Here is a 56,712-nt window from a genome sequence, read left to right as displayed (position 1 = left end):
AACGACCCCGCCCACATGTGGCTCCGCGAGATCCTCACCGCCGCCGCCACCGGGCTATCAGCGTGAATTATGGCCGCCATCAGCGGTTCCGTCTTCCGCTGATGGGTGGTCACTGCACATAGTCATGGCCATCGCGTGTGACCTGGACCACGCGATTCCTCTGACGACACCTCATGAAGGGCCTTCCATGCCCGCTGTCCTCCAGCGACGAGCCGGAATCCCGCAACTCGTCCTGCTGCTCGCCGGAAGCTGCCTGTCCGTGCTCGGCGCCGTGCTCATCGCGCCCGTCCTGCCGCAGATGACCGACCACTTCGCCGGCGTGACCGGCGCCGACGTGCTGGTGCCGATCGTCCTCACCGTCCCCGCCCTGATCATCGGCCTGACCGCGCCGTTCGCCGGGTTCATCGCCGACCGGATCGACCGCAAGCGGGTCCTGATCCTCGCCATGATCGGGTACACGATCTTCGGCACCGCGCCCCTTCACCTCGACTCGCTCGGCGCGATCATCGGCAGCCGGGTCCTGGTCGGGCTCTGCGAAGCGGCGATCATGACCTGCTGCACCACGCTGATCGCCGACTACTGGTCCGGGCCGCGGCGCAGCCGGTACCTGGGCCTGCAGACCCTGCTCTCCTCGGTCTCGGCGACGGTGTTCCTCGGCCTCGGCGGCGCGCTCGGCTCCTCCGGCTGGCGCACCCCGTTCTGGCTGTACTTCGTGGCGGTGCTCCTGGCCGTACCCATGATGCTGTTGATCTGGCAACCCGAGACCGTCCGCACCGGCGAGAAGCTCCCGCCCGTCCCGTGGCGCCGCCTGCGGGTGCCGTGCCTGGTCACGCTGGCCGGCGGCGTGGTCTTCTACGCGCTGATCGTGGAACTCTCGTTCGTTCTCGACGAAGCCGGCGTCACCGCCACCGCCACGATCGGCGCCCTCAGCGCCCTGATGTCCCTGGCCACCGCGATCGCCGCCGGATCCTTCGCCAAGCTCTCCAGCCGCACCCCGCGCGAACTGCTGCCGTTCGCTTTCGGACTCGCCGCCGCCGGTTTCCTGATCATCTGGTCCAACGGCTCGATCCCGGTGATCACGGTCGGCGCGGTCCTCACCGGCGCCGGCACCGGCCTGCTCCTACCGGTCCTGCTGACCTGGGCCACCAACGGCCTGACCTTCGCCGAACGCGGCCGCGGCACCGGCCTGTGGACCGGCACCCTGTTCATCGGCCAGTTCCTGTCCCCGGTACTGATCATGGGCCTGTCCGGGCCGGCCGGCGGCCTGCGCCCCGCCCTGGGCGTCCTCGGCATCCTGTCGGCGATCCTGGCCGCCGCCACCCTCGTGATCGTCCCCCGCGACGCGAAACCCCTCAACATCACGAGCAACTGATCATTTTGTACGGGCCACGCGGGGTCCCGTGACTCGCGGCGGCTCCGGCAGGCGTCGGCTCACCACCGTCCCCCACCGCGGGTCATGCATGCCCGGACGACGGGTGGTCCCGGCTGCGCCGGGACCACCCGTCCGGTTCGCACTGCCGTCAGACCGAGAACCCGCCGTCGACGTTGATCACCGCGCCGGTGACGTACCGGGCGCCGTCACCGGCCAGATAGGCGACGGCTGTCGCGATCTCGGCCGGCGTCCCGTACCTGCCCAGCGCGGTGAATCCCGTGATCGTGGCCGCGACCGGGCCGGCGGCCGGGTTCATGTCGGTGTCGATCGGGCCGGGGTTGACCAGGTTGACGGTGATACCGCGCGGGCCGAGGTCCCGGCTGAGCCCTTTGGTCAGTCCGACCAGGGCGGTCTTGCTCATCGAGTACAGCGAGAACCCGGGGAACACCGTGCGTTCCACCATGTTGCTGCCGATGGTGACGATCCGGCCGCCGTCACCCATGTGCCGGGCCGCGGCCTTGGAGGCGAGGAACGGCGCCCGCACATTGACCGCGACCATGCGGTCGAACTCCTCCCGCCCGAGATCCTCCACCGGCCCGACGAAGAACACCGCCGCGTTGTTGACCAGGATGTCCAGCCGCCCGAACTGGTCGACCACACGGTCGACAGCTGTCGTCACCGCCTCCGGATCGGCGCTGTCCACCTGCAGCGCCATGGCGCGACGGCCGTAACCCTCGATCCGCTTCATCACGACCGCGGCCTGATCGTCGCGATGCTGGAATGTCAGCACCACATCGGCGCCGTCCTCGGCCAGCCGCGCCGCCACGCCCGCGCCGATGCCCCTGCTCCCGCCGATCACCAATGCCACTCTGCCGTCAAGATCGTTCGCCATGTCTTCACTGTCGTCGCCTCGGGCCGGCGCGTCTGGCGGCATTCGGACGCGGCGTTCTTCCCGCGCCGGTGACGAATACCTTTCCTCTTGACGGCATCGCGAGCGACCGGCAGCTACGCGGGGCTCAGCGCCGGGCCGGTGGGGAGAAGACGGGCCGAGCCGTAGGAAGTGCCGGCCCGGTCGCGTTCCAGCCAGCCGGTCTCGACCAGCATCCGGCGGACCGCGGCCACGTCCTCGGCGGCCACCGCGATCCGGGCGTTCACCTCGGGCTCGCTGAGCACCCCCTCGACCGCGAGGAACCGGGCGAACAACTCGGCCATCTGCCGGCTGCGCTCGCTCAGCGTCGGCGGCAGACTCGTCAGCCTGCCGTGCGAGAAGAACGACTTCAGCTGCGGATAGTCCCTGAGCAGCGGCGCGATCGGCTGGGCCCGGTCGAGCGCCTGGGCCGCCTCACGCAGGACCCCGTCGCGTACCCGGTAGGTGCCGTTGCCCGTCCCGGTGGCCACCCCCGCGCCGACCAGCCGCCCGAGCAGCTCGGCCACCTCGGGCCGGGGCAGATCCAGGTGCAGCGACATCTCGAAGATGGTGACGCCGTCCGTCCCGTGCCGGGCCAGTTCGGCGAAGGCCCGTACCCGGAGCGGGTGCGACAGCAGCATCAGCAGACCAGCGGCGTGCGCGGCTTCAGCAGACATCCCGTCACCGTAGGCCCGGCCGCTCCCCTGAGGCACCCGATTTACCCGCGTGTGGATTTGCGGCGAACCGTCCCACCGCAAATCCACACACGGTCGGGGTTGCATTGACTTTTCTCGATCAACCGACGAGGCTGTGGCCACAGTGCTGCCGTAGGGGTCATGCGGTGCGCGGGAGCTTGGGCGGCTTCCGTGCCGTCCACCGCAGGCTGCCGTCACGCCGACGCGTGACGGTCCCGAGCTCAGGAGTGCTGAGTTCAGATGCTTTCACCCGTACGCCTCAAGCTTTTGATCTCGATCGTGGTCGCGGCGCTGGCCTCGACCTTCGCCGTCCTCGTCGTGCAGACCGGCCCGGCGGCCGCGCACGGGAACGTGGTCGGTCCCGCCTCACGCAACTACGGATGTTTCGAACGCTGGGGGTCGGACTTCCAGAACCCCGCGATGGCCACCCAGGACCCGATGTGCTGGCAGGCCTGGCAGGCCAACCCGAACGCGATGTGGAACTGGAACGGCCTGTTCCGTGAGGGGGTCGCCGGCCGGCACGAGGCCGTCATCCCGGACGGGCAGCTGTGCAGCGGCGGGCGCACCGAGAGCGGCCGGTACAACGCCATGGACACGCCCGGCGACTGGAAGGCCACGCCGATCGGCAACTCGTTCACGGTATCGCTGTTCGACGGGGCCCGGCACGGCGCCGACTACCTCCGGGTGTACGTGACCAAGCCGGGATACAACCCGGTCACCACGCCGCTGAAGTGGTCCGACCTGGAACTGATCAAGTCGGTGCCGAACACCCCGGCGGCGCAGTGGACCCGGCAGCTCGCGAACGGCGTGCAGATCGACGTCCCGGCGAGCGTGTCCGGACGGTCCGGACGGGCCATGATCTACACGATCTGGCAGGCCAGCCACGCGGACCAGTCGTACTACTTCTGCAGTGACGTGACCTTCGGCGGCACCACCGAGCCGACCGACCCGACCACGCCACCCACCACGCCGCCGACGAGTGAGCCGACCACCCCGCCGGTGACCGGTTCGTGCGCGGCCACCCACACGGTGACGTCGCAGTGGAACGGCGGGTACCAGGGTGAGATCAAGGTGACCGCGGGCAGCGCGGCGATCAAGAGCTGGACGGTGTCGCTGACGTACCCGGGCACGCCGCCGATCGCGCAGGCCTGGAACGCGTCGCTGACCACGAACGGCAACACGGTTCAGGCGTCCAACGTGTCCTACAACGGTGGTCTCGCCAGTGGGGCCAGCGCCACCTTCGGCTTCCTCGGATCCGGCGGTCCGGTGGCGCCGACATTGACGTGTGCCGCTACGTGACCCCTCCCCTCGCCCGTTCATCTTTGTTACGATCGAGTTAATGGGAGCGCTCCCAGAGATCGCCGTCCCCCGAAGTGCAGAAACGGAGGCCAGCCGTACGACCGCGTGACACCCCCACGCAGCGCTGAACCTCGGGAACGAGGCGCCCCACCTCGCTCCCGCCGCGGCCACCCCGACCGCGGCTGAACGACAGCAGCGGCACCGGTCCGACCGGTGCCGCTGCTCTGCACTGCCCGTCGTCGAGCCGTGTTATTCGATGACCAGGCCGCCCGCGATCCGGGTGGCCGAGGACCAGCCGCCGTCGCCGTCGCCGCCGGCGTTCGTCCAGGCGTCGACCGTCCCGGTGGGGTTCACCCGCAGGTAGTCGGCCTTCGCGTCGCTGGTGAACCGGGCGAACCGCACCTGGTCCGCGGCGGTGGTCGCACCGCCGGCGATCTGGCCGCGGACGGCCCAGCCGCCCCGGCCGTCACCGCCCCGGTTCAGCCAGGCGTTCACCACCCCGTTCGGGGAGATCACCAGGTAGTCGGCCCGCGCGTCGCCGTCGAAGTCGGCGAGCCGCACCCGGCCGGGGACGTCGGTGGCGCCGGAGGCCACCTGGCCGAGGCCGGTCCAGCCGCCCCGCCCGTCGCCACCGGCGTTCAGGTGGACGCTCACCGCGCCGGACCCCGAGACCACCAGGTAGTCGGCTTTCCGGTCACCGTTGAAATCGGCGAACCGCACCCGGTCACGGTCGGCGGTGACACCGGTGGCCACCTGACCGATGTTGGTCCAGCCGCCCCCACCCGGCACGTCGCCACCGGCGTTCAGGTAGACGGTGACCGCGCCGGATGCCGAGAACAGCAGGTAGTCGGTCTTCCGGTCACCGTCGAAGTCGGCGAACCGCACCCGGTCACGGTCGGCGGTGAGACCGGACGCGACCTTCCCTAGGTACGACCATCCGCCGTTGCCGTCGCCACCCCGGTTCAGCCAGACCAGCACCGCGCCACCGTCGGCGAGCAGAACGTAGTCGTCGCGCCCGTCGCCGTCGAAATCCGCCCACCGGACCTTGCTCGCAATCTCCGGGGCACTGCCGGCGGGGGCCGGCGAGGTGGTCACCCGGCCGCCGTCGACCGCCTGGGTGAGGCCGGTCATGAAGGATCCGGCCATCACGGCGTAACCGGCGTCGGCGGGGTGCAGGCGGTCGGCCATCTGGGCGGCGGTGACCGGCATGTCGACGTACCGGATCTGCTGCCCGTTCGCCGCACGGTCCGCGACGGTCCTCTTGACCCCGGTGTTGTACGCCGTGGTCACCGCCGCCAGGTCCGGGGTGGCCGTGACGAGTCCGCCGAACACGACGGTGACGTCCGGCTGAGCCGCGAAGATCTTGTCGAGCAGCGTCTCCAGCCGGTCCAGGGCGGTGGCCGCGGTGGCGCCCCGGTTCACGTCGTTGGTGCCGATGTGCAGCAGGATCACATCCGGGCGGTACGGGGTCAGCCAGCCCTTGTCGACCCCGTCGCTGATCTGGCTGATCGTGTTGCCGCTGTGCCCCTCGTTGTCGGGGTCGGGGGCCGCGCCGTTACGCGACGAGCCGACGAAGTCGATGGTGAACCGGGACTGCTGCCGGACCCGGCTCCACAGCGGAAGCCGGTACCCGGCGCCGGTGGTGCCGCCGACGCCGTAGGTGATCGAGTCGCCGAGCGGCATGACCCGCAGGTGCTCGACATCCGCGGCGGCCGCGGGCCGGGGCACGCCGGCCACGAGGAGGAGGAAGGAGAGCGCCGCGGTCACCGCGGCTCCGGTACGAGGGGTTGTCTTCACACGCGTCCGTTCGAGCGGGGACCATCGATGCCGCCGAACCCTAGCGTGACGGGTGTCCGCTGCGGAACGGGGTCACGGAACCCGGCGGCGTTCATCAGAATATGTCTATGAGCACCCACGGGGAGATCAGGAACGCGGTCGTACTCATCCGGGACAGACACGTCCCACCGCCGCCACGACATGCGGTGCGGGCCGGTTGGGTGGCGGCGCTGTCGGCGACCGCCGGATTCATGCCGCTGCATGCGATCTGGGGCGCCGGGATTCCGCTGTTCGCCGAGCCGGACCGGTTCGCGAGCTGGCACGCCGACGGCGGCGGCGCCTATCTGTGGACCCTGAACGCCCTGGCCGTGCTGCCGGCCGTGCTGGCGCTGGCGCTGATCCGCCCGTGGGGCGTGGCGTTCCCCCGCTGGGTGCCGTGGTTCGCCGGGCAGCGGGTGCCCCGGCTGCTGCTGATCGTGCCGGGTTACCTGCTGGTGCTGGCCCTGGGCGGGTACACGATCCTGGCGCTGGCCCTGATGGTCGTCCAGTGGAACCACCCGGAGGCCGTCTTCAGCTCGGGGACCGGCGTCTACGGGGTCGCCCAGTTCCTCGTGTGGATCACCGCGCTGGCCGTGGCCACCCGCTCCTACGACCTGCGCACCCGCGGCTGAGGTGCGGGGACGGCAGGCGGGACGCGTCGTCGAGGCCCGCCTGCCGTGGTCTCAGCCCTGGATCAGCGGGACGTCCAGGCGGGTGGTCAGCTCGTCGAAGGTGACGCCGTCGGTGGCGGTGACCCGTACCCCGGAATCGCCGAGGTGGAAGGTCGCGACATCGGTGTAGACCCGGGTCACGCACGCCTTGCCGGTCAGCGGGCAGGTGCAGGACGGCACGAGTTTCGGCTCGCCCTTCTTGGTGAAGAGGGTCATCATCACCCACACCTCCTTCGCGCCGGCTGCCAGGTCCATCGCGCCGCCGACCGCCGGGATCGCGTCGGGGGCGCCGGTGTGCCAGTTCGCCAGGTCGCCGCCGGCGGAGACCTGGAAGGCGCCCATCACGCACACGTCGAGGTGACCGCCGCGCATCATCGCGAAGCTGTCGGCGTGATGGAAGTAGGCGGCGCCGGGCAACTCGGTCACCGGCTGTTTGCCGGCGTTGGTCAGGTCCCAGTCGGCTTCCTCGGCGGGCACCACCTCGCCCATCCCCAGCATGCCGTTCTCGGTGTGCAGAATGACGCCGCTGTCCGGTTTCAGATAGCGGGCGATGGTGGTGGGCTGGCCGATGCCGAGGTTGACGTAGGCGCCGGCAGGGATGTCGGCGGCGATGATCCGGGCCAGGTCCTCGGTGTTCACGCGGCGACCTCCACGAGCCGGTTCACGTAGATCGACGGGGTCACGACGGCCTCCGGGTCCAGTTCGCCGACCTCGACGATCCGGGACACCTGGGCGATGGTGAGGGTGGCGGCGGTGGCCATCACCGGGCCGAAGTTGCGGGCGGTCTTACGGTAGACCAGGTTGCCGAGCCGGTCGGCGACGTGCGCGCGGATCAGCGCGACGTCACCGCGGATCGGGTACTCCAGGACGTACTCCCGGCCGTCGATCACCCGCGTCTCCCGGCCCTCGGCGATCGGGGTGCCGACGCCGGTCGGGCAGTAGAACGCGCCGATCCCCGCGCCGGCGGCCCGCATCCGTTCGGCGAGATTGCCCTGCGGGACGAGTTCCAGCTCGATCTTCCCGGCGCGATAGGCGGCGTCGAAGTGCCAGGAGTCCGCCTGCCGGGGAAAGGAGCAGACCATCTTGCGTACGCGGCCCGCGGCGATCAGCGCCGCCAGGCCGGTGTCGCCGTTCCCGGCGTTGTTGCTGACGATGGTGAGATCGCCGGCCCCGTGCTCGATCAGCGCGTCGATCAGCGCGACCGGCATGCCGGCCATGCCGAACCCGCCGACCAGGACGGTGTCGCCGTCCTTGATCCCGGTGACCGCGGTGACCGCGTCGGTGATGTCGGTCTTCACTGGGTGCAGTTCTCCAGGACGACGGCGAGGGCCTGGCCCACGCCGATGCAGATGGCGGCGACACCCCAGCGCTGGTTGCGCTCGCGCAGCACGTGGGCGAGGGTGCCGAGGATCCGGGCGCCGGACGCGCCGAGCGGGTGGCCGAGGGCGATCGCGCCGCCCCGGGTGTTGACGATCGCCGGGTCCACGTCCCAGGCGTCGACGCAGGCCAGCGACTGGACGGCGAAGGCCTCGTTGAGTTCGACCGCGCCGACGTCGGACCAGCCGATGCCGGCCTGGCGCAGCGCCTTCTCGGCGGCCTCGACCGGGGCGAACCCGAAGTCCTGCGGGTCGACGGCGTGGGCCGCCCGGCCGGCGATCCGGGCGAGCGGGTCGAACCCGATCTGGAACGCGGCGGCGGCCGATCCGAGCAGCACCGCGGCGGCGCCGTCGTTGAGCGGGGACGCGTTGCCGGCGGTGATGGTCCCGTCGGCGCGGAACGACGGCTTGAGCCGGGCGAGTTTCTCGACGCTGCTGTCGGCCCGGATGCCCTCGTCCCTGGTCAGCTCACCGGCCGGCACCACCAGGTCCTGATAGAAACCGTCGTTCCAGGCTTTTTCCGACAACAGGTGCGATCGTACGGCGAACTCGTCCTGCCGTTCCCGGGAGATCTTGTACCTCTCCCCCAACTGCTCGTTGCAATCACCGAGTGAGGCCGTCCACTCCTTCGGCATCCTCGGGTTGACCAGGCGCCAGCCCAGCGTGGTCGACACCGCCTCGAGGTTGCCGGCCGGGAACGCCCGGGACGGCTTCGGCAGCACCCACGGCGCCCGGGTCATCGACTCGACCCCGCCGATCACCACGATCTCGGCGTCCCCGGCGACGATCGCCCGGGACCCGATGATCGCCGCGTCGAGGCTGGAGCCGCAGAGCCGGTTCACGGTGGCGGCGGGCACACTGGTCGGCAGGCCGGCGAGCAGGACCGCCATCCGGCCGACGTTGCGGTTGTCCTCCCCGGCGCCGTTGGCGTTGCCCCACCAGACGTCGTCGATCTTGGCGGGATCGAGGTCCGGGGCCTTGGCGAGCAGGCCGGTCAGGGCGGTCGCGGCCAGATCGTCCGGGCGGACGTCGGCGAGCGCGCCGGAGTAACGCCCGAACGGGGTGCGGACGGCGGCGTAGACGAACGAATCGGTCACTGGGACTCCCCATCGGACAGGACGCGCTGCGCTATACGGAAGGCGGTGTTGGCGGCCGGCACACCGCAGTAGATCGCGGTCTGCAGGATCAGCTCCTTGATCTCATCCTCGGACAGGCCGTTGGTGCGGGCGGCCCGTACGTGCATTGCCAGCTCCTCATCATGTCCGAGAGCGATCAGGGCGGTCAGGGTGATCAGAGAACGGTCCCGGCGCTCCAGGCCGGGGCGGGTCCAGATCTCGTTCCAGGCGTACCGGGTGATCAGGTCCTGGAAGTCACGGGTGAACGCGGTGGTCCCGGCGGTGGCCCGGTCCACGTGGGCCGGGCCGAGCACCTCCCGGCGGACCGTGATCCCGGCCGCCCGTACGTCGTCGAAGTGCTGATCCAGCAGGAACGCGACGACCTCCGGGTTCTCGGCGGGGGCCAGGTGCGCGACACCGTCCAGGACGACCAGGCGGCCGTTGAGCACGGTGCCGGCGATCGTCCGGAGGCTCTCCGGCGGGGTCGGCCTGTCGTGGGCGCCGGCGACGGCCAGCACCGGGGCGGCGATCTCGGTGAGCCGGTCCCGGACGTCGAACTCGGCCAGCGCCTCACAGGACCGGGCGTAACTCTCCGGGTGGGTGCCGCGCAGCGCGTCCAGCAGCGCCCCGGCGACCTCCGGCTGCCGGTCGGCGAACCCGGGGGCGAACCACCGGTCCCGGGAGCCGTCCACCACCGCGCCGATGCCCTCGGCCCGGACCAGTGCGGCCCGGTCGTGCCACATCGCCGCGTCGCCGATCTTCGCGCCGGTGCAGAGCAGCACCGCGCCGGTCACCCGTTCCGGCGCGTCCAGCAGCAGCTGCAGGCCGACCGCGCCGCCGAGCGAGTCCCCGGCGTAGCCGAACGCCGCCCCCGGCCGGATCCGGTCCGCCAGCGCGAGCACCTCGGCCGCCAGGTCGGCGACGGTGAACGGGCCGGTCGCGGGGGCGCTGCGGCCCTGGCCGGGCAGGTCCCAGCCGACCACGTGGTAGCGGCCGTAGAGCCGGTCGGCGCAGCGCGCCCACAGCGCTGCCACGCTGGTCCCGACCGATGGGCCGAGCAGCAGCAGCGGCCGGTCGGCCGCCTCGATGAATGTGGTTGCGGTCAGCAATGCGGTCCCTCTCCGACCCGGGTCATGGCTACTACCGGCTGGCTCTCATGGCTGTCTCCGGGCGCGGGAGACAGCCCTGACGGCCAGCCGGTCATCTCGGGGGCTCCTTGGCGCGGGTGAGGACGGCGTCGATGATGGCGTCGGTGGCGCCCGGGTAGGGCTCGCCGGGCGCCGCGTCCGGGGCGATCGAACGCTGCTCGGCGTCGATGCCGGGGCGGGCGGCGGCCAGATTGGCGAGCATCCAGGACGTCTCGACCTGGAGATGGGCGAGGAGTTCGGCGGTCTGGGCGCCGGCGGTGGCGGTACGGCGGGCCAGCGTCCGCAGCGTCGCCCACTCGACGTGCCAGCCGCCGTCGGGGCGTTCATCGACGGCGGCGGCGGCGCCCGCGTGCACGGTCGCGGCCAGGAACGGGGCGGCCAGGGCGGCACGGCGGACCAGGATCGACAGGACCGGGTTCTGCTTGTTCGGCATGGCGGACGAGCCGCCCCGGCCGGCGACCGTGCCCTCGGACAGCTCGTGGATCTCCGGGCGGGCGCCGACGAGCACGTCGTTGGCGATCCGGCCCCACGCGTCGGTACAGGTCACCAGGGCGTCGGCGAACCCGGTGAGCGGGGCGCGGGCGGTGTGCCAGGGACCGCGGACCGGCAGGCCCAGGGTGGCGGCGGTGGTCTCGACCAGGTCGCGGACCACGGCCGGGGAACCGGCCAGGGCGACCGGCGCGGCCAGGCTTCCGGCGGCCCCGCCGATCTGCAGGGGAAGATCCGACACGGCGGCGAGACGGTCCCGGGCGTCCAGCACGCCGGTCAGCCAGCCGGCGGCCTTGAGACCGAAAGTGATCGGGATGGCGTGCTGGGTGAGGGTACGGCCGGTCATCGGCGTCGCCCGGTGCTCGTCGGCCAGGCGGACCAGGCACGCCGCCTGGGCCGCGAGGTCGTCCCGGATCCGGGCCGCCGTGTCGCGCAGGCACAGGACCAGGCCGGTGTCGATCACGTCCTGGCTGGTCAAGCCCTTGTGCAGCCAGTGCGCGGCGGCGGGGTTACGGGTTTCGAGACGCGTCCGGAGCAGCTTCAGCAGCGGGATCAGCGGGTTGCCGCCGGCCTCGGCGCCGGCGGCCACGTGCGGGACGTCGGCCGGCCCGATCAGGCCGGTCAGGTCGTCGCGGGCGGCCGGGTCGGCGATGCCGCGCAGGACCAGGGCGTCCAGCCAGGCGGCCTCGACCCGGACCATGGCGGACAGCACCGACGCGCCGGTGAACAGGTCACCGGCCCGGTCGTCGCCCGGCCACAACAGGTCACTCACCAGATACTCCCCATGCCTCGATTCACGGCCGCCTGCTCACCTCGTACCCCCGCGAGATCGCCGCAAGCTGCTGCCACCCGCACCCGCCGACGGATCTTGCGCGGGGTCAGGCCCAGGCGTCGCGGAGGCGGGGGTAGGTGAGGAAGACGGTCTCGCCGTCGCCCTGCAGGCGGATGTCGAAGACCAGGCCGCCGGGCTCGCGGGTGACCAGAAGGGTGGGGCGGCGGGCCGGGTCGACGGCGGTGAGCAGGGTGTCGGCGGCGAGGGCGGTCTCGTCGTCGGGCAGGTACGCGCGGGTGAACAGCCGGTCGAGCAGGCCGCGCGCGAAGACCGTGACCGCGAAGAACGGCGCCTTGCCGGCCTCGGTCGCGCCCGGCTCCAGGGTGGCGAACTGGTAGTGGCCGTCCGGGTCGGTGGCGGCGCGGCCCCAGCCGGTGAAGGTCCAGCCGTCGCGGCGCAGCGAACCCTGCTGCCGGAGGATGTGGCCCCGCGGGTCGGCCTGCCAGATCTCCAGCACCGCGTCCGGGACCGGGTTGCCGTGGCCGTCGTAGACGTGGCCGTGCAGCCGGACCGCCTTCGGGTGGCCCGGCGGGACCAGCTCGTTCATGCCGGCGTATTCCAGGCCGAGGTGGAAGAAGGGGCCGACGGTCTGGCCGGGTACGGCGCTCATGCTGCTTCGTCCTCAACATCCGATTCGAGTGGGGTGCGGTGGGTGCCGGTGAGCACGATGTCCCAGCGGTAGCCGGTGCTCCACTCGGGCGTGGTGACGTCGTGGTCGTACTGGGCGATCAGCAGCTCCCGGGCCTTCGGGTCGGTGATCGACTGGTAGATCGGGTCGAGCGGGAACAGCGGGTCGCCCGGGAAGTACATCTGGGTGATCACACGCTGGGTGAAGTCGGTGCCGAAGACGGAGAAGTGGATGTGCGCCGGCCGCCACGCGTTGATGTGGTTGCGCCACGGGTAGGGGCCGGGCTTGATGGTCTGGAACCGGTACGTGCCGTCGGGCCCGGTGAGCATCCGGCCGACCCCGGTGAAGTTCGGGTCGTGCGGGGCCGGGTGCTGGTCGCGCTGATGCCGGTACCGGCCGGCGGCGTTGGCCTGCCACACCTCCACGAGCTGGTTCGCGACCGGGCGGCCGTCGCCGTCCAGGACCCGGCCGGTGACCACGATCCGTTCGCCGAGCGGGCTGCCGGCGTGCTGGATGGTCAGGTCGGCCTCGTCGTCGGCGACGTCGCGGTGCCCGAAGACCGGCGCCCACAGCTCCACCGACTCCGGGTCGATCTGCTGCGCGGGCTGCTGAGGGTGCCGCAGAATGCTACTGCGGTACGGCGCGTAGTCGATCTTCGGCTGCGGCCCGCCCGGCGTCTGTGCCGCGGCCTCGATCTCCCGGTTGATGTCAGCTTGTGACGACTCCATGTTCACGCTCCGGACGCTAGGCGGAAACGGTGGCCCCGGCGATAATCCTCTTCCACTGAGTGGAAGGAGTCCCCGATGGGCGAGAGCGTCACGTCCCGTGCGCTGGCTCTGCTGGGCGCCTTCGACGGCGAGCACCGCAGCCTGTCGCTGACCGATCTCGCCCGCCGCGCCGGCATCCCGCTCGCCACCGCCCATCGCCTCGTCGGTGAGCTGCACCGGTGGGGCGCCCTGGCCCGGGAGCCGAACGGTGGGTACGTGATCGGCCGCCGGATCTGGCAACTCGGGCTGCTCGCGCCGGTGCAGAGCGGACTCCGCCAGGCCGCTTCCCCATTTTTGCACGATTTGTACGGAACGACCCTGGCGACGGTGCATCTGGCGGTCCGGGACGGCGTCGAGGTGCTGTACGTGGAACGGCTCGCCGGGCACGTCTCGGTCCCGGTGGTGAGCCGGGTCGGGTCGCGACTGCCGATGCACGCCACGGGGGTCGGGAAGGTGCTTCTCGCGTACGCGCCCGAAGAAGTCCGCCTTGAGGTCCTGAAGAACCTCACCCGGATCACCGCCTACACCGTCACGCAGCCCGCCCGCCTGATAGACCAGCTGCGCCGGGTCCGGGCCGAGGGGTACGCGACCACCGGCGAGGAGATGAGCCTGGGCGCCTGCTCGGTGGCGGTGCCGGTGCGCAACGGCGACACCGTGGTCGCGGCGCTCGGAATGGTGGTGCCGGATCTGCGCCGCCAGTTGCCCCGGCTCGTCTCGGCGCTGCAGGTGGCGGCACATGGGATCAGCCGTACGCTCGCCGCGTCGCCTTCCGTCCAGTGGAAATGAGGTCTTGCCGCGAGGCCGCGACCTGCCGAACGCTGAGGGGCATGCGTACCCAGGTCGCCATCATCGGCGCCGGCCCCGCCGGCCTGCTGCTCTCCCACCTCCTCGCCCAGGGCGGGGTGTCGTCGGTGGTCCTCGAGACCCGTTCCGAGGAGTACGTCGCGGCCCGGATCCGCGCCGGCATCCTGGAGCATTCGAGCGTCGAGCTGCTGGAATCGGTCGGGCTCGGGAGTCGGTTGCGAGCCGAGGGGGACGAGCACCGGGGGATCTATCTGCAGTGGCCGGGTGAGCGGCACCATCTCGATTTCGTGGACCTGACCGGACGGAGTGTGTGGGTCTACGGTCAGACCGAGGTGCAGAAGGATCTGATCGCGGCCCGTCGCGCTGATTCTCAGGAGATCCACTACGAGGTCAGCGATGTCTCCTTGCACGACCTCGAGGGCGGCTCATACGTGACATATACTGATAAAAGCGGACAAAATTTGAAGATAGCGGCGGATTACATCGCCGGCTGTGACGGCTCCTTCGGGCCCAGCCGGTCAGCCATCCCCTCCCCCCAGGTTCACGAGAAGGTGTACCCGTACTCCTGGTTCGGGATCCTCGCCGACGTCGCACCCTCCACCGACGAGCTGATCTACGCCTGGCACCCCGACGGATTCGCCCTGCACTCGATGCGCTCGGCCACTGTGAGCCGCCTCTACCTGCAGGTTCCCAACGGCACCGACCCGCAGTCGTGGTCCGACGACCAGATCTGGGACGAGCTGGCCAAGCGGCTCGGCCACGGCCAGAACGGCTGGAAGCTCAACCCCGGCCCGATCACCGACAAGAGCGTGCTGCCGATGCGCAGTTACGTGCAGACCCCGATGCGGCACGGCAACCTGTTCCTGGCCGGCGACGCCGCGCACATCGTGCCGCCGACCGGCGCGAAGGGCCTCAACCTGGCGATCGCCGACGTCGCGCTGCTCAGCAAGGCCCTGATCGCCGCCGTGGCGGAGAAAGATCAGCGCCTCGCCGAGGCGTACTCCGGCGACGCGCAGCGGCGGGTCTGGCGGTGCACCCATTTCTCCTGGTGGATGACCACCATGCTGCACACCTCGGGCGACCCGTTCGACGCCGAGCTGCAGCTGTCGCAGCTACGCTGGGTCGCCGGGAGCCGGGCGGGCGCCACCGGTCTCGCCGAGAACTACGCCGGCCTGCCCATCGGATACTGAGGGCGCTGGAGGTACGGAAGCGGGCGGGTCGGTGGCCGCGATCGTCGGCGGCGGTGGGCCGTGGTCGACCGCCTCGCGGTAGGTGCCGGTCGGCAGCGTGGACGGGCTGGCGCTGGGCGGGACCTGCCCGTTCGGCGCCGCCGACTCGCGCGCCAGCAGCCCCTTGCCCAGCGAGGCGACGGTGGCGATGAACGCGACGTTCAGGGCGCTCTCCCAGTCGAACGTGGTGACGTCGAACGCGCCCGCCACGATCGACCCGGACAGCGACGCCAGGAACGTCTTCGCCAGCCGGGCCAGCAGGTCCGGCCAGAACGCCAGGTGGGTGAGCTTCGACAGGTACTGCACGGCGGTCAGCAGCAGCGACGCGACGAACGCGCTCGCCGCCAGGGTCAGCGAGTACGTCCAGGGCAGATCGATGACCGAGCCGACCCCACCGGCCAGCAACGTCGCCACGAAAACCTGGCCGGCCGACCAGCCGGCCCGTTCCACGAAGTCCAGCAGGACCGCACGCCACTTCGGAACGACCTGAGTCACCCGATCGACGTTCCTCGCTGTGGAGATCGTCAAACATCAGCCGAACGGATCAGTTCCCGCAGGGGGTCGCCGATGCCCGCGGGCACCGGATAGCGTTCGGCGAGCCAGTCGAGCGTGAACCGGGCCGCCGCCACGTTGTGCTCGTAACCGGGCACCATCGCGGCCAGCGGCAGCACGCCCGGCGGGTAGGCCCGCTCCACCCGCCGCGCCGGGTCGAAGACGTCCCGGTACGGGATCTCCCCACCGTCGATGCGCAGCAGGGCGATCACCGCGTCCACCACGTGCCCCTGGATCATCCGGGCCGCCGCCAGCCGTTCCCCGCGCAGCTCCCGGTGCAGGCCGAGGTAAAGGTTCGCCAGGGCGTCGTTGAGATGGAACTCCCCGGTGTCGAACTGCGGGCGCGGCACCGGGCGCCCCGACTCGGTCAGGTTCCGCGGCGCGTCCGGCCGCCGCCACACCACCCGCGCGCCGGCGAACGCCACGGTCGCCAGCTCGGCCACGGTCAGCACCAGGTACTCCACGAACACGCCGTCGGCGTACAGCGCCCTGCGCCCGGCCCGCTCGTGCGCGAACAGATGCGCGACCGGCCCCGGCTCCTCCAGCCAGTCCGTCCGGTCCAGGTAGCGGCCCTTCGCCCCGTCCTCGACGATCACGAAGAAGTCCAGGTCGGAGTGCTCGTCCAGCCGGGCCAGCTGGGCGCCGGCCGAACCCAGCCCGAGCAGCGCGATCACCTCCGCCCGCCCGGCCAGAACAGCGGCGATCTCATCGAGTCTGCGCAGCACCGGTCTCATCACTTCATCGAAACACTTTTTCGGTACGGGTTCCCGGCTGCCCTCCCACCGATCGGGACCGTCCCGTGCGCTCGCGGTTCCTGGGCCGTCCCGGCACAATCGCCGGATGAGCCGGGTCCACGTCGTCTACGCCCACCCCGATCGAACCGGATTCACCCGGGACGTGCTCGATGCTTTCGTCGGCGGCTTGGATTCGTACACCCTCTCGGACCTGTATGCGACCGGCTTCCGGCCCACCCTGTCGCCCGCCGAATACGCCCGGGAGTCGGCGGGCCTCGCCGGTGCTCCCGTGGCCGCCGACGTCGCCGCGGAGCAGGCGCTCCTCGACGCGGCAGACGTGTGGGCGTTCGTGTATCCGGTGTGGTGGGCGGACTGCCCGGCGATCCTGAAAGGCTGGTTCGACCGGGTGTGGACGGTGGGGTGGGCGTACAAACCGGAGCCGGCCCGCCCGGCGCGTAGAGCGATCGTTCTCTGTACCGCCGGCTACGAGGTGGCCGCTCTGCAGGAGTCCGGCATCTATCAGTCGATGCGCACCGTGATGCTCACCGACCGGATCGGGTCCCGGGCGCTGTCATCGGAGTTCGTCCTGCTCGGCGGCTCGGTGCTGCGCGCCGACGCCCCTGACCGCTGGGCCACTCTCCGCGCGGCCCATCTGGAGCGGGTGGCGGCGCTCGGCCGTTCCCTTTAGTGGCCGCCACGCTCGGCCGAACCTGTCAGTGGCCGGCGCATCCGTCGTTCGTCGGGGACGGGACGGTCGGCAGGATCGTGCGGCTGCGTCCCGGCCGCGGGTAGGCCTCGGCTGCCGCCGCGAGCCGGACGGCGTGGTCGCGCTGCTTCTGCCAGTGGCCGTACAGGGCGCCGCGCTGAGACAGCCGGCTCACCTCGCGGATCGTCTCGGGGTCCACGTCGCCGGGCGGCGCGTCCCGCCACGGCGTCCCCGGCAGCGGCATGAACGTGTGCGCGTGGATCCGCGCCCCGAGATCGGCGAGCTCCCGGGCGAGGCTCAGCGAGTCGTCGACGTCCTGCCGGTTCTCCCCCGGCATCCCGAAGATCATGTCGACGTTGATCCGGAACCCCTCCTCGATACCGAGCCGGGCCGCCCGCTTGACCTCCTCGACGTTGTGCCCCCGCTTCGCCGCGCCGAGCACCCGATCCGAACCGGACTGCGCGCCCACGATGATGTTGTTGTTGTCGCAGTACTTCTTGACCAGCCGCAACGCCTCCCGGCTCACATGCTCCGGCCTGATCTCACTGGGGAACGACCCGAAGTACACCCGCCCGTTCGGCCCGATCCCCTCCCTGCAGGAGGCCAGGAGCTCCTCGATGGCGGCGAGATCCGGTTCCTCGGTCTGCGTACCCCAGGAAAGCGCCGTAGGCGTGATGAACCGGACGTCCCGCAACCCGCGCGTCCGCATCTGATCCACATGCCACCGCACGTTCTCCAGACTCCGGTGCCGGAATTTCGCCGAGAACATGAACGGCGTCTGACAAAACCTGCATGCGTAGATGCACCCACGGGTGATCTCAAGGGCGTTGAACTTGTCCCACCTGAGGGCGAACCCGGGGAAGTCGTTGAGGTCCCGCTGTTTCGCCTTACCGGTTCTGATCAGCTTGCCGGTGGCGTCACGATAGGCCAGTCCGGTGATCCCGGCCGGCTCACCCTTGGCGTCGACCAGGCTCAGCAGCGTCGACTCACCCTCCCCGATCGCCGCCATGTCCCAGCCGGCGTCCAGCGTCTGCACCGGCTCGGCGGTGGCGTGCACTCCTCCGGCGAGGTGCGTGACGTTCGGCCCGTCAGCCAGCTCCCGGACCTGCTTCAGCTCGCCGGCCAGGGCAGCGGCGTCGGGCGAATAGAACGACCAGAGCACGAGGGTACGAGAGTCGCCGGCCTCCCGGATGTGCCGGGCGGTCTCCTCGACACTCTCACCGAACCGCACCTCGTACCGGGTGGCGGTGTCGTGGTCGCCGAGCGCCCCCAGCAGCGCATGGAAGCCGTACGTCACCGCCTTGCGGTAACGCAACACCAAGACCAGTTCAGGACCACTCATGCGGCGATTTTGCCAGTTTCCGGAGTGATACCCCCGCTACGGGCCGGACGCCGTGGGCGTCGGGGCGGGAGAGATTGGTGAGCATCATCAGGTCGGGGTTTCATCGTGCTTCCGGGGAGGGGGACGCTCCGACCATCTGCTCGTAGGGTCGAGGTGTGAAGCCCGGTGGTGAAATGAGCCCGATCGCCGCCAGCCGAATGCTCCGCGCTGATCTGCGTCGCGCCCGTGAGGCGGCAGGCATGACCCAGGCCCAGGTCGCCGAAGCCGGAGAGCACCTTCGTACGTCAATGGCGTCGCTCTGACCACCATCGAACTGTAGATGATGACGCACGCCCAGCCCGGCGCCTCGCACCGTGACCGACGTCGATGACCCGGCGTTCACGGCGCTCAGGGCGGGATGCTTTCGCTGCCGACTGCGGGATGTCGCGATGTTGCCAGCGGACTGCCCGGCCGGCCGGGCAGTCCGGGCAGTCCACGCGGTGGTGGCTCGTCAGGGCCGGGGACGGAGGGTGAGCGGGAAGGTGCCCTCGCCGACGTCGGTGAGGGTGCGGGTGTACTGCCGCAGGTAGGTGTCGAGGAACGGCGACCGGTCGCCCTGGGTGGGCACGTCGAACCGCGGGTTCTGCAGGGCGAGGTTCAGCCGCGCGCGAGTGATCGAGATCGTGTTGCCGCTCGGGACGTCGCGCCAGCTGCCGCTGTTGATCGTCCCGATCTGGACGCCCAGCTGGTGGCCCACCTCGAGGGTCCAGTCGGTGGATTTCAGGTCGAACGCGACGCGGCCCGCTCGTTCGATCAGTGCCACGTTCTCGTCGAACATCACGGCGGTACCGTCCGGGGCGACGTCCCACAGCCGCGCCATGACGTTGCCGGGCGCGCTCGCGGACAATGTGATCTTCGGGGTGGCGGTGATCCGCAGCCGGGAGGCGACCGGTGTGGACCAGGTGAAGTAGCTGTGCGTGTCGGCGGGCGCGAGACCCTTGGCGGCGGGCGGAGCGGGGTCCGTGTAGTGCTCCATGTCCCACTCCTGGGCGGTGGGCGCAGCGAATGTCGCGGCGATGCCGTCGTCGACGTACTGCCCATCGGTCAGGGCCGCGCTGGTGAAGGACGTCGGGGTCGGCCACGTCGGCTGTGCGCGCCACGCGCCGGTGTTGTCCTCGATGGCGTAGGCCGGGTCGTGCACCGCCGGCCGGGCACCCAGCAGGTAGCGGTCGTAGAAGCGCATGACCTCGCCGAAGAACCCGGCGCGGCCCATCAGCAGCTGACCCTGCTGGTTGGTCTCGTTGCCGCGGACGTGCTCCCACTGCCCCAGCCAGCCCCGCTCGACGCCGTGGTGGTTGTCGAGGAACTCCTGCATGTCCTCGGGCTTGGTGTTGTTCTCGATGAAGCCCTGCGTGACGAAGAGCGGCGTGTTCGTGCCCCGGGCCTGGGCCGCCAGGTCGCGGGCGCGCCAGTAGGGCGAGTCGAGATCGGGGTTGTTGTTGTTGGTGAGGTTGTCGGCAAGGCACTCGGGGTGGCTCTGCTCGTACTGAGCGTTGGCCTGGTAGCGGCCGGTGTCGTCGGGAAGCGGCGCCATCGTGGCGATGCCGTTGTAGGCGTTCGGGGTGCCGGTCACGTTGGGCCGCGGAACCCCGTTGCTGAACAGGTAGTTGTACATGTTCCACACCGGTTCCTGCGCCACGACGGCCTTCAGGGCGGGCAGGCGCAGATTGTTGCCGATGAGCCCGGTGACGGCGTCGTACGACTTGCCGTACATGCCCACCTTGCCGGTCGACCACGGCTGTCTCGCCACCCACTGGATCGCGGCCTTGACGTCGGCCTGCTCACCCGGGCCCGCCCAGTCGAGGCAGCCGGTGCTTCCGCCGAAGCCTCGCAGGTCGACCATGACGTAGGTGTAGCCCCGGGCGAAGAGATCGGTGCCGCTGGTGAAGTCCGCGAACCGGTTGGACGGGCCGGTACGGGTCCACCCCTCCGGTCCGGTCTGGCCCGCGTGGCTGAAGTAGGAGCTGACGGCGAGGATCACCGGCGTCCGAGCCCGTGCCGGCAGGTGCGCCGGCCGCAGGACGTCGGCGTGGAGCTCGACGCCGCTGCCGTCGGCGGACGGGAAGTAGGCCTCCGTCCACACCGCGCCCTCCGGTACGCGGGGGTTCTCCTCGTGGGTGACGCCCGGTGGGGAGACACCGGCGGCGGTCGCCGGGCCACCCACCGCGAGAGCGGCAACCGTGATCAGCGCACCGGCGGCGGCCGCTGCCCGTCTGCGTAAACTCATCCGACCTCCAAACATCGAACATCATCTGTGCCGATCCTGAGGCTAGCCCGATCTCCCATTGAGCGACGTCGATAAATTTGCCAGGATGGCGCCATGACGACGGCGCGACGGTTGTTCTCGGCACTGTCCGTAGCGGCGCTGGTGGTGGCCGGAGCCTTTCAACCCGCACCGGCGACGGCCGCGCCGCCGGCCGGGGACCCGGACACGCCGTGGCGCATGCGGCACTGGCCGCAGACCCAGCCGTGGCAGCTCGACGAGGCGGTCACCCTGGGCGGCCCGGCCGGCACGCCGCAGCCGATCGACCCCCAGCGGTACGAGCTGCCGGACACGATGACCTGGGACGACTACCGGGCGGTGCCGGGCACCGACTGGAACGACCCGGCGGTCCGCGGCTCGGAACGCACCTTCAACGGGGCGCTGGTGCTGGTCGACTATGCGAACCAGCCGTTCGTGGTCACCCAGCCGGCGAACTCGACGATCTACGGGAACCCGTCCGGCGTACAGAATCTGGACCGCTCCGCGGTGCCGGCGTTCTACCGGGACTTCCTGAACAAGCCGGGAACCCTCAACCGGGGCCACACCATCCACGAATACTGGATGGAGGACTCGAACGGGCGCTTCGGCATCGACCTGAGCGCGTTCGGTGTGTACCGGATGCCGCACGCCAGCCACGAATACGGCATCGAGAACTCCATGCAGCGCGGACAGGGCTGCCCGGCCGACGACGTCTGCGGGCGTGACCTGCGTGCCGACGCGCGCGCCGCCTGGATCGCGGCGGTCGGCGAGCAGGAGGCGGCCGCGTACGACTTCGTCTTCTTCCTCTCGGCCGGCCAGGACGAATCGGCCACCTGGCAGGAATTCGGCCCGATGAAGTTCAGCACCAAGGAGGACGTGAGCGAGGAGTTCGGCCCGCCGGACGACGCGCTGCCGAACTGGAACGCCACCCGTTACGTCGAGTGGACCTCCTGGCAGGCCTCGGCGAACATCTGGCCGAACGCCACCCAGGGCAGCTCACTGCAGGCGGAGAGTTCGGGCATGTCGACGTACGCCCACGAGTTCAGCCACATCCTCGGCATCGGCGACAACTACAACAACCCGTACTCGGTACCGGCGCGCCGCGACTACAGCGGGCCGTGGGAGATGCTGAGCCGCGGCACGTTCAACGGCCCCGGCGGACCGCACAGCCGGTGGCTGATCCCGGGAACCGCGGGCTCGTCGATGGGCGCCCAGCACATGCTGCGCAACAAGATGAAACTCGGCATCGTCGACGACACCGCGGTGCTGCGACTCTCCCGCGCGGCGCTGGCCGAGTCCGGCGTCGTGATGACCCGGGTGACGGCACGCGCGGTCGATCCCGGCCCGCGCCGGCTGGCCGGCATCAACGTCACCCTGGACGGCGGCGACCGCAGCCCCGCGTGCAACACCGCGACGGACCCGTACTGCGACGGCGGCGGCTACGACAACTACACCGTCGAAGTCGTCGACCGGATGGGCTTCGACTCGTTCACCCCGGACTCCGGCGTGCTGCTGGCCAAGACCAAGAACGCGGACGCCGCGCCGTACATCTGGACCATCGACGCCAACCCGCAGGACATCGACAAGGTCGACTTCGTGCTGCCGGACGGCACGCCGCAGAAGATGACGATCGGGGACTACCGGCAGCTCTCCGACGCGCTGTTCCACGCCGGCACCGGGTCGGGCAGCCTCTTCGAGTACGCGGACACGGCCAACCGGCTGCACTTCTACGTCCTGGACCGGAAACGGGACCGGCAGGGCGTGCTCTCGTACGAGGTCGCGGTCCGCTCCCTCGACGGCGCCGGGCCGTCAGCCCGTGGCGTGAAGGCGTCCCCGGCAACCGCCCGCCGTGGGCCGTCCGGCTGGGCCCGGTGCACGATCCCGATCCGCAACACCGGCCGGGACGCCGACGTGTTCCGGATCTCCGCGCCGGGTGCGGTGCTGACCCGGGCGGTCGTCGGGGTGGCGGGCCGCCAGACGGCCTCGGCAGAGGTCTACGTCAAGGGGGTGCGCGCGGTGACGGTCCAGGTCAGGTCGGAGAGCGACCCGGACGCGACCGCCGTGACCTCCTGCACGGTGCGGCGCTGACGCCCCGCGGCGGGCTCAGCGCACACCGAGGTCGGCGGCCAGGGCCTGGGCTTCCTCCCGGGTGAGGCGGGTGGCGATCATCGCGGTGCCGCCGGTGAGTGGCTCCAGGATCGCCGGGTTGCTGACCAGGCGCGGGCCGACCACGATGGCCACCTGGTTGCGGGGCTGGGGCTGGGCGCTCGCGCGGGTCGTCAGATCGGTGAAGCGGGCGGCGTCCTCGCTTGCCAGGGTCACCTGGACCACCCAGCCGTTGCCCTGATCGCTGAGGTCCTGCAGTTGCACTCGCGCCAGCTGCGTGACCGAGAATCCACCCTCGGCCGACACTTTCACACAGCCGCTGCCGTCGGCTGTGGGGTACTCCGCGGCGGGACCGGAAGTCGTGGGCGTCGTGCCGCACGCGCCGGGCACGACGTCCTGCACCAGGTGGAAGCCCAGCGGCACGCGGGCCGCCTCCGGTTCGGCCGCACGCTCGGTCTCATCCCCCGGGTTCATGAGCAGCGCCGCCACACCGGCCGCGACCGCGACGACGGCCACACCCACCCACACCCACGGCGGCGTGGGCCGCCGGGCCGGTGGCGCGTCGAACCGGCCGGAACCGGGAGCGGGCGCTCCCGGCGTACCGGTGGTGGCGCGTGCCGCGGACCGCTGGGTGATCAGCAGGCCGATCACGCCCACGATGCTCAGAGGGCCGGCGATCAGGCCGAGCCACGGGATCCGCCCGATCAGGCCGACCGCGGTTCCCAGCGCTCCGACGAGCACGACGGCCCGCCACACCACAACGCCACCACCATCCGAACGCGCCATACCGTTCCCTCCCCACACCTCGACCCGTCGATGGATCGAAGCACACCGCGTCTACAACGGACCCCGCGGGCGGGGGTCCCGGAAGTCTCGTCGATCATGGGGTGCCCGTACGTCCGGCGATGGGGAGACAGTGGAACAGCACACGTTCGCCGCGGCCCGCGCGCATCGGTGGGCTGGGGAACGGCCGATGCTGATGGACGCCCTCACGGCGGGGGCCGTGTGGCTGGTCTTCGGCGTGCCGAGCGTCCTGGTCGCGGGTTTCCCGGGCCTGGCGGTGGGCACTGCCACGATCGCCCCGCTGGCCGTCCGGCGCCGGTTCCCGGCCGCGGTGCTGGGCTGTGCGGTGGCCGCGTTCGTGGTGCAGCTCGCCGTCGTGCCGATCCCGTTGCCGGCCAACGCCGCCCAGGCGATCGTGGTGTACACGGTGACCGCGCACGTCCCGTCGCGGGGCGTTCGCCTGCTGGCGCTGGGGTCCGCGGTGGCCGGCTGCCTGGCCGGCGGGTTCCGGTGGAGCACTCCCCCGCAGTACGCCCGGAACGCGCTGGTGATCGGCCTGACGTTGGCGGTCTGCGCGGTTCTGATCGGGGTGATCGGGGAGCTGGTGCGCGGCGGGCGCACCAGCACGCGGGAGTTGCAGGAGGCACGGCGGCGGGAGGAGCGGCTCACCGAGCAGCAGCGGCGGATGGCCGCGGCGGCGGAGATCCACGACATCGTGGCGCACTCGCTGACCGTGGTGATCGTGCAGGCCGATGCGGGCGGATACGCCGCCGTCCACCAGCCCACCTGGCGAGCGCCGGACGCGGCCGCGGTTCTGGCCACCATCGCCGGCACGGCGCGGGCGGCTCTCACCGAGGTACGCGGGGTGATCGCGATGCTGAATCGGCCGGAACCGGCGGAGGAACCGGACGGGACCGACGTGCGCCGGGAGGACGTGCTGCGGTTGGTCGAATCGGTACGGGCCGCCGGTCTGCCCGTCACCGCCGGCCTGCCCGGCTGGTTCGACAGCACACCGGCCGCGGTACGCCTGGCGGTGTTCCGCTGCGTCCGGGAGGCGCTGACGAACGTCCTCAAGCACGCCGGCGCCGCGTCCACGGCCCGGCTGCTGGTCGAGCGGCACGGAGACGCGGTCCGGGTGCGCGTGGAGGACGACGGCCCCGTCCGGCCCGGCCCGGACGGTCTTCCCTCGTCCGGGCACGGGCTGAACGGATTGCGGGAGCGGTTGCGTGCGGTGGACGGGGTGCTGACCGCCGGCCCGCGGCCGGAGCACGGGTTCCTGGTGGAGGTCGTCATCCCGGCCGGACCCGGTGGTGGCCGGTGAACGCGGCCGAGCGGATCCGGGTGTTCCTGGTCGACGACCAGGCGCTGGTACGCGCCGGGTTCGAGCTGATCCTGGCCCAGGCGCCCGATCTCCTGGTCACCGGGTCGGCCGGCGACGCCCGGACGGCGATCGAGCACCTGCGGAAGCCCGCCACGCGCGCCGACGTCGTCCTGATGGACATCCGGATGCCCGGTATGGACGGTGTCGAGGCCACCCGCCGCCTCCTGACCCTGCCGGCGCCGCCGCGCGTGGTCATGCTGACCACCTTCGACGCCGACGAGCTGCTGGTCGCGGCGCTCCGTGCGGGCGCGGCGGGTTATCTGCTCAAGGACGCCGGCCCCGCCGAGCTGATCGCGGCGGTCCGTGCCGCCGCGGCCGGGGACGCTCCGGTCGCGCCGCGGCTGGTACGCCGCCTGATCGACTCGTTCGTGCGGGCGGCGCCGCCACCGGAGCCGGTGCACCGGGCCGCGCCCCCGGCCGGAACGGACCGGCTCACCGCCCGGGAACGGGAGATCCTGGCGGCGGTGGGCCTGGGCCTGACCAACGCGGAGATCGCGGCGCGGCTGTGCGTGGCCGAGTCGACGGTCAAGACGCATCTGGGGTCGGTGCTGCGCAAGCTCGGGCTGCGCGACCGGGTGCAGGCGGTCATCGCCGCGCAGTCGATGTCCTGGCCCGGCGGCTGACGGCGATCAGGGCGGCGCATCCGGCCGTGCCGAGCAGCACGAGCAGCCCGGAGTCCCCGGCCAGGTACTCGTCGGCCAGCACCGGATCGTCCGTGGTGAGCAGGTGCGCGCTCACCATCGCGAACGTGACGTTGTGCGCGAAGTGCGCCACCACCGGCGGCCAGACGCTGCCGGACATCGTCCGCAACTGCCCGATCAGGAGCGAGAAGGCGACCACCGAGGCGATGAACAGCGGCAGGACCAGCCACCGGGCGCCGGCGGCGTGGTAGTACGGCGTCCACAGCATGTACGGAAGGTGCCAGGCCGCCCAGACCAGGCCGGTGACGGTCATCGCGGCCCACTCGCCGAGGAATTCCAGCCGGGGCTGCAGATAGCCGCGCCACCCGATCTCCTCGGCGAAGGCCAGCACCGGCCCGGTGACGCACAGCGCCAGCAGGTCGCCCGCCCAGTCGCCGTGCGGGGTGAGCCGGGCGGCGCCGAGGGCGGCGACCACGGCCGCGGCGAGGAGGGAGACGCCCGCGGTCGTGGCGACGGCGAGGGGCCAGACGCGCAGCCCGGCCCGGCCCGTTCCGAGCCGGCGCCAGCCGGCACGGGTGTGCCCTTCGCGGGTGACGACGAGCATCATCGCGAGCACCACCAGCAGGGGTGAGAGGGCCAGCACGAGGCCGCCGGCGACGGTCGCCGTGCCCGCGGACACGGCGAGGACGGCGACGATGAAGGTGACCGCGGCGGCGCGATCGGAGAGCTGCGGGAACAACGGGACCTGCTTTCCTTCGGAGGTCCGCCCAGTTTTCGCGGTGCCCGGGGCGCTGTCCTCCGCCCGCGAACGGAGATCCCGGCGGCACGTCGTCCGCCGGTACTAGCACCACCGGCGGAGAACGTTGAACCTTGCGGTTCAGTGTCTTAAGGTGAACCGCATGGTTCAGCAAGAGGTTCTGGATCGGGTGTTCGCCTGTCTGGCGGATCCGGTGCGCCGGGGGGTGCTGGTGCGGCTCGGGGAGGGCACGGCCACGGTCGGGCAGCTCGCCGAACCCGCCGGGATGACGCTGACCGGCATGAAGAAGCACCTGCAGGTGCTCGAAGAGGCCGGCCTGATCGTGACCGAGAAGGTCGGGCGGGCCCGGCAGTGCCGGCTCGCGCCCGCGCCGCTGGACGAGGCGATGGCCTGGATCAGCTTCTACCAGCGCCTCTGGGCACGACGCCTGGACGGGCTGGACGCCTATTTCACGCTGCGGAACGAGGAGAGGTCATGACGATCGACATGCGGATGACGCGGCACCTGCCGGCGACACCGGAGGAGGTGTTCGACGCGTACACCGACGCCGAGAAGCAGAAGGTCTGGTTCAGCATCCTGGACGAGCAGCCCGGCATCGTGGAGATCACGGTGGATCTGCGGGTCGGCGGGACGCAGACCGCGGTGTGGGGGCCCAGCCCCGACGCGCTGTTCCGGGAGACTCAGACGTTCGTCGAGATCGACCGGCCGCACCGGCTGGTCACCGACTCGACCGGGTCGAGCCCGGACGGGATGACGATGACGACCCGGATCGAGATCACGTTCGAGGAGCAGGACGGCGGGACGCTGATGACCGTGGTGCAGAGCGGCTTCCCGGTGCCCGAGGTGCGCGACTTCTTCGCCGGTGAGGTGTGGGCGGGGGCGTTCGACCGGATCGCGGCGTTCCTGGCCCGGCAGCGTGGGTCGGCGACGGCCGATGCGTGAGCGGTCCCGGCCGGTGATCGTGGTTCTCAGCGGCTGCGCCGCCATCGCGATCAACCTTCTGCTGTACGGGGCCGGCCGCGCCGCAGACGGAACGTTCCGTTTCACCGCGCGGGGCGGGCCCGCCGAGGTGGACGCGGTCACCGTCGCCGGTTTCAGCGCGGTCCCGCTACTGGTAGGGCTGACGGTCGTCGCGATGCTCGCCCCGCGGTTCCCCTGGGCGACCCCGGCCGCCCTGATCCTCGGCCCGCTGCTGGCGGTCGTCACGATCCCGCTGATGACGATCCCCGCCGACTTCGACACGACCAGCACGATCGTTCTGTCCCTCTGCCACCTGACCCTGGTCCCGATCGTCGTGCTCGCGGTCCGCGCGCTGCGCGCCCGGCCGCGAGCCGAGGTCCGGGTCTAGAGCGGGCTGGTTGTCAGGGCTGTCTCAGCGGCGCTGAGACAGCCCTGACAACCAGCCGGAGAAACCACGGCATGACCCGCGGTGGGGGACGGTCCGTCAGAGCCGCCTGCCGTGGCCGCCGCGAGGCACGGGACGCTGCGTGGCCCGTACAAGAAAAGTGGTTTCTGCCACAAGAGCTGCAGGATCCCGGGTGACGTGCCGACACGCTGGCCATGACGAAGGGCAGAGGACGGCTGTTTCTCGGTGGCGCGGCGGTTGCGGTCGCGCTCCTGGTGGCGACATATGACACGACACTGGGCAACGCCCTTTATGTCCTGGTGTATCTCGCGCTGGCCGTGGTGGTGTGGACGGCGGCGCTGCGGCAGCCTGCCGGTCCGGGGCGGCGGCCGTGGCTTCTCGTCGCGCTGTCGCAGACGCTGTGGTTCACCGGGGACGCGATCGAGATCGGCTACTACTACCTGACCGGCGCGGTGCCGTCGGTCGGAGTGTCGGACGCCTGCTGGCTGAGCGGATACGCGCTGCTGGCGACAGCACTGACGATGATGGCGCGGCGGCGGGCGGCGGGCCGGATGCGCGGCGCGGTGCTGGACTCGCTGACGCTGACCGTGGCGGCGGCGCTGGCCAGCTGGCAGTTCCTGATCCTGCCGGTGCTGGGCGAGGGATACACCTTCGCCGAGACGGTGGTGCCGCCGCTGTACCCGATCGCGGACGTGCTGCTGCTGAGCGCGGTGTTGTTCATCGCGCTGTCGCCGGGCGGCCGGACGGCGCCGACCTACCTGCTGCTCGGCGCGGTGACGCTGTACCTGGCCGTCGACCTGTCGTACAACGTTCTGCCGTACGTCCTGGACTACTCGATCGTCGCCAAGGTCCAGCCGCTGATCATGTTCGGTAACGCCATGATCACCGCCGCGCTGCTGCACCCCCGGCACGCCGAGCTGAGCCGGCCCGGGCACCAGGTGCACCTGCTGCACCCGTCGCGGGTGCTGTTCCTCGGGCTGGCGTTCATGACCGCGCCGACGCTCACGCTGCTCAAGACCGGTCTGGAGCGCAACGCGCTGATCGCGCTGGCGGCGACGGCGCTGAGCGCGTCGTTCGTGCTGGCCCGGTTCGCCACGGCGGTGCGCGAGCAGGAGAAGGCGCAGGCGCAGCTGGCGTTCCAGGCCCGGCACGACGCGCTGACCGGGCTCGCCAACCGGACCGTCCTCGCCGACCGGTTGGCCAGCCCGGGGCCGGTGGCGCTGCTCTACCTGGACCTGGACGGCTTCAAGGAGATCAACGACACGCGCGGGCACGACGCCGGGGATGCGGTGCTCACCGCGGTCGCGGCACGCCTGTCAGCTGCGGTCCGGGCGACGGACCTGGTGGTACGCCTGGGCGGTGACGAGTTCGTGCTGCTCTGCCCGGACCTGCCGGCCGAGGAGGCGGTGAACCTGGCGCAGCGGGTGCTGGCCGAGGTGGCACAGCCGATCCCGTTCGACGGCACGCTGCTGGAGGTGGGGGTGAGCGTCGGCATCGCCGCGCCGGACGGCGAGCGGGACGTGCTGCGCGCGGCCGACATGGCGATGTACGAGGCGAAGCGGCTGGGCAAGGGCCGCTACGTGGTCGCCTGACGGGTGACCCCGGTAGTCGGCAGGTGGCCCGGAACTACCTGCCGACGAACTTGCGCAGCAACGACTCGAAGGCCTTGTCGGTGATCTCCATGTAGATCTTCTTGCCGTCCGGGATCTCACTGCCGACGTTCGGGCAGCTGGTGTCCTTCGCGTCGAGCCTGGTGTCGAGGAGTTTCGTGGCGGTCGCGGTCTCGTACAGGCGGATGCGGTAGGACGCGCGGTACAGCGTCAACTGGGTGGGGTTCTCGGCGTACGGGTTGGAGGGGCAGAAGCGCACCTTCGACCCGGCCGCGACCCGGTCCACACAGGCCATCAGGCGGATCTTCGACGGGTCGTCCCCCGCCCAGACGGCCTTCAGGGATTTCGGGCCGTCGATCCAGGTGTAGAACATGCCGTACGGCAGGCGGGCGCTGTCGGCCTTGTCGCCGTAGATCAGGATCGGGTGCGGGCCCTTGTTGCCGGTCCGCTTCGGCAGCAGGGGCCAGTAGGTGACGCCCTTGCAGAGCTCGTCCATCGCGTAGATGGAGTCCGGCATCACTCCCTGAGGGATGGGACCGGACGGCATCGGCGCGGTGTCGTCCCCGACCGCCACCGGCGAGGGGGACGTCTGCGACAGCGCGGGCGCCGGCGCCGAACCCGGACCGGCCGGGGCGGACTGCGCGGCGCTCGACGTCGGCTCCGGCCACATCGCCGCGGTGACACCGCCGGCCACGGCCAGGATCGCCACCGCACCGGCGGCCACGGCGGCCGTCAGGCCACGCCGGCGCCTCTTCGGCACGGGCAGGAGGACGGGCCGGCCGTTCGCGTCGTAGTGCAGCGTCGTCAGCTCGTCGATCGGCGCCGCGTCGGGCGGCGGGATCAGCCCGTGGATCGGCAGCGGCCAGGGGTCGACCGGCGCCTGGATCTCCTCCGGTTGTGGCTGCGGCCGTCCGGCGGCCCGGCTGGCCCACTGGGCGAGCGGCGCGTGTTCCGTCCTGTCGACGGCCTCGCCGGGGATCTCGGTGTCGTCCGGCACCGCGCCGACGGTGAGGGAGGACTCGTCGGAGTCCGGTACGTCGCCCGTGTCGACCATGACGTTCTCAGCCCTTCCGCGTTCCCGGAAGCGGACTGTATCGAAGATCTTCTCCCCATGGCACGCCACCCCCGGCACACATCCAGCCTTGCCGATGGAGGAGAGCACCGCTATGTTAATGACAAATCACATGTCTGCTAACTATGAAATCCGCAGGTAACAGGCTCAGGTGCCGTCCCGGAAGTAGGTAAGCGAATGCAAAATCTCAGTAGAAGAGGCGTTCTGACCCTGGGCGCCGCGCTGGGTCTGGCGAGCGTGTCCGACCCGTCGAAGGCGTGGGCATGGTCGTCGGCCGGCTCGATCGCCGGCACGGACACGGTCAGCGACCCGTGGAAGGTGTGGGACGACGCGACCGATCCGCTGCTCGTCGACCTGCTGCAGAACGGGCAGATCCCGGCGGTCAACACGGCGTTCGAGAAGTGGGTCGACAACGGGGACGCGCTGCCGGCCGGGATCCCGGCCGCGCTCACCACCTATCTGCGGCAGCACAACACCCTGCCGTCCTGGGCCGATCAGACCAAGCTGAACCGGGCCGCGCAGTTCAACAAGCGGATGAGCATGTACCTGTTCCTGCTGTACGGGCTGGGCAGCGGCATCATGAGCACGGTCATCCCGCGCGAGGCCCGCAACGTGTACTGGTCCGAGGGCGGCGCGGTGATGAAGTCGCGGGCGGCGAAGACCTTCACGTACGGGTACGACCTGAGCGCCGTCGACGCCTTCAAGCCCACCGGCCACTTCGTCGTCACGTCGAACAAGACCCGCCTCACCCACGCCGCGGTCCGGCACCTGCTGCCGCAGTCGTCGCACTGGCGGGCCGTCACCGACGACCAGGACTTCATCCCGATCAGCAACGGCGACATCCTGATCACCTTCCACAGCCTGGGCACGTTCGTGCACGGCAAGCTGAAGTCGTGGGGCATCCGGATGTCGGCCGCGGAGGAGGAGGCGTTCCTGCACATGTGGCAGGTGGCGCTGCACCTGCTCGGCGTGCGCGACGACTTCATCCCGGCCACCTGGGCGGCGGCGAAGGAGCAGTCGCAGTACGCGCTGACCCCGCTGATGGCGCCCACCCCGGAGGGCATCGACCTGGCCGACGTCCTGCTCAACCTGACGTCGGCGGTCGACCTGGGAGTCACCCGGGGGTTCCAGCGGGAGTTCGCCCGGTACCTGCTCGGCGACAAGGTCGGCGACTGGCTGAAACTGCCGCGCGACTACGCCTCACGGACGGTGATCGAGGCCGGCTGGCCGGCGTACGTCAGGTTCCGGGAGGGCCTGTCGCCGATCATCCCGACCACGTTCTCGATCTTCGACCAGTTCATCCGAGGGCTGGCGATGCTGTTCCTGAACAACGGGACGTCGGCGACGTACACCCCGATCACCATCCCGACCGGCAACCGCGCCGGAACCTGAACCCCCGACAGCGTGTGGATTTCGGCCGCGCATAGCGCCCGAAATCCACACGCGGGTTACACCGTGAGGGCGCCGAGGACCAGGGCCGTGACGGCGTCCCGGTGGGCGGGCGTGTTCTGCCAGCGCAGGGCACGCCCGGCCTCCACCACCACCCCGAACCCGGCGTGCACCAGCAGCCGAGCCTGCCGTGGGTCCAGCTCCGGGCGGACCAGCCGCAGTTGCTGCTCCCAGATCGCGATGTGCTCGCGCTGGGCCAGGATCAGCGGCCGTTTCAGGGCGTCCGGCAGGCCGGCGATCTCGGCCTCGGCGACACTGTTCAGCTCGTTGTGCTCGAATTTGTAGGCGACGTACGCGGCGGTCAGCGCGGTCACCGCCTGCCGCGGCCCGGCCGCCTGCTCCAGGCTCCGCTCGGCGGCCTGGGCCAGCAGCCCGGCCGCCTGCAGGCACGCGGCGACCAGGATGTCGACCTTGCCGGGGTAGTGCCGGTAGATCGCCGACGGGGCGAGCCCGACCGCGCTCGCGATCTGCCCGTTGGTGACGCTGGCGAAGCCGTCCCGGGCGAACAGCGGGATGGCCGCGGCCAGGATCTCCGCCCGCCTGGTCCGCGGCACCGGCTGGGCGGGCGGTTCGGCCAGGTGGGCGCTGCCGGACCCGGTCGTGGGATCGGTGGCGGCGACCCGCAGCGCCGACTCCAGGAGCAGGTCCTCGATCCGGCGCTGGGCCATCGAGGTGTGGTGCATGGTGATCGAGCCGATCACGCCGAGCGCGGCGACCGCCCGCAGCCGCTCGTCCGGCATCGGGTGCTCGTCGCGCACCATCGCGGTCACCCGGTCCACCACGTGCTCGAACTTCGCCCGCAGCAGCAGGCGGTCCGCACGTTCCAGGTAACGGGCCTCCCACCGGTACAGCCCGCCGGAGGCGCGGTGCGCGACGGTGACCCGGACCAGGGCGGTCAGCACGTCCTTCAGCGCCGCGCCGGACGGCGCCTCGGCCAGCGCGGCGACCAGGCGCTCGGCCATCACGTTGGTGCACTCGGCGAACAGGGCGTACTTGTTCGGAAAGTGCCGGTACAGCGCGGCGGCGCTGATGCCCACGGCCGCGGCGATCTCCTCCATCGAGGCGGCGTGGTAGCCGCGCTCGCTGAACGCCTGGCCGGCCGCCTCCACGATGAGCTGCCTGCGGTTGTGCGGCCGGGTGGCGGAGGTGGACGGGCGGGCGACCATGAGCGCAAGTCAATCACAGTACGGTCGATGTCCTCGCGCTCACGGTGGCCGGCGGTGGGCGTACCCCGTCAGGCTCGTGATCTCGTGAAGTGGTGGGCCGTGACGTAGGCGCTGACCGCTTCGCCCAGGCCTCTGCCCTGCACGTCGGCGGTGCGGAAGTGGATGCCGCCCCAGACGCGGGCGCCGACCAGCTCGTCGACGGCCTGCGAGAACCCGCGGAAGTGCCGGGTGGTGCCGGAGTCGGCGCTGTAGGCGCTGAACGGGATGCGGTCGCGGCCGAAGAAGGTGCGGAACGCCGCCATCCGGGCCGCGGTGGCGCAGGCATGCCCGGACGGGTGGTCCGGGAACGGCGGCGTGACCAGCAGCGGCATCCAGTCCGGGTCGCCGGTGGTCCGCGGGTTGCCGTCGGTGCCGGCCAGCTGCACGGCGGTGACCGGGCGCCAGAAACCCCACGCCCGCTTGTCGTCGAAGCAGGCGATCCCGGTGTCGGCGACCGTGACGTCGACCATCGCGAACATCCGCGCGGTCCGCAGCGTGCTCAGGTGCTGCGTCGCGGCGAGCTGGCGTTTGATCTGCCATTCGGTGAGGTTGCGGTCGTGCCACCAGAGCGCCGCCTCGGTCTGGTCGGCGGTCCGGGTGGTGCTGTCCACGGCGCCGACGGACTTGATCTCGTTGAGGTCGCGGGCGTACGCGGCGCTGGTCAGGGGGTTCGGCCCGGCGGTGCGGAAGCGGGACGGGTCGGGGATCACGAACGGGCGCACGTCCGCGGCCACGGCGCCGGCGGACTGGAACAGCGGCGGGGTGGGCCGCCACTGGCCGGCCTGCGTGCCCGGCGTCCATTGGGCGTCGCCGCCGGAGCCGTCACCGGCCCGCGACGTGATCATGGCGGTGGCGGCGCGCTGCCCGGCGGCGATGCCGCCGGTCTCGGCCGGGCCGTCCGGGATCTCGGCGAGCGCCTGGTCGTACTGCTCGCGCAGCCGCTGCGCCTGGGCCGGGAAGATCGAGGCGAGGACCTGGTACGCGGCGGTGGCGACGGCGGCGTCCACCGACTCCCTGCCGGTGGCGGGCGGGGCGCCGAGCAGTGGCTGGTACGGCGTGCCGGCGATCGCGTTGACCGCGTCGTAGACCGCGCCGTTCACCATCGCGAAGCTGCGGCCCTGCTCCCACGGCAGTTGCCGGCCGACGTCCCAGATCGCGGCTTGCGCGTTCGCGTCCCAGGCGATGACCGCGTTCGGCCGGCCTGACGTGCCGCCGGCGTTCGCGGCCGGCGCCGGCACGCCCGCGGCCACCAGCGTGACCAGCGCGGCCACGATGCCACCTGCTCGTCGTCGCATCAGGACCCTCCCCCATAGAATCGATTCAAGTCGATGGGAGTCTGCTACGCCGCCGCGATGAACACATCGTCCGCCGTCTGGCAGATCAGCGACAGAGCCCGCGGATCAGGCGCCGTCGCCGTAGTGGCGGCCGCGCTTCTGCAGACGCCGCAGCGAGCTGGCGGACAGGTACTTCCCGGCCCGCGCCGCCGAGCCGTGTTCGGTCTCCCGCTCCAGCTCATGCAGGGTCGCCGCCTCCTCGTCCAGATCGGCGGCCAGCGACTCCGGCGCCCCTGAGCGGGCCCGGGCGATGTCCTCACGGGCCTGCCGGATCTCCTTCAGCGCGCCCGCGGTGTCACCGCCGCCGAGCAGCTCGGAGGCGCGCCGTTTGGCCCGCTGGGCGCGCAGGTAGACCAGCTCGGTGCGAACCGCCGGGTCGGGCGCCCGGCCGGCCGCCACGTCCTGCGGCACCACGTCGACCCGCACCGGGACGGTCACCGTGTGCTGTGCGAGGGCCGGCAGCTCCACATAGGTGAAGGTCAGCGTCGCGATCTCGGCCGGCCCGAGTGCGGCGACCGCCGGGACGTCGAAGGTGAGCACGAGTTTCCGGGTCTCGTCGGCGTACAGGCCGCCGAGCTCGATCAGCAGCCCGTCGCCGGCCGCGCCGGCAGGCAGGTCGTTGACCACCAGCACCTGCTCGACCACCGGCGCCGGCCGCACGTGCAGCGAGGCGGCCTGCGTGGTCTGGGCGAGCAGGCCGGTCACCTCGCCGGCGATCATGGCGGAGGCGGCGTCCGGCTCCTCGGCGAAGTGCTCGTTACCGGAGCCACCCCGGGCGATGGCCGACATCAGGCGTTCGTCGTAGCCCAGGCCGAAGCCGAGCGCCGAGGTGGTCACCCCGTGCCGGCGGGCGTCGGCCGCCACCCCGGACAGGATCTCCGGGTCGGTCACCCCGACGTTGGCGTGCCCGTCGCTGATCAACAGCACCGTCGGGCCGGCCGGGCCCGCGGCCCGGCGCGCCTCCTGCAGGCCGCGCAGGTAGCCGCCGGCCAGGTCGGTGCCGCCGAACGCCTGCACACCGCCGATGGCCCGGTTGACCGCGGCCTTGCCGGTCAGCGGGCCGGCCGGGACGACCACGTCGACCCGGGTGTCGAAGACCACCAGGCCGAAGTTGTCCCGGGGGTCGAGGCGGTCGACGGCGGCGACGAGGGCCGCCTTCGCCCCGTCGAGGCGGCCGCGGCGCATCGAGCCGCTGCGGTCGAGCACGACCTGCAGGGTGCCGGGCGGGCGCTCCCCGCCGCCGGCGGGCGCCGGCGGCGAGGTCAGCTCGATCATCACGGAGACCTGGTCATCGGTCTCCAGAGCGATCATCTCGACGTCGAGATGGGCGGCGATGTGCATGGTGACCCCTTTCGATGGGGCCGAGTCTGTCAGGCGCGGTCGGACTCGAGGGTCCCGCCGTTGGCGACGTCCTCCCGCTCGATCTCGTCGAAGCGGATGCGCACCGCGGCCCGCCGCGCCTTGAGGATGTCGACCGCGGCGGCGGTGACGGCCTCGGCGAACTCGCGCCGCTGGTCGAGCGTACGGCCGGACAGCAGTTCGACGGTGATGTTGGGCATGGACCCTCCCTTTCCGTAGGCAGGAACATTGTTCCATGTCACGGAACAAGGTCAAGCCCCGTTTCATGGATCTGCATGATTGTGTTCCATGTATTGACAAGACGTTTCATGTAGCAAAACATCCTCCACAGTCTTGGAGGGAGAGCACGTGACCACACTCGACTGGTTCATCCTCGGCGGATATTTCCTGGTCATGGTCGGGATCGGTGTGTGGGCCAAGAACCGGGTCCACAACGTCGCCGACTTCTTCACCGCCAGGGGCCGGATCCCCTGGTGGCTGTCCGGCATCTCGCATCACATGTCCGGCTACAGCGCCGTCATGTTCGTCGCCTTCGCGGCCGTCGCCTACAACTACGGCCTCGCCATGTACATCTGGTGGGCGCTGACGATCGGCCTCGGCGTCGGCATCGGCGCCTTCGTCTTCGCGGCCCGCTGGAACCGGCTGCGCTCCAAACACGGGGTCGCGTCCCCGCTGGAGTACCTGGCCCGCCGCTACAACCTGCCCACCCAGCAGGCGCTCGCCTACAGCGGGGCGCTGCTCAAGGTGGTCGACATCGCGGCCAAGTGGGTGGCCATCGCGGTGCTGCTGCGCGGCTTCGCCGGAGTGCCGATCCTGTGGGGCATCGTGATCACCGGCGCCGTCACGCTGGTCTACATCACCCTGGGCGGGCTCTGGGCCGACGTGCTCACCGACTTCGGCCAGTTCGTCATCCAGGGCGTGGCCGGCATCGCGATGTTCTTCGCGTTCCTGGCCCACCTCGGCGGCGTCTCCACCCTGTGGACCATGTGGGACGACCTGCCGGAGGGCCACGGTGACCCGTTCAGTGGCCCGTACACCCTCACGTTCTTCCTGGCCCTGCTCTTCATCAAGACGTTCGAGTACAACGGTGGCATGTGGAACCTGGCGCAGCGGTACATGGCCGCGCCGTCCGGGTCGGCGGCCAAGCGGTCGGCGCTGCTGTCCAGCGGGTTGTGGCTGGTCTGGCCACTGATCCTGTTCCTGCCGATGTTCGCGGCGCCGCTGATCGTTCCCGGTCTTTCCAACCCCGAGCAGGCGTACGTGGAACTCGCCAAGACCCTGCTGCCCCCGGGCGTGATCGGGCTGGTGCTGGCCGGCTTCTTCTCGCACACGATGGCGATGGTCTCCTCGGACGCCAACGTGATCTCCTCGGTCGTCACCCGGGACATCGCGCCGGTGCTGGTCCGCAAGGTGCGCGACCTCAGCGACCGGTCGGCGCTCACCTTCGCCCGGGTCACCACGTTCACGTTCGTCCTGATCAGCATGGTCATCGCGATCAGCACCGAGGGCCAGGGCGTGGTCCTGAAGATCGTGGTCGACCTGGTCGCGGCGACGATGGGCCCGATCTCGATCCCGCTGATGCTCGGGCTGCTGCCCTGGTTCCGGCGCAGCGGGCCGACCGCGGCGCTCGTCTCCTGGGCCGCCGGCCTCGGCGTCTGGGCGATCGTCAAGTGGGTCCTGGAGGAGACCAGCCAGACCATGGTGGTCGGGGTTCCGCTGGTCACCTCGCTGGTGCTGTACATCGCGATCGGGCTGCTCAAGCCGGAGCGCACCGCGGAACGGGACACGCTGATCGAGTCGCTGGAGAACGACCCGGCCGAGGAGGCGCAGCCGCTCACCAAGGCCTGATTCAAGGTTCCATGTAGTGGTAGCGTGTTTCATGTAACGGAATGATGGGAGTGCTGAATGGAATCTCGCCCCGCCACCGCCCCGGACCAGCTGCCCACGATGGACACCGGCCGGCTACGGCAGCGTTTCCTGGTGGAGGACCTTTTCAGACCCGATGAGGTACGCCTGACGTACTCCCACGAGGACCGCATCGTGGTCGGTGGCGTGACCGGCGCCGCCGACCTGCCCTGCCCGGACGAGCTGCGGTCGGCGTACTTCCTGGAACGCCGCGAACTCGGCGTCGTCAACGTCGGCGGTCCCGGCTCGGTGACCGTCGACGGGGAACGGCACGACCTCGCCCCCAAAGAGGTCCTGTACGTCGGCCGCGGCGCCCGGCAGGTCAGCTTCGACGGGCGGTTCTACCTGGTGTCCACGCCCGCGCACACCGCACACCCGACCGTGAAGGCGACCCTCGAGGACGCCGAACCGGTGCGGCTGGGCTCCCGGGAGAACTCCAACGAGCGCACCATCTACAAGTACATCCACCTCAAAGGCATCCAGAGCTGCCAGCTCGTCCTCGGCGTCACCGTCCTCGAACCCGGCAGCATGTGGAACACCATGCCGTGCCACACCCACGAGCGGCGTACCGAGGTCTACTTCTACTTCGACCTGCCGGAGACCGACCGGATCGTGCACCTGATGGGGCCACCCGACGCCACCCGCAACCTCATCGTCGAACCCGGACAGGCCGTCATCTCGCCGTACTGGTCGGTGCACTGCGGCTTCGGCACCCGCAGCTACGCATTCGTCTGGGCGATGGGCGGGGAGAACCAGGCGTACGACGACGTGGAGCCGGTCGCGATCGGCGACCTGCGGTGACGCTCTTCTCGCTGCACGGCAGAACGGCGCTCGTCACCGGCGCGCGCGGCGGCATCGGGCACGCGATCGCGGTCGCCCTCGCGCAGGCCGGGGCCGATCTGGTGCTGCACGGGCGTACCGACGACCTCGACGACGTGGAGAAAGAGGTCCGCCGGACCGGGAGCCAGGCGTCCCGGTGGGTCTTCGACCTCTCCGACACGGCCGCCATCCCGGCCATGGCGGCCGGCCTGCCCCAGGTGGACATCCTGGTCAACAACGCCGGCATCATCCGGCGTGCGCCCGCCGCCCGGCACGGCTTCGACGACTGGCGGGCGGTGCTCGACGTCAACCTCGACGCGGTGTTCCAGCTCAGCCGTACGATCGGCGCCGGCATGCTGGACCGCGGCCACGGGAAGATCATCTCGGTGGCGTCGATGCTGTCGTTCCAAGGCGGGGTGCAGGTCCCCGGGTACACCGCCGCCAAACACGGCATCGCCGGACTCACCAAAGCGCTCGCCTGCGAATGGGCGGCGTCCGGGGTCCAGGTCAACGCGATCGCGCCGGGCTACATCGAGACCGCCAACACCGACGCGCTGCGCGCCGACCCGGTCCGGGAGACGGAGATCCGGTCCCGCATCCCGGCCGGCCGGTGGGGGCGGCCCGCCGACCTGGCCGGAGCAGCCGTGTTCCTCGCCTCCAGCGCCGCCGACTACGTCAACGGGCACGTGCTCGCCGTCGACGGCGGATGGCTGGCCCGGTGAGGCCCTCCGCGCCGGCCTCGCCGCCGGCGGTCGGACGGCCCGATGAGGCCGTCCCAGTAGGCTGAGCCGGTGGCTAGGGAAGGCAGCTCCATCGACAAGACCCTGGCGGTGCTCGAAGCGCTCGCCGAGCACCACCGGGTCACCGACATCGCGGTGGCGACCGGGGTCTCCAAGTCGACCGTGCACCGGATCCTGCAGGCGCTCGTCACCTGGGGATTCGCCCGGCCGGACGGGCTCGGCAGCTACGAGCCCGGCCCGCGCATCCTCACCCTGGCCGGCCGGGTCATGCACCGTTTCGACCCGGCACGGCAGGCGTCCGGGGCGCTGACCGCGCTGCGCGAGACCACCGGATTCACCACGCACTTCGCCATCCGCAGCAACGACGAGGCGGTGTACGTCGACAAGCAGGAAGGGCGCCGGCCGTACCAGATGCCCTCCCGCATCGGGATGAGCGTCGCCCTGCACACCACCGCCATCGGCAAAGCCGTCCTCGCCGAACTCAGCGACTCCGAAGTCCTCGCCATCTGCCGGCGCACCGGCCTGGCCGGCCGCACCCCGCGCACCCTGACCAGCGAGGAAGACCTGCTGACCGACCTGGCCCGGGTCCGCGCGGCCGGCTACGCCGTCGACGACGAGGAGAACGAGCCGGGCATCCGCTGCGTCGGCGCGGCCGTCTTCGACCACACCGGCCAGGTGCTCGGCGGCATCTCCGTGTCCACCCTGGCCATGGACATGGACATGGCCGGTCTGGAACAGCACGCGCCCCAGGTGATCGCGGCGGCCCGCGACGTCTCGGCCGCCCTCGGCGCCGCCGATCAGCCCCAGGTGCCGTCGTCGCGGACCCGGTAGGTGCGCCCCCCGTTGGTGAGCGTCTCCAGAGCCTCCAGATAGGCGTTCGCGACGAACCACTCGCCGGCCTGATCCAGGTCGAAGACGCGGCCCCGCTCGTCGATCGCCAGCACCGACTCGTTGTTGACCCGGCCCAGCGGGAACAGCCGCGCCCCGATCACCGCGCCGAACTCGTGCAGCAGGTCGGCGGTGTGCGCCGCGTTGCCCGGGTAGATCTCGAAGAGCCGCGAGCGCTGGTCGATGCCCGGCGCCCGGCGGCCCACCCCGATCGGGCCGGTGTGCCGGAGCGCGTCGTACACCGCCGGGAACGCCTCGTGGCGGAACTCCTGGCCCTCGACGGCGACGACCGCACCCACCAGCATGTCGGTCTCGGCCGCCCGCAACTCCGGCGGCAGGTCGGTGACCAGGCCGCCGTCGGCCAGTTCCGCGCCGAGCGTGTCGGAGAACCGGGACGGGTCGGGGTTCGGCCGGTCCGGGGCCCGGAAGTGGTGCAGCGCCCCGGTCGACGCCCACGGCATCAGCGACAGCTGGGTGAGAACGAAGGTGCAGCTCTCGCACGGGTCGTTCGGCCGGCCGGCCAGCGGGTCCCCCGGCGCGTGGATCTGCAGCGTCTCGAACGACGACTCCAGGAACAGTCGCCGCGCCTCGTCGAGGGTCAGCGGCGCCTGCCCGGCCAGGTCCCGCCGGTGGTCCACGTCGTGCAGCGCATCCGAGCAGACGATCAGCTCGGCGTGCCGCTCGCAGCCGCGCACCCGCTCCCGCGGCGGCTGCCCGGCCAGCAGCTCCAGCACCAGCCGGTGATGGCCGAGCTTCTGGTCGCCCTTGGCGCCGGTCGCGGAGTGGACCCGGCCGTCCGCGGTGACGTGCGCGGCGACGCTCGGGGCGCCCCGGCGGCGCGCCTCCCGGCGCAGCCGCACCTCGGCGTCGGCGGTCCGGGGCGGCCCGGCGACGTCGTCGCGCCGCGCCCGGTAGTTGGCCGCGACCGCCTCCGACGGCCAGTTCGGCCAGGTCGACAGCCGGCCGGTGGCCCGGTCGATCACCGTCACACCGGCGCCCAGCTCCGGCGCCGGCGTGACGTCCACCGCGGCGATCACGACGACGAAGCCCAGGTCGAACTCCTCGACCGTCGCCCGGTGCGCCCGGCCCGAGTCCAGGGACGCCGCGCGGGCCCAGGCCGCCGCGCTCGCGTCGGCGTCCGCACGAGTGATCACCGTCGGGTCCTCCTGCCAGGGGTGTCCGTCACCATGAGCCGTCGTCCCGGACGCGGCGCGCCGGCAGGCCCGTCACCAGCGCGACCAGCGCCTCGTCCAGGGTCTGCCCGATGAACCACTCACCGCCCTGGTCCAGGGCGAAGACCCGGCCGGATTCGTCGATGGCCAGGACGCCCTCGGCGCGGCCCTCCCGGCCCAGCGGGAACATCCGCGCCCCGACCAGCTCGCCCAGCTCGTGCAGGGAGTCGGCCAGGTACAGCGTGCCGTCCGGCGTGCCGATGCGGAACGGCCGGACCAGCTGGGCGGCGCCGGGCGAACTCCGGTGCGACGTCACCTCATGGAACTCCTCGGCCGCCGCCAGCGCCGGGAACCGTTCCTGCCGGAACTGCTGCCCCGGGATGTCCTCGGCGACCTGCCACAACCGCCGGGCGGCCTCGGCCCGCTCCGCCCGGGTGGCCGGATCCCAGCCGCCGGCGGCGAGCTCCGCCGCCACCTCCGCGGGAAACCGGCCGGGCTCGGGGTCCCGGGCCTGCGGCTCCATGGCGAAGAGCGGGCGCTGCTCCGGGTCGACCGGGACGCCGAGCGCCGCCAGCACGTTCCAGCAGGTGGCACAGAGCGACGCGGGACGGCCGCCGAGCCAGTCGCCGGTCTCCCGGACGTGGAACGTCTCGAACGCGGCCTGGCTCAGCAGGGCCCGGGCGTCGTCGTGGGACAGCGGCGCCCGGTTCCTGCCGGCCTCGTACAGCACGTCGGAGACGACCAGGAGCTCGGCGTGCCGGACCGCGCCGCGAACCGTCATCCGCGGCCCCAGCCGGGCCAGCCGGGCCGCGACCAGCGGATGATGCCGCAGCTCCTGGTCGCCCTTGGCGCCCAGGGCCCGGTACAGCCGGCCGTGCAGCGTGAGATGCGCGGAGACGGCCGGGCTGACCCGCCGGCGCGCGTCGCGACGCAGTTCCACGATCGGATCGGAGGTGCGGTGCGTGCCGATCGCGGTGTCCCGCAGCTCGGTGTACCGCCGGTCCAGCTCCTCCGCCGTCGACGGCGGCCAGTGCGACAGGCGGCCGGTCTCCCGGTCGATGACCGTGGTCACGTCCTCGCCGATCTCGGGACGCGCCGACGACGGCAACTGCATCCACACCGCGTAACCGAGCGCCAGCTCGTCGACACGGGGCGCGCACTCGTAGCCACGCCGCATCGACTGCCGGCGCGCCCAGCCCGCGGCGATCCGCTCCGCCTCGGCCAGCGTGATCATCTGCAGCCGCCCCCTTCGGTCCGTCGCCCTTCGCCCCGCGAGCTTAGAGCCCCCGGCCCACCCGTTGGGGGCAGGCTCGGGTTGATCCCGGCTGGTAGGTTGCTGCAGTCAATTCGCGCGTCCCCGGGGAGACCACCGTGAGCAGACAGGCTGATCGCGACGTGAACCACGCGCTGCGGGCCCGGTTCGACGACGTGGTGTCGCAGTACCAGCGCCTGCGCAGCGGCCTGGACGACATCCAGGAGCGTCTCGCCCGCCTGTCGGTGACTGCCGAGTCCCCGGACGGCACGGTCCGTGTCACGGTCGGCGCCCGCGGCCAGCTCACCGGCCTCAAGTTCGACCGGGAGATCTACCGCCGCGGCGACCCCGACGAGCTGGCCCGCACCGTCCTGCGCACCGTGGAGAAAGCGGTCGCCCAGACCACCGAGCAGGTGCAGGCGATGGTCGGCGAATACCTGCCGGCCGACTCCAGCGCCGCCCGGTTCATGCGCGACAACGACTTCGGCGGCCTCCTCGAACGGCAGGACCGCATCATGCGCGAGGGCGGTGCCCGCGATGAGTGAGCTGAACCTGGACCCCGCGCGGGCCACCATGGGCGGCCGGGACCTGACCGCCGCCGGCCAGGAGCTGATCAGCCTCAACCAGGGCCCGGTCGCCGCGATCAACGCGGCCAGCCAGGCCCAGCCGTGGGGCCGCGACGAGATCGGATCGAAGTTCCAGGAGGGGTACGGGCCCCAGCTGGACCAGTTCGTCCAGGCGTTCGGGAAGATCGCCCCCTACGTCGAGGGACTCGGCGACGCGGTGGTCGCCTCGGTCGAGGACAACGTGAACGCCGACGCGCGGGCCGGGCAGACCGTCAACCAGTCGTACCGGCTCTGATCCATGGCCTTCCTCCCGTCCCCGATCCCGCATCCGTTCGAGTTCTCGCCGTGGGACCTGCCCGGCTGGGCGTACGACGCCCTGGAATGGGTCGTCGGCTTCGACTGGCCCGAAGGCAACGAGAAGCTCGTCTGGGACCTCGCCGACCTGTGGTACGACCTCGGCGCCGCCGTCAAGGTCCCGCAGCAGGACGCCGCGGCCGCCGCCGACACGATCATCGCGGCGTACGGTGGCAGCGGCACCACCATCGACGCCTTCATCAAGGCCTGGAACGACCTCGGCGCCCGCGGCAACCCGGACGCGCCGCTGAACGCGCTGGTCGCCTTCGCCGACGAGATGGGCAACCTGGTCAAAGAGGTCGGCGCGGACATCGAGGCGGCGAAACTCGAGGCCTGGATCGAGCTGGGCCTCTTCGTCGCTGAACTGATCGGCCTCGGCATCACCGTGGTGCTCACCCTCGGCGCCGCGTCGCCGGCCGCCGGTGGGCTGATCGCGGCGACCCGCTTCGCCATTCAGCAGATCTTCAAGAAGCTGATGAAGGAGCTCGCCGAGAAGGCGGCGAAGCAGGCCCTCAAGCAGGCCGGGAAGAACGCCCTCAAGCAGGTCACCACCAAGGCCGGCCTGAAGAACCTCGCCAAGGACGGCCTCCGGGAGGCCAAGGACGAGGCGAAGGAGGAGCTGATCACCAACGCCGCCGTCCAGGGGTACCAGGACGCGGCCGGGCACGACGACTTCAGCGTCGCGGATCTCGGCATGGCCGGGTTGCAGGGCGGCGCGGGCGGGTTCGCCGCGTCGGGCGCCGGGATCGGGGCGAACGGGCGCAGCGGCATCTTCCGCGGCGCCGGCGCGGAGGTCCTCGGCGAGATGGGCGGTGCGGCGGCGGGGCTGCCGTTCGGCGGCGAGATGCCCGGCTGGGAGGACCTCGGCAAGGCGGCGACGTCCGGAGCCACCGGCACCGCGATCGGCAACACCAACCACGACTTCAAAGACCTGGGCAACAGCCTGAACATCGGCGACCTGCCCTCGACCTCGGCGTCCGCGTCGGCCGGGGTCACATCAACTTCCTCTTCCGGTACGCACGGGAGCACCGCCCTGGACAGCCTGGCCGGCGACTCCTCCGGCGGCTCGGCATCTTCCGGCTCCTCATCCTCCGGTGGCTCCTCGTCCTCCGGCTCGTCCTATTCCGGCGGCTCCTCGTCGTCCGGCTCCTCATCCTCCGGCTCCTCATCCTCCGGCCCCTCATCCTCGGGTGGCGGTTCCTCCTCCGAGGGCTCCTCGTCGTCCGGCGGATCCTCGTACTCCGGTGGCTCCTCGTCCGGCGGCGGTTCCTCCTTCGCCGCCGCCGCTTCCCACTCCGACGGCGGCAGCGCGACCAATTTCGCCGCCGCCTCGCACTCCGACGGGGGGAACGCCTCCGCTTCCGCCTCGCACTCCAACACCGCCTCCTCGCATTCCGGCGGTGGCAGCGCAACCTCGGCGAGCGGTGGGTCGCACGGCTCGACGTCCTCCTACTCGTCACCCACAGTCAGCCACACCCCGTCCCACAGCGATGTCAGCCTCTCCTCGTATGCGCCGCCCACGGATGCGCCCACGCAGGGCGGTACCAGTAGCGGGCCGGGCATCAGCCACACGTCGACGGGAGCGCCGTCCGTCAGCACCACAACGGGCGGCAACACCTCCGGCAACGGGCCGATGGCGTTCGCTCCGAACAACGGCAACGGCGGGCCGCTCAACACCAACGTCTCGCTCACCGGTGGTGGCCCGTCGCCGAGCATCACCACGCCGCAGAGCCTGTCCACGCCCACGACGGCGAGCGTGAGCAGCCCGAGCATCGCTCCCAGCACGAGCACCCCCAGCACTCCTAGTACCAGCACCCCCAGCACCACCACTGCCGGTACCAGCACTGCGAGTACCACCACTGCCGGCACCACGGCGCCTTCGACCACGGCGACCGGCAACACCTCCACCGCATCGCCTACTACTAGTTCCGGCACTACCACTTCCGCCCCTACTACGTCGGCCACTACCTCGAGCACGACGGCACCGTCGAAGACGTCGCCGGATACCACCAGCGCCACGCCGCAGACGCCCGCGGTTCAGCCGGCCGCCGACCAGGGGCGGCAGGATCCCGGTCAGCCCGCGCCCGGCACCTCGCCGGTCCCGCCGAGCCTGCCGTGGCGGACGCACACCGACGACCAGGCCGAGCAGGCGTACTTCAACCAGTTCCCGCAGAACAAGAAGGACGTCGAGGACTACCTGGTCAACCGGAGCCTGCAGCAGCACGACGCGGCCATCGTCCGGCTCCAGCAGCTGCAACAGCAGGCCCAGCACCACGCGAACCTGGCCGCGCAGGCCCAGGACTGGAACGCCCGCAGCCATTACCTGGGGCTGGACTCGCAGTACCAGAACCAGGAACGGGACGCGTGGCGACGCCGTAACTTCGCCGAGTCCGTCGAACGGAACCGGCTGCACACCAGCGCGGCGCATCAGCTCACCGTGCCGGCCGAATTCCAGCGGGCCAACTGGGACGGCGGCGCCGCCGTCTCCGACCAGCCGATCCACCACAACGACCAATCGGCGCTGACCGGCGGAACCCATCCGCCGAACGCCCGTACCCTGCGGAAATACGGTGTCCGCGGCGGCCTCCGGATGCCGCTCGCGCAGCACCAGCTGGACCTTGAGCACGCCGTACCGTGGAAGAACGGCAAACCGGAACGCACCCCGGACCCGCGCGGCCCGCTGTTGCGGTTCATGAACGACGGCGGCCCGACCGCCGACCCGACCCGCGGCGTCAACTGCCTCGACGTCGCCCTGTCGTTCTTCGAGACGTTCTTCCACGGCCGCCCGACGGTGGGTGCCCCGCGGACCTTCGACGCGCTCCTGTTCGGCCGGAACGATCCGCACGTCGGCGAGACCGGCGGCGACCTGCGCGCCGAGGACGTCACCGGCAGCCGGTTCACCGAGGCGTCACCCGACGTCCGGGGCATGTCCGGCGCCCAGGCGAAAGCCGAGATCGACAAGGGTTTCCAGCAGATCGTCGACACCCTGCTGCTGGGCGGCCACGGCTCCACCGCGGTCATCGTCAACATCTGGCAGAGCAACGGCGCGCACGCGTGGAACGCCGTCAACTACCACGGCACGATCATCTTCCTCGACCCGCAGATGGCGGTGTACGCCGAGGCGAACGGCAACAACCCGAGCCCGAACCCGTTCCTGTACGGCCACGACGGCAACCCTGCCAACAAGTCCAACGTCGTGCAGATCAACGCCCTGATGGTCGACGGTCAGGGCAACCCGATGTCGATCCCGAACACGCAGGGCTCCCGGTTCTACGGTCACAAGGGCACGCCGCCACCGCCGCCACCGCTGGCCTACCAGCAGCAGCAGATCCAGGCGCTGCAACAGGCGAACGCGCCTCAGCCGCCTCCGCCGGCTCCCCCGGGCCCGGTCCCGCCGCAGCCTCCCGTCACGGTGCAGCCCTCCGTCACCGTGCAGCCCCCCGTCACCGTGCAGCCCCCCGTCACCGTGCAGCCCCCCGTCACCGTGCAGCCGCAGCCGCCGGTCCAACCGCAGCCCCCGGTCACGCCGCAGCCGCCTGTCCAGACGCAGCCGCAGGTCACGCCGCAGCCGCCGGTCACGCCGCAGCCGTTGGTGGATACACAGCCGTCGCCGGCTGTCGACGTCGAGCCCTCACCGGACCCGCAGCCGATTTCGGACCCTGAGCCGCAGCCCGAAACGGACCCGCAGCCGGAGCGCGAACCGCAGCCGGTTTCGGATACGGAGCCGGAGAAGGAACCGAAGCCGGAGCCGAGGGTCGACCTCGCAACGGACGGGCCGACGACGGAGCCCGCGCCGGTTCAGGACAGCTCCCCCCGTACCGAGAAGGAAAAACCGGCCCCGCCGCCTGCGCCGCTGAGGCGCCGGGATGTCGACCCCCTCGCGGTTCTCAACGCGCTGACCATGGACCTCCCGGTGAACGTCGACCCGGGTCCGCCGCAGGACCCGAATCCGCGGGACACCGCTCTCCAGGACCCGAAACCTCGGGACGCCGCTCCCCGGGACCCGAAGCCGCAGGACGCCGCTCCCCGGGACCCGAAGCAGCAGGACACCACTCCCCGGGACCCGAAGCAGCAGGACACCGCTTTCCGGGACCCGAAGCCGCGGGATGCCACGGACGACGTCGACCTTGCGGCGACGGACAAGGCCGCGCCGCAGCCGGCGGTCGATGCGGAGCAGGCCCGTGCGGAACGAGCGGCCCGCGAAGAATACGGAATCCATCTCCGTCACACCCGGCAGCAGATCGCCACCCGCTGGCGGGACCGGTACTCCGCTGACCTGCGCAAGAGGGCCGGTTACCAGAGGAACGACGCCGAGAGTCTCGCGGTCGGGCTCCGGAAGGCCACCGACGAGGGCAACCACGGCCTCGCCGACTCGTTCGCGCGCGACATCGAGGAGGCGTTGCGTAACGCCGACGAATTCGATGACAAGGCGCGGGCGTTCGAGAACGGGTTCGGCGACATGGGCGACGTCCCGCTCCATTTCACGGATTGGGAGGATGCCAACACCGACCTGGGCGAACTCATGTTCGGCCCGGTCGAGAGCGACGATCGTTCCGCGCTGACCGGCGACGACAACCCGCCCCCGATCGAGACGACCCGCCGTTACAACGAGCGGGGCGGCCTCCGCCAGCCGCTGGCGGTCCACCAGCTCGACCTGGAACGCGCGATGCCGCGCGACGAGAACGGCGACTACGTCCGGCACGCCGACCCGCGCGAGGGCGAATGGTTCGGCCTGCAGAACGACGGCGGCGCCGAAGCCGACCCGACCCGCTCGAACAATTGCGGCGACAACGTCCTGGCCTTCTACGAGACGTGGATGCACGCCCGCCCCCGGGTGTCCGCCGCGCGCACCTTCGACGGCTTCCACCACGGCGACCCGAACCTGCCGATGGGCGCCGAGAAGGGCGTCACCGCCCGCATGGAGAAGACCGCGGGCGGCAAGTTCGAGGGCCTGGTCAACGTCGACCTGCACGATCCCGAGCTGGCCCGGGAGAAGGTGCAGCTCGCCCACAACCGCCTCAAGAACCACCTGTTGAGCCTGGGGCCGGGCGCTTTCGCTTTCGTCAAGACCCAGGACATGGCGGGCCGTACCCACTCGATCGCCATGGTCAACAAGGACGGCGAGATCCTCTACGCCGACCCGCAGACCCGCAATCTCCAGGCCGACCACCCGTTCCAGACCCACACCGGCCAGGCCGTGTCCTCCGACCTGGTCCGCATGGACGCCATCACGGTCGACGGCCAGGCCCGCCACCGCCCTCTCTCCACCGGCGACGGCCCCTTCATCGCCGCCGAACCCGAGGGAAAGAAGTCCAAGGCCAAGATCAAGGAATGGCCTTTCGCGATCTCGCCGGCTTTCGAACAGGATCCGTACCACCCGGACGTGGTCGAACAGCGGAAAGGAGAGATAGCCGATCTTTGGTCCAAGACCTCGAAAGAGGTGCACGATACCGTCCTGGGTATCGAACAGGGCCGGGTCGAACAGCGCGTCAGCGATGGCGAACCAGATTGGTTCAAGGCGGAGGGCCACGGAGGAAAGCGCAGTCCCTGGTATAAGGCGACTATCTTCACAGGAGTGCAGCATGTCCCCGGAGGCTCCAAGACCCGTGTACTCGTAAGAGCCGACGGCGTCGTCGGCTTCATCTATGACCATAAATACCACCTTGCGGTCAACGTATACGGTCTGGTGAAGCTTCCTCAACGCTACGTCGCACCACCACCGGAATGGGGTCAGTAGACAGTGAACCTCAAGGAATCATTGAGCAGTGCGGGGCTGTTGATACTGGAAGACTGCGACGACCCGGGTCCTGTCATCCCGGCTATTATTACAGGCCAGGCCCCTAGCTACCCCGCCGCAGAACGCTTGAGCTGGGCTTCGACATATTTCACGGATCCCCGATTGCACGAGAAAGCGAATTCTGACTGGTACCGGATATCGGTTGAAGCAGGTCTGTTCACCGAGACCGATCGGCGTTTCCTGTTGGCCCACCTGGAGAGCGATGGTCTTTCGAAGTGGATATGCGTCGAGCTGCAGGAAACCTGGGACATCATGGGGAAGGGCGCAGCCGGAATTCTCGGTAGCAGTTGGTGCCATCCGGAGTTTCGATTCTTGTCACTGGACGGATCCGTGCTCGTGTCCTCGACCACGGGCGAATCAGCCCTGGACACTTTCGCAGCAAAGAACCCGGATCGCTCATCCTACCTCGCCAGATATGCGGCATGGTACGCCACACTCGAAGACATCCACCCCGAGGAGGTAACCGCGATCCAACGCTGGCTCGAGCGGATCCGATACGTCGACTCGTGAAGGAGGCGCCTCCGACCGTGGGCGACACGGGAGCAATTCGTGCCGTGCTGATCGGCGCACGAGTTCAGGGATTGGGCCGGGCCGCCGGCATGGGTGTCCTCGAGCTTTCCGGACCGAATGGCGAGGATATCGGCATTCACCTTCAGTGCCCGTTCCGCGTGCAGACAGATGATGTCGTCGTTGTCGGGACGCGGGACATGGAATACGGCCTCAAGGGTTCCGGACCGAAAGCTTTCGAAAATTCTGCCACGATCTACGATGAGCGCGCCAGACTTCTGTCAGAATTACTCGAGCACAAGCCGCACACCATCAACGAAGTTCACGTCAGTAAGTTGGGAGACCTCACTCTTGAATGGCTTCCCAAGTATTCTTTGACGACCTATATCGACACTTCCGGGCGTATTGAATCCTGGCGGGTGCTGGTGAAAGGCGGCGAGCACCATGTCTTCCCGGCCGAGACATCCGATTCCTCGAAGCAGGAATGAAGGAAGGTCGAGGTGACGGCGGCAGTGTTCGAAGTTCCGTCGGAACAAGATCTCGAGGAGGTATGTCTCGCCGTCGGCGGCTACGTGCATCAGCTCGATGAGGGTGCCAGGATGCTGGCGTGGTCGACCGGGTCCGGCTCCGGGGAGATCACGTTCGACGTCTTGGGGCGGAGCGTTCGGGTTTCGGTCCGGGACCTTGCGGGAGACCGGGTCGTGGAGATCTTCCGGGAGGGTGCCTTCCGGCTTGCGTTCGACCATGACTTTGCCTCATGCCGGGCCGTCGTGAGCTTCAGCGCCGAGGAACTGGCGGGCGAACTGCGCATCCATCTGACACCCAAGATCGCCGTTCGCGACTCGATGCTTCTCACCTAGCGAACGCACCATGAGCATCTCCGGCCCGTTCATCGACCTGCCCGGCGCCAAGATCAAGAGCATGTCGCCTCGGAGGCCGTTTCGCCGCTGCCTGTTCCTGGCAACTTTGGAAGGGATGGAGAAGGCTCATGGAAGCGACGGCTCCGTCGCTGGGTACCGGGTATTACGAGGATGAGTTCGCGACTGCGGTTCGGGGCCTCCATTGAAACCGGAAATCGAGAAGGCTCTCCGCGCGGCAGGGCTCGTGCTGCTGGATGACTATGGCGATCCCGGTCCGGTCATTCCTGCGCTCGTGACCGCGCAGGCGCCCAGTTATCCGGTGGCGGAACGCTGGGGTTGGGCGGCGACGTACTTCACCGATCCGATGCTGCACGGCAAGGCGAACGCCGACTGGTACCGGCTCTCGCTGGGTGCGGGTCTCTTCACCGAAACGGACCGGCGTTTCCTCATGGCTCATCTCCGCCACGAGGGTGGTCCGGCGGATCGGCTCTGCCTGGAGTTGCAGGAGGACTGGGACATCATGGGAAAGGGTGCGGCCGCGCTGCTCGGCAGTGGGTGGTGCCGGCCGGAATTCCGGTTCCTGTCGCTCGACGGCTCGGTGCTCGTCTCCTCGACCACGGGAGAGGAGTTACTGGATACCTTCGCCGCGAAAGAACCCGATCGGTCGTCGCACCTGCCCCGGTTAGCGGCATGGCTGGCGGACTTCGAAGACACTCATCCGCACAACGTGGTCGCCATGCGCCGGTGGCTCGAGCGCGTTCGGCAGGGCTCCGAGCGAGGCAAATGGGATTGGACTCGTCCGAACGGCATCTGCTATGGGATGGAATCGAGGGCTTCACCGGGCTGTGGCACGGTACGGCTGATCTCCATAGCCACCACGGCTTGGGGAGTGTTGATGGAGCGTAGGGCGTTCGTCGAGTGGGTGCGGGTGGCGAGCGGGAAGCTGGTGTGGGCTGCCCGGAAGGGGATGGTGGGCTCGTCGAGGTGGCGTATGTCGAACGTGCGGGTGAGCTGATCGAGGCGCGCCTGCACTGCGACGCCTGCGGGACCGAGACCTGGGCACGGATGCCGCCGCGGCTCTCCGATGAGCAGCGGGCGATGGTACGGCGCGTCTAACGGGCGGCCGGCATCAGATGCCGGGTGGTGAAGTCCGGGGTCGGGGTCGGCTTGCCGAAGTAGTAGCCCTGGGCGTAGTGGTAACCGAGGTCCCGCAGGTACGTGGCCTGGTCGGCGGTCTCGACGCCTTCGGCCACCGCGCGCAGGCCCAGGCCGGTCGTCACGTGGATCAAGGCGTCGACGATGACGGCGCGGCCGGTGGGGGCGCTGATCTCGTCGACGAAGGATTTGTCGACCTTCAGGACGTCGACGGGGACGGTGCGGAGCAGGCCCAGGGACGAGTGGCCGGTGCCGAAGTCGTCGAGGGCGATCCGGATTCCGGCGTCGTGCAGGGACTCGACGGCCTCGATGGCGGTGCCGCCGCCGAAGATGGCGGTCTCGGTGACCTCCACCAGCAGGTCGCCGGGGGTCAGGCCGGTCTCGGTGAGGATCGTGGTGACGACGGCGGGGAAGCCGGGTTCGCTCAGCTGGCGGGCGGAGACGTTGACGCTGATGTAGCGCGGGGCGTCCGAGCCCAGGTCGCGGCGCCACGAGGCCAACTGCTCGCAGGAGGTACGCATCACCCACTCCCCCAGTTCGACGATGAGGCCGTTGTCCTCGGCGACGGGGATGAACGAGACGGGGCTGACCGGGCCGCGTACCGGATGGTCCCAGCGCACCAGGGCTTCAACAGCGACCGTGGCGCCGTCGTGGAGGTCGATGATCGGCTGGTAGACGACGCGGAAGTCGCCGTCGTCGAGGCTGTGCCGCAGGTCGGCGCCGAGCCGTTCCACCGCTTCGGCGCGTTCGTCCAGCTCGGGCGCGTATTCGACGATCTGGCCGCCGGTCGCCTTGGCCGCGTAGCGAGCGGTGTCCGCCCGCCGCACCAGCTCGGCCGCAGCCGCGAAGTCCGAGGAAGCGAGGGCGGAGGAAGAGAAGGCAGCGGAGGAGAGGGCAGAAGAGGAAGGGAAGGCCGCGGGAGAAGGCGGAACGGAGACGGAAGCGGAGGAAGCGGACGGGGCCGGGGTGAAGGGGGCGGCGGCGACGCCGAGGCGGGCGGTGAGGAGGAGTTCGTGCTCACCGGCGTGTACGGGGTGGCGCAGCACCTCCAGCAGCCGGCCGGCGAGGGCCGGGCCGTCGCCGGGCTCGGTGTCGCAGGCGAGGACGGCGAACTCGTCGGCGCCCATCCGGGCGGCCACGTCGCCGTCGCGGATGTTGCGGCGCAGCAGGGTGGCGACGGCGATCAGGGCCTGGTCGCCGACCGAGCGGCCGAGACGGTCGTTGATGTGCTTGAAGCCGGCCAGGTCGATCATGATGAGGTGGCAGGGGGCGGTGGCGACCGCGGCGGCGGCGCGCTGTTCCAGGTCGCGGCGGTTGGGCAGGCCGGTGAGGTCGTCGCGCATGGCCAGGTCGCGGAGCTGGCGGGCCTGGCTGTCGACGCGGGAGATGTAGCCGTGCATGCGGGTGGCGACGAGCACGAACAGGGCCATCGAGCCGACCGCGACGGCCTCCCAGCTCATCCGGTCGCCGCCGTGTTCGCCCTGGACCAGCAGGATCGCGGGGACGAGCAGGGTGGAGGCGGTGAGCACGAGGAGCCGGCTGCGGCCGAGGGTGTCCCGGTCGCCGGTGACCGGTTGCGCCATCGACGGGTGCGCGGCGGCGGCGGCCCAGCAGGTGTACGCCAGCAGGTACCCGGCGTACAGGATGGTGGGTGGCAGCAGCGTGGGCAGCAGGGTGTAGACGGTGTTCCCGGCGAGGGTGAGCGCGCTGCCCGCGGTGAGCAGCCACAGGCTGGGGCTGCGCGGCCCGCGCCGGAGCAGGATCGGCACGATCACGGCGCAGAGCAGCACGCCGGTGGTGGGGTAGCCGGCGGTGACGAGCCGGGTCAGCAGGGGCGCGCTCGTGTCGGCGAGGATCGGCTCGATCAGGAACGTCCAGTAGACGATGCCGAGCCCGACCGCGATGATCGCCGAGTCGAGGACGCCGCGTTCGACGAAGCGTTCCCGGGTGAGCCGGAACAGGGCGACCGTCAGCATCGGGTAGGCGCCCAGGTAGAACGCGTCGGCCCAGGACGGGTAGGCGAGGGTGCCGGTCAGCGCCTGGACGGCGTAAATGACGTCGCCGGCGACCCAGGTGGCGACGCCGGCGGCGAACAGGTACCAGAAGCCGGCGGCGGCCGGGCGGTTCCGCCGGGCGCCGGCGACCATGACGGCGCAGGAGAGCGCCGAGAACAGCGTGGAGACGATGACGGACGCCCAGCCGTACGGCAGCATCGCGTACGCCGTCGCCGCCACCAGCCCGCATCCCAGCCAGATCACCCATCTCGACCGCACGTCTGACCTTTCGGCCGCGGCCGGCGGAATTTGAGCACTCAAGTTTCCCGGTGTCCCGCCGATCTGAAGCTGTCCGACAGTTCGCGCGGGGAGAAGGCAATGGTGGACAGGAACAGGCGGCTGGCGTCCCGGGTCTGCCTGGCGCTCTTCGGGGTGGCGACGGCGTTGTTCGCGGTCACCCTGGTGCACCCGGCCGGACCGGCGTGGCTGTTGTGGGCGACGATCCCGGTCAGCGGGCCGCTGGTGTCGGTGGCGTTCTGGTCGGTGTCGCGCAATCCGGCGCTGCCGGCTCCGACACGGCGGTTCTGGCGGCACCTGACGCCGGTTCCGCTGCTGGTGGTGGCGGGGCAGACGGCGCAGGCGGCCGATGTCCTGGCGAATCCGGGGGCGCGTACCTCGTACACCGGACCCGGGATGTTGATCTTCGATGCCCTGGCCCTGGTCTGCCTGATCCATGCGCTGATCCGCCTGCCGTCCGGGGACAGCCGGCCGGGCGCCGGCGCGCGGGTGGCGATGGACGCCGGCATCGTGGCGCTGGCCGCGGCGGTGTTCATCTGGCATTTCGGCACCCGGCAGGCGCTGGCCGCCGGGGTGACGCCGGAGCTGCTGGTCTCGCTGGCGCTGTCGGTGCTGGCGATCCTGAGCGTGTTCGCGCTGGCCAAGGCGGTGATCTCGGACTATTCCGCGATCGATTCCCGGGGCCTGCGGATGCTCGCGGTGTGTGTGCTGGTCGGCACGCTGGCGCCGATGCTGCAGCCGCTGGTGGCGGCGGCCGACGAGCGGCTGTTCATGGCGCAGCTGTACATGCCGTTGATCTGCCTGCTGGCGGCGCGGGCCGCGGAGGCGCAGTGGGGCACGCCGGCGCCGCGGGTGAAGTCCGCCAAGCGGCCGTACAGTGTGCTGCCCTATGCGGCGGTGGCGGCGGTCGACGCGCTGCTGCTGGTCAGCGCGTGGCGGGGCTCCGAGGATCTGGTGGCGGTGGCGTTCACCGCGGTGGCGCTGACCGCGGTGGTGGCGGTCCGGCAGATGACGGCGCTGCGCGACAACAGCCGGCTGCTGGAGCGGCTGGACCATCAGGCGTCGCACGACGCGCTGACCGGTCTGGCGAACCGGGCGTTGTTCCAGCGGCGTCTCGACGCGTTGTGCGACCACGGTGACGCGCATGTGGCGCTGCTGGACCTGGACGGGTTCAAGGCGGTCAACGACACGTACGGCCACGAGGCGGGCGATCTGCTGCTGACCCGGGTGGGCACGGCGCTGACCGGGGCGGTCCGGCCCGGGGACACCGCGGCCCGGCTGGGCGGCGACGAGTTCGTGCTGCTACTGCCGGGCACCACCTGCGCGGAGGCGGCGGCGGTCGCCGACCGGGTGGTGGCCGGGCTGCACGACCCGGTGCTGCTGGGCGGCCGGAAACTGCACATCCGGGCGAGCATCGGCATCGCGTGCGGCCCGCGGGCGGGGCTGCTGCGAGAGGCGGACACTGCGATGTACGCGGCCAAGCGCATCCCGGGTTCGCGGCATCTGCACCACGACAAGGACAGCGCCCGCGCCGCCTGAAACGTCACACGGGCCGGCGGCGGGGCGCGATCCGGAGGTCGGATTCGATCGCGGCGGTGGTCGCCAGCAGCGGCGGCAGCAGCCGTTCCCGGATCTCGCCGACGGTGGCGCGGGCGGCGTGCACCGAGATGTTGACGGCGCCGGTGATCCGCCCGGTGCGGTCGCGGATCGGCGCGGCGATGGCCCGCAGCCCTTCCTCGAGCTCCTGGTCGACGACCGCGTGGCCCCGCACGCGAACCTGGTCGAGTTCGGCGCGCAGCGCGTCCGCGGTGTACAGGGTCCGGTCGGTGAGCGGCGTCAGCTCGGCCCGGTCCAGGTACGCGGTGAGTTCCGCCTCGGGCAGGCCGGCGAGCAGGACCCGGCCCATCGATGTCGCGTACGCCGGGAACCGGGTGCCGACGTTGATCGCGACGCGCATGATCCTACTTGTCGGGACACGGGCGACATAGACGATGTCGTCACCGTCGAGCACCGACATGGACGAGGACTCGCGCACCTCCGCCACGAGGCGCTCCAGGTGCGGCTCGGCGACCTCCGGCAGGGACAGGCCGGAGAGGTACGAATACCCCAGCTCGAGCACCCGGGGGGCCAGCGAGAACAGCCTGCCGTCGGTGCGCACGTAGCCCAGGTCGGCCAGGGTGAGCAGGAACCGGCGGGCTGCCGCGCGGGTCAGGCCGCAGGCCCGGGCGACGTCACTGAGGGTCAGTGCGGAGTGATGAGCGTCGAACGCCCGGATCACCGCGAGTCCGCGTTCCAGCGACTGGACGTAGTACGGTTCGCGCGGCATCAGATGATCGATCCGGATCGTTGACGTGACACGGAGCACATCATAGCGTTCTCGATGAGAACTCACGTTCGTCATGCGCACACATTTCGAAGGAGTAAATATGCGGCGTCTACTCGCGGGGCTGACCGCGGCCGTGCTCGCCGGCTCGCTGGCGGCCTGTGGCTCGTCGGGTGACTCGGGCACGGAGGGCGGCGTGGACCAGGTCAAGGTCGGCGTCATCCCGATCATCGACGTGGCCCCGATCTACCTGGGCCA

Annotated in this window: 53 protein-coding genes (2 of these 53 only partly in view); 28 read left to right on the top strand and 25 right to left on the bottom strand. The window is 70.8% G+C overall.

Going from position 1 to position 56,712, the window contains the following annotated elements:
* A protein-coding gene (locus ACZ3II_RS18645; RefSeq protein WP_465518899.1) for a LysR family transcriptional regulator crosses the window boundary here: on the top strand, window positions 1-66 show its end. 858 nt of this gene lie to the left of the window's left edge; 66 of the gene's 924 nt are visible here — the last part of the coding sequence; the start codon falls outside the window, past its left edge; it ends in the stop codon at window positions 64-66.
* A 121-nt stretch (window positions 67-187) separates the two neighbouring features.
* Window positions 188-1,372, top strand: coding sequence for an MFS transporter (locus ACZ3II_RS18640; RefSeq protein ID WP_465518898.1), 1,185 nt, complete (start codon window positions 188-190; stop codon window positions 1,370-1,372).
* A 148-nt stretch (window positions 1,373-1,520) separates the two neighbouring features.
* Here the strand turns inward: ACZ3II_RS18640 and ACZ3II_RS18635 are convergent, their stop codons facing one another.
* The gene (locus tag ACZ3II_RS18635) at window positions 1,521-2,264 is read right to left on the bottom strand and encodes an SDR family NAD(P)-dependent oxidoreductase (protein WP_465518897.1); all 744 of its coding nucleotides are present in this window, start codon (window positions 2,262-2,264) and stop codon (window positions 1,521-1,523) included.
* A gap of 113 nt (window positions 2,265-2,377) precedes the next feature.
* Window positions 2,378-2,956, bottom strand: coding sequence for a DUF2087 domain-containing protein (locus ACZ3II_RS18630; protein ID WP_465518896.1), 579 nt, complete (start codon window positions 2,954-2,956; stop codon window positions 2,378-2,380).
* Between the two features lie 258 nt (window positions 2,957-3,214).
* On the opposite strand from ACZ3II_RS18630, the gene ACZ3II_RS18625 reads away from it, so the two are divergent.
* On the top strand, window positions 3,215-4,273 hold the full coding sequence (locus ACZ3II_RS18625; protein WP_465518895.1) for a lytic polysaccharide monooxygenase auxiliary activity family 9 protein: 1,059 nt from the start codon (window positions 3,215-3,217) through the stop codon (window positions 4,271-4,273).
* A gap of 249 nt (window positions 4,274-4,522) precedes the next feature.
* Here the strand turns inward: ACZ3II_RS18625 and ACZ3II_RS18620 are convergent, their stop codons facing one another.
* Window positions 4,523-6,070 (bottom strand): FG-GAP-like repeat-containing protein, encoded by a 1,548-nt coding sequence (locus ACZ3II_RS18620; protein WP_465518894.1) that lies wholly within the window; start codon window positions 6,068-6,070, stop codon window positions 4,523-4,525.
* Between the two features lie 107 nt (window positions 6,071-6,177).
* Between ACZ3II_RS18620 and ACZ3II_RS18615 the strand changes: the two genes are divergently transcribed.
* Window positions 6,178-6,720, top strand: coding sequence for a hypothetical protein (locus ACZ3II_RS18615; protein WP_465518893.1), 543 nt, complete (start codon window positions 6,178-6,180; stop codon window positions 6,718-6,720).
* Between the two features lie 51 nt (window positions 6,721-6,771).
* Here ACZ3II_RS18615 and ACZ3II_RS18610 read toward each other — a convergent pair whose 3' ends face one another.
* The 7 genes from ACZ3II_RS18610 to pcaH form a co-directional block, all read right to left on the bottom strand.
* Window positions 6,772-7,398 (bottom strand): 3-oxoacid CoA-transferase subunit B, encoded by a 627-nt coding sequence (locus tag ACZ3II_RS18610; protein ID WP_465518892.1) that lies wholly within the window; start codon window positions 7,396-7,398, stop codon window positions 6,772-6,774.
* Window positions 7,395-8,057, bottom strand: coding sequence for a 3-oxoacid CoA-transferase subunit A (locus tag ACZ3II_RS18605; RefSeq protein ID WP_465518891.1), 663 nt, complete (start codon window positions 8,055-8,057; stop codon window positions 7,395-7,397). Before ACZ3II_RS18605 ends, ACZ3II_RS18610 begins: the two co-directional genes overlap by 4 nt.
* Window positions 8,054-9,232 (bottom strand): thiolase family protein, encoded by a 1,179-nt coding sequence (locus tag ACZ3II_RS18600; RefSeq protein ID WP_465518890.1) that lies wholly within the window; start codon window positions 9,230-9,232, stop codon window positions 8,054-8,056. The genes ACZ3II_RS18605 and ACZ3II_RS18600 overlap by 4 nt, the downstream gene beginning before the upstream one ends.
* Window positions 9,229-10,359 (bottom strand): bifunctional 3-oxoadipate enol-lactonase/4-carboxymuconolactone decarboxylase PcaDC, encoded by a 1,131-nt coding sequence (gene pcaDC, locus ACZ3II_RS18595; protein ID WP_465518889.1) that lies wholly within the window; start codon window positions 10,357-10,359, stop codon window positions 9,229-9,231. Before pcaDC ends, ACZ3II_RS18600 begins: the two co-directional genes overlap by 4 nt.
* Before the next feature lie 91 nt (window positions 10,360-10,450).
* Complete coding sequence (locus tag ACZ3II_RS18590) at window positions 10,451-11,659, bottom strand: lyase family protein (protein ID WP_465518888.1); 1,209 nt, start codon at window positions 11,657-11,659, stop codon at window positions 10,451-10,453.
* A 106-nt stretch (window positions 11,660-11,765) separates the two neighbouring features.
* Window positions 11,766-12,329, bottom strand: a complete 564-nt coding sequence (pcaG, locus tag ACZ3II_RS18585) for a protocatechuate 3,4-dioxygenase subunit alpha (protein WP_465518887.1) — start codon at window positions 12,327-12,329, stop codon at window positions 11,766-11,768.
* Window positions 12,326-13,075: a protocatechuate 3,4-dioxygenase subunit beta gene (gene pcaH, locus ACZ3II_RS18580; RefSeq protein WP_465518932.1), complete on the bottom strand. Its 750-nt coding sequence runs from the start codon at window positions 13,073-13,075 to the stop codon at window positions 12,326-12,328. The genes pcaG and pcaH overlap by 4 nt, the downstream gene beginning before the upstream one ends.
* 75 nt (window positions 13,076-13,150) lie before the next feature.
* Between pcaH and ACZ3II_RS18575 the strand changes: the two genes are divergently transcribed.
* Both ACZ3II_RS18575 and ACZ3II_RS18570 read left to right on the top strand, forming a co-directional pair.
* The gene (locus ACZ3II_RS18575; RefSeq protein ID WP_043532796.1) at window positions 13,151-13,900 is read left to right on the top strand and encodes an IclR family transcriptional regulator; all 750 of its coding nucleotides are present in this window, start codon (window positions 13,151-13,153) and stop codon (window positions 13,898-13,900) included.
* Between the two features lie 41 nt (window positions 13,901-13,941).
* Window positions 13,942-15,108: a 4-hydroxybenzoate 3-monooxygenase gene (locus ACZ3II_RS18570; RefSeq protein ID WP_465518886.1), complete on the top strand. Its 1,167-nt coding sequence runs from the start codon at window positions 13,942-13,944 to the stop codon at window positions 15,106-15,108.
* On the opposite strand, the gene ACZ3II_RS18565 is transcribed toward ACZ3II_RS18570, so the two are convergent.
* Together ACZ3II_RS18565 and ACZ3II_RS18560 are read right to left on the bottom strand one after the other, a co-directional pair.
* Window positions 15,031-15,642 carry a holin gene (locus tag ACZ3II_RS18565; protein WP_465518885.1) on the bottom strand — a complete coding sequence of 204 codons (612 nt, stop codon included), beginning with the start codon at window positions 15,640-15,642 and terminating at the stop codon, window positions 15,031-15,033. The genes ACZ3II_RS18570 and ACZ3II_RS18565 overlap by 78 nt on opposite strands.
* A gap of 29 nt (window positions 15,643-15,671) precedes the next feature.
* A complete protein-coding gene (locus ACZ3II_RS18560; protein ID WP_465518884.1) occupies window positions 15,672-16,433 on the bottom strand; it encodes a hypothetical protein in 762 nt (253 codons plus the stop codon).
* 106 nt (window positions 16,434-16,539) lie between these two features.
* Here ACZ3II_RS18560 and ACZ3II_RS18555 point away from each other — a divergent pair, with 106 nt between their 5' ends.
* On the top strand, window positions 16,540-17,121 hold the full coding sequence (locus ACZ3II_RS18555) for an NAD(P)H-dependent oxidoreductase (RefSeq protein WP_465518883.1): 582 nt from the start codon (window positions 16,540-16,542) through the stop codon (window positions 17,119-17,121).
* A gap of 25 nt (window positions 17,122-17,146) precedes the next feature.
* Here the strand turns inward: ACZ3II_RS18555 and ACZ3II_RS18550 are convergent, their stop codons facing one another.
* Window positions 17,147-18,481, bottom strand: a complete 1,335-nt coding sequence (locus ACZ3II_RS18550; RefSeq protein ID WP_465518882.1) for a TIGR04013 family B12-binding domain/radical SAM domain-containing protein — start codon at window positions 18,479-18,481, stop codon at window positions 17,147-17,149.
* A 490-nt stretch (window positions 18,482-18,971) separates the two neighbouring features.
* Window positions 18,972-20,747, bottom strand: a complete 1,776-nt coding sequence (locus ACZ3II_RS18545; RefSeq protein ID WP_465518881.1) for a CocE/NonD family hydrolase — start codon at window positions 20,745-20,747, stop codon at window positions 18,972-18,974.
* Between the two features lie 93 nt (window positions 20,748-20,840).
* Between ACZ3II_RS18545 and ACZ3II_RS18540 the strand changes: the two genes are divergently transcribed.
* On the top strand, window positions 20,841-22,850 hold the full coding sequence (locus tag ACZ3II_RS18540) for a M6 family metalloprotease domain-containing protein (RefSeq protein WP_465518880.1): 2,010 nt from the start codon (window positions 20,841-20,843) through the stop codon (window positions 22,848-22,850).
* Window positions 22,851-22,865: 15 nt separating this feature from the next.
* Here the strand turns inward: ACZ3II_RS18540 and ACZ3II_RS18535 are convergent, their stop codons facing one another.
* Window positions 22,866-23,654 (bottom strand): SecDF P1 head subdomain-containing protein, encoded by a 789-nt coding sequence (locus ACZ3II_RS18535; protein WP_465518879.1) that lies wholly within the window; start codon window positions 23,652-23,654, stop codon window positions 22,866-22,868.
* A 130-nt stretch (window positions 23,655-23,784) separates the two neighbouring features.
* On the opposite strand from ACZ3II_RS18535, the gene ACZ3II_RS18530 reads away from it, so the two are divergent.
* A complete protein-coding gene (locus ACZ3II_RS18530) occupies window positions 23,785-24,972 on the top strand; it encodes a sensor histidine kinase (RefSeq protein ID WP_465518878.1) in 1,188 nt (395 codons plus the stop codon).
* On the top strand, window positions 24,969-25,655 hold the full coding sequence (locus ACZ3II_RS18525; protein WP_465518877.1) for a response regulator: 687 nt from the start codon (window positions 24,969-24,971) through the stop codon (window positions 25,653-25,655). Before ACZ3II_RS18530 ends, ACZ3II_RS18525 begins: the two co-directional genes overlap by 4 nt.
* On the opposite strand, the gene ACZ3II_RS18520 is transcribed toward ACZ3II_RS18525, so the two are convergent.
* Window positions 25,618-26,412: a lysostaphin resistance A-like protein gene (locus tag ACZ3II_RS18520; protein WP_465518876.1), complete on the bottom strand. Its 795-nt coding sequence runs from the start codon at window positions 26,410-26,412 to the stop codon at window positions 25,618-25,620. The two genes, ACZ3II_RS18525 and ACZ3II_RS18520, sit on opposite strands and share 38 nt — an antisense overlap.
* A gap of 160 nt (window positions 26,413-26,572) precedes the next feature.
* On the opposite strand from ACZ3II_RS18520, the gene ACZ3II_RS18515 reads away from it, so the two are divergent.
* The 4 genes from ACZ3II_RS18515 to ACZ3II_RS18500 all read left to right on the top strand — a co-directional run bounded on the left by ACZ3II_RS18515 (window position 26,573) and on the right by ACZ3II_RS18500 (window position 29,388).
* A complete protein-coding gene (locus tag ACZ3II_RS18515) occupies window positions 26,573-26,908 on the top strand; it encodes an ArsR/SmtB family transcription factor (RefSeq protein WP_465518875.1) in 336 nt (111 codons plus the stop codon).
* Window positions 26,905-27,372, top strand: coding sequence for an SRPBCC family protein (locus tag ACZ3II_RS18510; protein WP_465518874.1), 468 nt, complete (start codon window positions 26,905-26,907; stop codon window positions 27,370-27,372). Before ACZ3II_RS18515 ends, ACZ3II_RS18510 begins: the two co-directional genes overlap by 4 nt.
* On the top strand, window positions 27,365-27,778 hold the full coding sequence (locus ACZ3II_RS18505) for a DUF6069 family protein (protein ID WP_465518873.1): 414 nt from the start codon (window positions 27,365-27,367) through the stop codon (window positions 27,776-27,778). Before ACZ3II_RS18510 ends, ACZ3II_RS18505 begins: the two co-directional genes overlap by 8 nt.
* A gap of 212 nt (window positions 27,779-27,990) precedes the next feature.
* Window positions 27,991-29,388 carry a diguanylate cyclase gene (locus tag ACZ3II_RS18500; RefSeq protein ID WP_465518872.1) on the top strand — a complete coding sequence of 466 codons (1,398 nt, stop codon included), beginning with the start codon at window positions 27,991-27,993 and terminating at the stop codon, window positions 29,386-29,388.
* Window positions 29,389-29,422: 34 nt separating this feature from the next.
* Here ACZ3II_RS18500 and ACZ3II_RS18495 read toward each other — a convergent pair whose 3' ends face one another.
* Window positions 29,423-30,460, bottom strand: coding sequence for a hypothetical protein (locus tag ACZ3II_RS18495; protein ID WP_465518871.1), 1,038 nt, complete (start codon window positions 30,458-30,460; stop codon window positions 29,423-29,425).
* Between the two features lie 195 nt (window positions 30,461-30,655).
* On the opposite strand from ACZ3II_RS18495, the gene ACZ3II_RS18490 reads away from it, so the two are divergent.
* Window positions 30,656-31,870, top strand: a complete 1,215-nt coding sequence (locus ACZ3II_RS18490; protein WP_465518870.1) for an oxygenase MpaB family protein — start codon at window positions 30,656-30,658, stop codon at window positions 31,868-31,870.
* A 56-nt stretch (window positions 31,871-31,926) separates the two neighbouring features.
* Here the strand turns inward: ACZ3II_RS18490 and ACZ3II_RS18485 are convergent, their stop codons facing one another.
* The 4 genes from ACZ3II_RS18485 to ACZ3II_RS18470 form a co-directional block, all read right to left on the bottom strand.
* Window positions 31,927-33,093, bottom strand: a complete 1,167-nt coding sequence (locus tag ACZ3II_RS18485) for a TetR/AcrR family transcriptional regulator (RefSeq protein WP_465518869.1) — start codon at window positions 33,091-33,093, stop codon at window positions 31,927-31,929.
* A gap of 68 nt (window positions 33,094-33,161) precedes the next feature.
* On the bottom strand, window positions 33,162-34,427 hold the full coding sequence (locus ACZ3II_RS18480) for a vanadium-dependent haloperoxidase (RefSeq protein WP_465518868.1): 1,266 nt from the start codon (window positions 34,425-34,427) through the stop codon (window positions 33,162-33,164).
* Window positions 34,428-34,532: 105 nt separating this feature from the next.
* Entirely contained in the window at window positions 34,533-35,807 is a 1,275-nt protein-coding gene (locus ACZ3II_RS18475) for a vWA domain-containing protein (RefSeq protein ID WP_465518867.1), read from the bottom strand.
* 29 nt (window positions 35,808-35,836) lie between these two features.
* Window positions 35,837-36,025 (bottom strand): tautomerase family protein, encoded by a 189-nt coding sequence (locus tag ACZ3II_RS18470; protein ID WP_208472752.1) that lies wholly within the window; start codon window positions 36,023-36,025, stop codon window positions 35,837-35,839.
* A gap of 148 nt (window positions 36,026-36,173) precedes the next feature.
* On the opposite strand from ACZ3II_RS18470, the gene ACZ3II_RS18465 reads away from it, so the two are divergent.
* From ACZ3II_RS18465 to ACZ3II_RS18450, 4 genes are all read left to right on the top strand, one after another.
* Window positions 36,174-37,673 carry a sodium:solute symporter family protein gene (locus tag ACZ3II_RS18465; RefSeq protein ID WP_465518866.1) on the top strand — a complete coding sequence of 500 codons (1,500 nt, stop codon included), beginning with the start codon at window positions 36,174-36,176 and terminating at the stop codon, window positions 37,671-37,673.
* Window positions 37,674-37,730: 57 nt separating this feature from the next.
* Window positions 37,731-38,531 (top strand): 5-dehydro-4-deoxy-D-glucuronate isomerase, encoded by an 801-nt coding sequence (gene kduI, locus ACZ3II_RS18460; protein WP_465518865.1) that lies wholly within the window; start codon window positions 37,731-37,733, stop codon window positions 38,529-38,531.
* Window positions 38,528-39,271 (top strand): SDR family oxidoreductase, encoded by a 744-nt coding sequence (locus tag ACZ3II_RS18455; protein WP_465518864.1) that lies wholly within the window; start codon window positions 38,528-38,530, stop codon window positions 39,269-39,271. The genes kduI and ACZ3II_RS18455 overlap by 4 nt, the downstream gene beginning before the upstream one ends.
* Before the next feature lie 69 nt (window positions 39,272-39,340).
* Window positions 39,341-40,120 (top strand): IclR family transcriptional regulator, encoded by a 780-nt coding sequence (locus tag ACZ3II_RS18450; RefSeq protein WP_465518863.1) that lies wholly within the window; start codon window positions 39,341-39,343, stop codon window positions 40,118-40,120.
* On the opposite strand, the gene ACZ3II_RS18445 is transcribed toward ACZ3II_RS18450, so the two are convergent.
* Together ACZ3II_RS18445 and ACZ3II_RS18440 are read right to left on the bottom strand one after the other, a co-directional pair.
* Entirely contained in the window at window positions 40,087-41,331 is a 1,245-nt protein-coding gene (locus tag ACZ3II_RS18445; RefSeq protein ID WP_465518862.1) for an SUKH-3 domain-containing protein, read from the bottom strand. The genes ACZ3II_RS18450 and ACZ3II_RS18445 overlap by 34 nt on opposite strands.
* Window positions 41,332-41,359: 28 nt before the next feature.
* A complete protein-coding gene (locus ACZ3II_RS18440) occupies window positions 41,360-42,583 on the bottom strand; it encodes an SUKH-3 domain-containing protein (protein WP_465518861.1) in 1,224 nt (407 codons plus the stop codon).
* 137 nt (window positions 42,584-42,720) lie between these two features.
* On the opposite strand from ACZ3II_RS18440, the gene ACZ3II_RS18435 reads away from it, so the two are divergent.
* From ACZ3II_RS18435 to ACZ3II_RS18405, 7 genes are all read left to right on the top strand, one after another.
* Window positions 42,721-43,146 (top strand): YbaB/EbfC family nucleoid-associated protein, encoded by a 426-nt coding sequence (locus tag ACZ3II_RS18435; RefSeq protein WP_465518860.1) that lies wholly within the window; start codon window positions 42,721-42,723, stop codon window positions 43,144-43,146.
* Window positions 43,139-43,462, top strand: a complete 324-nt coding sequence (locus ACZ3II_RS18430) for a hypothetical protein (protein ID WP_465518859.1) — start codon at window positions 43,139-43,141, stop codon at window positions 43,460-43,462. Before ACZ3II_RS18435 ends, ACZ3II_RS18430 begins: the two co-directional genes overlap by 8 nt.
* A gap of 3 nt (window positions 43,463-43,465) precedes the next feature.
* Window positions 43,466-49,258, top strand: coding sequence for a toxin glutamine deamidase domain-containing protein (locus ACZ3II_RS18425; protein ID WP_465518858.1), 5,793 nt, complete (start codon window positions 43,466-43,468; stop codon window positions 49,256-49,258).
* A gap of 3 nt (window positions 49,259-49,261) precedes the next feature.
* Window positions 49,262-49,828, top strand: coding sequence for a hypothetical protein (locus ACZ3II_RS18420; RefSeq protein WP_465518857.1), 567 nt, complete (start codon window positions 49,262-49,264; stop codon window positions 49,826-49,828).
* 17 nt (window positions 49,829-49,845) lie between these two features.
* Window positions 49,846-50,313 (top strand): hypothetical protein, encoded by a 468-nt coding sequence (locus ACZ3II_RS18415; protein ID WP_465518856.1) that lies wholly within the window; start codon window positions 49,846-49,848, stop codon window positions 50,311-50,313.
* 12 nt (window positions 50,314-50,325) lie between these two features.
* Window positions 50,326-50,685, top strand: coding sequence for a hypothetical protein (locus ACZ3II_RS18410; protein ID WP_465518855.1), 360 nt, complete (start codon window positions 50,326-50,328; stop codon window positions 50,683-50,685).
* Between the two features lie 244 nt (window positions 50,686-50,929).
* Window positions 50,930-51,700, top strand: coding sequence for a hypothetical protein (locus ACZ3II_RS18405; protein ID WP_465518854.1), 771 nt, complete (start codon window positions 50,930-50,932; stop codon window positions 51,698-51,700).
* A gap of 97 nt (window positions 51,701-51,797) precedes the next feature.
* Here ACZ3II_RS18405 and ACZ3II_RS18400 read toward each other — a convergent pair whose 3' ends face one another.
* Window positions 51,798-54,053: a putative bifunctional diguanylate cyclase/phosphodiesterase gene (locus tag ACZ3II_RS18400; protein WP_465518931.1), complete on the bottom strand. Its 2,256-nt coding sequence runs from the start codon at window positions 54,051-54,053 to the stop codon at window positions 51,798-51,800.
* Window positions 54,054-54,215: 162 nt separating this feature from the next.
* On the opposite strand from ACZ3II_RS18400, the gene ACZ3II_RS18395 reads away from it, so the two are divergent.
* The gene (locus ACZ3II_RS18395) at window positions 54,216-55,670 is read left to right on the top strand and encodes a diguanylate cyclase domain-containing protein (protein ID WP_465518853.1); all 1,455 of its coding nucleotides are present in this window, start codon (window positions 54,216-54,218) and stop codon (window positions 55,668-55,670) included.
* A gap of 4 nt (window positions 55,671-55,674) precedes the next feature.
* Here ACZ3II_RS18395 and ACZ3II_RS18390 read toward each other — a convergent pair whose 3' ends face one another.
* Window positions 55,675-56,457, bottom strand: a complete 783-nt coding sequence (locus ACZ3II_RS18390) for an IclR family transcriptional regulator domain-containing protein (protein ID WP_465518852.1) — start codon at window positions 56,455-56,457, stop codon at window positions 55,675-55,677.
* Between the two features lie 100 nt (window positions 56,458-56,557).
* Between ACZ3II_RS18390 and ACZ3II_RS18385 the strand changes: the two genes are divergently transcribed.
* Window positions 56,558-56,712, top strand: the start of a protein-coding gene (locus ACZ3II_RS18385; RefSeq protein ID WP_465518851.1) for an ABC transporter substrate-binding protein. It continues 799 nt past the right edge of the window; 155 of the gene's 954 nt are visible here — the first part of the coding sequence; it begins with the start codon at window positions 56,558-56,560; the stop codon falls past the right edge of the window.

It is taken from the genome of Actinoplanes sp. NPDC019969 (assembly GCF_055562375.1).
Note: the sequence above shows the minus strand (reverse complement) of the source record. Positions and strands in the feature narration are given on the sequence as shown.

Coding starts and splice junctions, on each gene's coding strand:
- ACZ3II_RS18640 (WP_465518898.1), top strand. CDS start 188: ATGCCCGCTGTCCTCCAGCGACGAGCCGGAATCCCGCAACTCGTCCTG.
- ACZ3II_RS18635 (WP_465518897.1), bottom strand. CDS start 2,264: ATGGCGAACGATCTTGACGGCAGAGTGGCATTGGTGATCGGCGGGAGC.
- ACZ3II_RS18630 (WP_465518896.1), bottom strand. CDS start 2,956: ATGTCTGCTGAAGCCGCGCACGCCGCTGGTCTGCTGATGCTGCTGTCG.
- ACZ3II_RS18625 (WP_465518895.1), top strand. CDS start 3,215: ATGCTTTCACCCGTACGCCTCAAGCTTTTGATCTCGATCGTGGTCGCG.
- ACZ3II_RS18615 (WP_465518893.1), top strand. CDS start 6,178: ATGAGCACCCACGGGGAGATCAGGAACGCGGTCGTACTCATCCGGGAC.
- pcaG (WP_465518887.1), bottom strand. CDS start 12,329: ATGAGCGCCGTACCCGGCCAGACCGTCGGCCCCTTCTTCCACCTCGGC.
- pcaH (WP_465518932.1), bottom strand. CDS start 13,075: ATGGAGTCGTCACAAGCTGACATCAACCGGGAGATCGAGGCCGCGGCA.
- ACZ3II_RS18575 (WP_043532796.1), top strand. CDS start 13,151: ATGGGCGAGAGCGTCACGTCCCGTGCGCTGGCTCTGCTGGGCGCCTTC.
- ACZ3II_RS18570 (WP_465518886.1), top strand. CDS start 13,942: ATGCGTACCCAGGTCGCCATCATCGGCGCCGGCCCCGCCGGCCTGCTG.
- ACZ3II_RS18560 (WP_465518884.1), bottom strand. CDS start 16,433: ATGAGACCGGTGCTGCGCAGACTCGATGAGATCGCCGCTGTTCTGGCC.
- ACZ3II_RS18555 (WP_465518883.1), top strand. CDS start 16,540: ATGAGCCGGGTCCACGTCGTCTACGCCCACCCCGATCGAACCGGATTC.
- ACZ3II_RS18550 (WP_465518882.1), bottom strand. CDS start 18,481: ATGAGTGGTCCTGAACTGGTCTTGGTGTTGCGTTACCGCAAGGCGGTG.
- ACZ3II_RS18545 (WP_465518881.1), bottom strand. CDS start 20,747: ATGAGTTTACGCAGACGGGCAGCGGCCGCCGCCGGTGCGCTGATCACG.
- ACZ3II_RS18540 (WP_465518880.1), top strand. CDS start 20,841: ATGACGACGGCGCGACGGTTGTTCTCGGCACTGTCCGTAGCGGCGCTG.
- ACZ3II_RS18535 (WP_465518879.1), bottom strand. CDS start 23,654: ATGGCGCGTTCGGATGGTGGTGGCGTTGTGGTGTGGCGGGCCGTCGTG.
- ACZ3II_RS18515 (WP_465518875.1), top strand. CDS start 26,573: ATGGTTCAGCAAGAGGTTCTGGATCGGGTGTTCGCCTGTCTGGCGGAT.
- ACZ3II_RS18510 (WP_465518874.1), top strand. CDS start 26,905: ATGACGATCGACATGCGGATGACGCGGCACCTGCCGGCGACACCGGAG.
- ACZ3II_RS18505 (WP_465518873.1), top strand. CDS start 27,365: ATGCGTGAGCGGTCCCGGCCGGTGATCGTGGTTCTCAGCGGCTGCGCC.
- ACZ3II_RS18500 (WP_465518872.1), top strand. CDS start 27,991: ATGACGAAGGGCAGAGGACGGCTGTTTCTCGGTGGCGCGGCGGTTGCG.
- ACZ3II_RS18495 (WP_465518871.1), bottom strand. CDS start 30,460: ATGGTCGACACGGGCGACGTACCGGACTCCGACGAGTCCTCCCTCACC.
- ACZ3II_RS18490 (WP_465518870.1), top strand. CDS start 30,656: ATGCAAAATCTCAGTAGAAGAGGCGTTCTGACCCTGGGCGCCGCGCTG.
- ACZ3II_RS18485 (WP_465518869.1), bottom strand. CDS start 33,093: ATGGTCGCCCGCCCGTCCACCTCCGCCACCCGGCCGCACAACCGCAGG.
- ACZ3II_RS18480 (WP_465518868.1), bottom strand. CDS start 34,427: ATGCGACGACGAGCAGGTGGCATCGTGGCCGCGCTGGTCACGCTGGTG.
- ACZ3II_RS18475 (WP_465518867.1), bottom strand. CDS start 35,807: ATGCACATCGCCGCCCATCTCGACGTCGAGATGATCGCTCTGGAGACC.
- ACZ3II_RS18470 (WP_208472752.1), bottom strand. CDS start 36,025: ATGCCCAACATCACCGTCGAACTGCTGTCCGGCCGTACGCTCGACCAG.
- kduI (WP_465518865.1), top strand. CDS start 37,731: ATGGAATCTCGCCCCGCCACCGCCCCGGACCAGCTGCCCACGATGGAC.
- ACZ3II_RS18440 (WP_465518861.1), bottom strand. CDS start 42,583: ATGATCACGCTGGCCGAGGCGGAGCGGATCGCCGCGGGCTGGGCGCGC.
- ACZ3II_RS18430 (WP_465518859.1), top strand. CDS start 43,139: ATGAGTGAGCTGAACCTGGACCCCGCGCGGGCCACCATGGGCGGCCGG.
- ACZ3II_RS18425 (WP_465518858.1), top strand. CDS start 43,466: ATGGCCTTCCTCCCGTCCCCGATCCCGCATCCGTTCGAGTTCTCGCCG.
- ACZ3II_RS18400 (WP_465518931.1), bottom strand. CDS start 54,053: ATGCTGCCGTACGGCTGGGCGTCCGTCATCGTCTCCACGCTGTTCTCG.
- ACZ3II_RS18390 (WP_465518852.1), bottom strand. CDS start 56,457: ATGCCGCGCGAACCGTACTACGTCCAGTCGCTGGAACGCGGACTCGCG.